Genomic DNA, 56,971 nt, shown 5'->3' with positions numbered 1-56,971 from the left:
GTCCTCATGAAGAAGGAGCAGATCCTCCGCGACCAGCTCCAGGCGCTTGCCAACGCGCAGGCTGCGACCGAGGCGAAGGTCTGGGTCATGGCTCCCATGGTCTCCGACGCGCACGAGAGCGAGCACTTCACGGCGCTGGCTCGCGAGTACGGCCTCATGACGGCTGGCAGCATGATCGAGGTTCCCTCGGCTGCGCTCCTGGCCGAGCAGATCCTGGAGACGAGCGACTTCGTCTCCGTGGGCACCAACGACCTCACGCAGTACACGCTTGCGGCCGACCGTCTCCTCGGAAGCGTCGCGGCGTTCCAGGACCCGTGGCACCCTGCCGTGCTGCGCCTCATCGAGCGCATCGGCGAGGCGGGTGAGCACCACCAGAAGAACGTGGGTGTGTGCGGCGAGGCCGCGGCCGACCCGAACCTGGCGATCGTGCTCGTGGGTCTCGGCGTTCGCTCGCTCTCCATGGCTCCTCCCGCGTTCGTCGAGGTCCGCGCCGCGCTCAAGCGCGTCACGCTCGAGCAGGCGAAGGAGATCGCGCACCTCGCGATCTTCGCGAAGTCGGCCGAGGGTGCGAAGGGGCGCGTCGTCGACGCACTCGCGACGCGTGGTGTCATCACGACGGCCGTGCCGGTCGTCGAGGCGTAGGCCTCACTCTGCAAGCGCTGCCGGTTCACCGGCGGGCGTCGCAGGTGTCGAGCGGGGCGCATCCGGATTCTTCCGGATGTGCCCCGCTTCTGCGTGCGCGGGGTTCCGCATCCGACGGCTCGGCGCTATAGTTGTACACAATCTAATAACGACGGAGCGTGCATGCCTGATCCCGGCCCCGTGGCCGCTCTCGAACGCGTCACGGTGCGATACGGGGCGGGTGCGCCAGCGCTCGACGGCATCGACCTGCAGATCCGACGGGGCGAGATCCTCGGCATCGTGGGGGAGTCCGGCGCCGGGAAGTCGACGCTGCTGCGGCTCCTCGATGCCGACGAGACGCCGAGCGAGGGGACGGTGCTCATCGAGGGCGCAGACCCGTCTGCGATGCGCGAGCGCGAGCGTCGTGGCCTGCGCCGCCGAATCGGGATGGTCTTCCAGAGCTTCAACCTGCTCGCGAACCGGACGGCGCGGCAGAACGTCGAGCTCCCGCTGCGGCTCCAGCGGCGCAAGGATCCGGCGTTCGTCGACGAGCTGCTCGACTACGTGGGTCTCGGCGATCGCGGCGGTGACTACCCGGCTCAGCTCTCGGGCGGGCAGAAGCAGCGCGTCGCCATCGCACGCGCGCTCGTGACGCGGCCGCCGCTGCTGCTCTGCGACGAGCCGACCTCGGCGCTCGACGAGCGGACGACCAGCGACATCCTGCGGCTGCTCGCCTCGACGCGCGAGGATTTCGGCACGACCATCGCGCTCGTCACCCACGAGCTCGCCGCAGTCAAGGCCATCTGCGACCGGGCCGCTATCCTCGACCGGGGCCGCCTGCAGGGCATCGTCTCGGTCGAGCACAGCGCGCGCGACGACCGCGGCTCCTACGCCGAGCACGCGAAGCGGATGCTCGAGTCGTGATGGAGCTCATCGACAGCATCGCCTCCTCCCTGACCGGCAACGCCGACGCGATCGGCCAGGCCCTCGCCGAGACCGGGTACATGCTCGTGTTCTCGCTCGCGGCGGCGGTTGTGCTCGGGCTACCGCTCGGCGTCCTCATCTACCTGACGCGGCCGGGTGGGGTGCGCGAGCATCGTGGTCTGTGGCGGATCGCCAACCTCTACGTCACCGTCGTCCGGTCGTTCCCCTTCCTGCTGTTCGTGGTGTTCCTCATCCCGCTCACGCGCCTCGTGTTCGGCACGACGTTCGGCACGCAGGCGGCGACGTTCCCGCTGTGCTTCGTGGGGGTCGCGATCTACGCGCGCCTCGTCGAGCAGATCCTGCTGGAGGTGCCCTCCGGTGTGATCCACGCCGCCAGGTCCATGGGCGCCGATACCGGGCAGATCATCACCCGCTTCTTGTTCGTGGAGGCGCGCAGCGGGCTCGTCTACGCGCTCACCTCGGCCGCCATCAGCCTGCTCTCGTACTCGACGGTGCTCGGTGTCGTCGGGGGCGGAGGGCTCGGCGACTTCGCCCTGCGCTACGGGTACCAGGAGTACGACTACCCGCTCATGTACACGACCATCGTCATCGTCATCGTCTGCGTGCAGCTCCTCCAGACCGGGGGCCACCGGCTCTCGGTCGCCCTCGACCGCCGCTGACTCCCCGTCGGACGACGCCCATCCGCCTCCTGTACGACCCGAAAAGGAACCAACCGCCATGAGACTCCGCCTCCGCTCGATCGGCGCCGCACTGGCTGTCGGCTCCCTCGCCCTCCTGACCGCAGGGTGCTCTCCGTCCGCCGGGGAAGCGGGTGGCGACGTCGTCACGATCAAGGTCGCCGCGACGGTCACGCCCATGACGGATGTCGTCGAGGCGGCGGCCGAGGTCATCGAGAAGGGCTACGAGATCGAGCTGGTGCCCGTCTCGGACTACGTGCAGCCGAACGTGCTCGTCGAGAACGGCGAGATCGATGCGAACTTCGTGCAGTTCGTGCCCTTCATGGAGGAGTTCAACACGAAGAACGACGCCTCGCTCGCCGGGGTGAAGCCGATCTACTCGACGGTCGTGGCGTTCTACTCGAAGACCCTCAGCTCGCTTGACGAGCTGCCGCAAGGCGGCAGCGTGGTCATCCCGAACGACAGCGCGAACGCGGCACGTGCCCTGCAGCTGCTCGCCGACCAGAGCATCATCACGCTCGACCCGAGCGTCGAGCGGTTCACCGCGAAGGTCGCCGACATCACGGAGAACCCGCGCGAGCTGACGATCACGCAGGTCGACCTGCTGCAGCTCAACACGGCGTACGAAGAAGCGGATGCCGTCTTCAACCTGCCCTCGTTCGCGCGCCAGCTGGGGCTGACGCCGGTCGACAACGGTCTCGCCGTCGAACAGGACCCTCAGTTCGCCGTGACGCTCGTCACGCGCGAGGACAAGCTCGGAACGCCCGAGATCGCGGCGCTCGAGAAGGCGTTCACGAGCGACCACGTGCGGGAGACGCTCGAGTCGCTTGACGTGCCGCCGGCGTTCTAGATATCCCGCGAGCGGGCGGGCGCCACGAACTTGCGCAGCAGGATCGAGGCGTTGTGCCCGCCGAAGCCGAAGGAGTTCGAGAGCACGGTTCGGATGCGCGCGGGGCGGGCCTCGCGCGCCACGACGTCCAGCTCTGGGAACTCGGGGTCGTCGAGGTTGAGGGTCGGTGGAATCAGGGAATCGCGCATGGTCAGCAGCGAGATGACGGCCTCGAGCGCGCCCGCGGCGCCCAGCAGGTGCCCGGTCGCGGACTTGTTGGCGGTGACGGGCACCTCTCCGAGGCGGGCGCCGAGCAGCTCGCGCAGGGCGGCGGTCTCCATGGCGTCGTTCAGCGGCGTGCTCGTGCCGTGCGCGTTGACGTGGTCGAGCTGGTCGGTGCTGAGCTTCGCATCGTCGAGGGCGGAGCGCATGGCGGCGATCGCGCCGCTCCCGTCCGGCCTCGGCGCCGTCGGATGGTAGGCGTCCGACGTCGCACCGTATCCCGCGATCTCGCCCAGGATCTCCGCGCCCCGTGCAAGTGCGCTGGTCTCTGACTCGACGAGGAGGGCGGCCGCTCCGGCCGACATGACGAAGCCGTGGCGTCCGCGGTCGAAGGGCCTGCTGGCAGTCTCGGGCGCATCCTCGTGGCCGAGCGCGAGGGCACCGAGCGTGGCGTTCACGGCCAGGTTGACGCGGTTGAGGCAGTCGTCGGCCGCGACCACGAGCACCGCGTCGGCGTAGCCGTGTCTGATGGTGCGCATCGCCTCGCCGAGCGCGACGGTGCCGCTGGCACACGTCGCCGAGAGCCCGGCACTCGCCCCGCGCGCGCCGTAGCGTTCGCTCAGGTACGCGGCTGCCGCGTCGGGGCCGCCGTACACGACGACGCCAGGCGGCACCCGGCGAGGGCCTGAGGCATCCAGGATGCGCGCGGCATCCTGGGTGAGCGAGACGGGTCCCGAGCCGGTTGCGATGGTGACGGCGAATCGGCTGGCATCGAACGGCAGGGCGCCAATGGCGATGCCCGTAGCGCGCATCGCCTCGTCCGCCGCCGCGACGGCGTAGTGCGCGTGCCGGTCGAGTCTCGCGATGTCCCGCTTGGGGAGGTGGGAGGCGGCGTCGAAGCCGCGCACCTCTCCGGCGACGCGCACGGCGAGGTCGGAGGCGTCGACGCCGGCGATGAGGCCGATGCCGCTCTTGCCGGAGACCAGCGACGACCAGGTGCTCGCCACGTCGAGCCCGTTCGGCGTGACGGCTCCCACGGCGGTGACGACGGCGCGGTTCACAGCCGGTCCGCGTCGCCCGAGTCGACGAGCTCGAGCACGGCGGCGCGGCGGATCTTCCCGCCGGCGGTCCTCGGCAGGACGCGGGCACGGTAGAGGCGGTGGGGGACGAACTGCGGCGCCAGGTGCGCACGCAGGTGCGCGAGCATCCGCGTCTTGGCGGGCAGCGACTCCGCCTCGCCCTCGACGACGACCGCCACGATCGAGCCGAGCGTGGCGTCTGGGAGGGCGACGGCACAGCACTGCTCGCAGCCGGGCAGGGATGCGAGCGCGCGTTCGACCTGGGGCAGGGACACCTTGTGGCCGCCGGAGACCGCGACGTCACCTGCACGGCCGAGCAGCTGGATGCGCCCGCCCGCGAACGAGGCGAGGTCGCCGACGCTGGCCCAGCCGTCGGCATCCGTGATGCGCTCTGCGCTCGTCGCGGCGAGGTAGCGCTCGACGGCTGAGCCGACCCTGATGTGGAGCGTGCCCGTCTCGCCGGTGGGCACCTCCGCACCAGATTCGTCGCGCACGCTCACCTCGACGCCGCCAAAGGGAGTGAGGCTCGTGCCGTCGCCCGCGTCGCTGTACCCGATGAAGCCGATCTCGGAGGCGCCGTAGTAGCTGCGCAGGTGCGCCGTCGGGAGCGTCTCCTCGAAGCTGCGGCGGATGTGCTCCGGCTGGTTCGCGCCGCCAGTGATGACCTCGAGCAGGGAGCCGAGCGGCTGCTCGGTGCGACGTGCGGCCTGCAGGATCGCGAGCAGCATCGCGGGCACGCCGACGAGGCGCTCGACGCGGTCGGTCGAGATGGTCCGCGCGGTGGCCTGCGCGTCGAAGCGGCTCTGCAGGAAGAGGGAGCCGCCAGTCGCGAGGACCTCGACGAGCGCGTAGAGCGTGAGGCTGTAGGAGAGCGGGCCCGGTGCGATCGTCGAGCGGCCGTCCTCGATGCCGAGGTACCTGCGGCTGATGTCCACATTGTGGTCCCAGCTGCCCCGGGTTCGCAGGAAGCCTTTGGGGAGGTCGGTCGTGCCCGAGGTGAACAGCAGAAGGAACGGCTCGTCGCGGGGTCGGACCTCGGGGCCAGGCGCCGAGTCGCCTCGCCGAGCGAGGGCGTCCGCCGCCACCGAGTCGAACGTGGCGAGGGAGACGACGGTCCCGGCGAAGGGGGAGGCCCGGAGGCGCTCCTCGAAGCTGGGGTCGTCGGTGATCACCAGTGCGGGTTCGACGCGCTGCAGGATCTCGAGCCGGTGCTCGAGCGGCCACAGTGGGTCGAGGACAGCGGCGACGGCCCGGAAGGTGATGGTGCCGGTGAGGAGCCGCGCAGCGTCGATCGCGCGCGACAGCGAGACGGCCACGATCGGCACGCCTCGTGTCTCAGCCGACGAGGCGCCGAGCGCGACGGGTTCGGACGAGCCGAGGAGGGTCTCCACCCCCGCGCGCACCGCTGCGCACGAGCGGGAGAGCTGACGGTAGGTGAGCCGCTCGCCGTCGCCGGCGAGCGCGATGCGATCGGGCCTGCGGGCGGCGGTGTCGATGAGCGTGCGGGTGAGTGGCACCAGTCGAGTCTAGGACGTGCCCCTGGCCGGCTGCGTGGGGAGCCAGCCAGGGGCACGTCGATCGGGTGGCTAGTCGAGCCCGCCGCGGAAGCGAGTGATGTACGCGGCGTGGTCGGCGAGCTCCTGGGTGACGCGCTCTGCCGACCAACCGGCCGCATCCGCCGCGACGGCCGCCGACTCCTCGGCGACGGAGACGGCGAGGTCGCCCTCGAGGCCGACCATCGTGCGCCGATGCAGGATGTCGCTGAGGTGCACGGCGCTCTCCTGCTCGATGGCGAACACGATCTCAGCGGCGACGATGGCGGAGGGGCCTTCGCCGATGACCGCCGCGAGCTGCGTCCTCTCCGCGGCGAGGGCGGCGATCTCGAGGGCGCGGGCGCCGTAGACGCGGACGAGGCGGTCGGAGATCGCCTCGTCCCACGGGAGGTCGCGTCTGAGGTTCGTGCGCCGCAGGGACGTGCTCGGCCACTTGCTCCAGGATGCGCCGGGCAGGGTGGCCTTGGCCGCGCCGGAGGCGGGCAGCTTCCGCCCGAGGAGCTTGTCGGCGATGAGGTCGACGGTCTCCTTCGCGAGGCTGAGGTGCGGCGTGAGCTTGCCGCCGACGATGCTCACGAGGCCCAGGCGGTCGTCGTGGGCGGTGATGATGTGGCTGCGCGAGATGGCACCGGTCTTGGCGGCGTCGACGAAGGGCAGGGGGCGGACTCCGGTGTAGCTGTAGAGCACGTCGGCCTTGGTGAGCTTCGCCTGTGGGATGACGAGGTTCGTCTCCTTGAGGATGTACTCGACCTCCGCCGCGGTGCCGCGCGCCTTGCCCGGGTCGCCGTCGAAGCGGTCGTCGGTCGTGCCGATGAGGTACTTGCCGTTCCAGGGGATGACGAGGATCGCGCGGTTGTCGGTGAACGCCTCGTAGTAGATGGTGGCGGTCGGGGCGCCCGGGAACTCGTCGACGACGAGGTGCGTGCCGGTGGTGCCGCCGATCTGCCGCTTCACTCCCGCGGGCAGGGAGAGCTCGTCGAGCCAGGGGCCTGCCGCGTTGACGACGGTCTGGCCGCGCACCGTGAAGCGCTCGCCGCTCGTCAGGTCGGTGGCCTCCACTCCGGTCACGGCGGTGCCGTCGCGGACGAGGCTGTCCACGCTCGTGTAGTTCGCGACGCGCGCGCCAGCGTCGCTTGCGCTCAGGATCGTCTCGAGCACGAGTCGCTCCGGGTACGCGATCTGCGCATCGTAATAGTGGAGTCCGCCGCCGAGGCCTCTGCGGCGGAGGCCGGGGAACTCGGTGGCGAGCTCCTTCACGCCGAGGTGCCGATGCGACGGCAGCGATTTCTGGAGGGAGAGCACGTCGTAGAGGATCATCCCGATCCGGAACATCCAGCCGGGGAGGTGATTGTGCTTGTAGAGCGGCACGATGAAGGGCATGGGCTCGATGAGGTGCGGCGCGATGTGGAGGAGCGCCTCGCGGTCGTGGAGCGACTCGTAGACGAGGGGGATCTCCCCGTGCTCCAGGTAGCGGAGGCCGCCGTGGATGAGGCGGGAGTTCCAGGCGGACGTGCCCTCGCCGAAGTCGCTGCGTTCGAGGAGGGCGACGCTCAGGCCGCGCATGGCGGCTTCGCGGGCGACGGCGGCGCCGTTGATGCCGGCGCCGACGACGATGACGTCGAAGGTGCGGCTCGCGAGTTCGCGTGGGCTCGCACGCGGGAGTCCGCGGTGGAGGGAAGTGCTCGGCGTCGTTGCCATGGTGCTCCTGACCCGGTCGTGCGGCCAGGCCGCGAAACGAAGTTGTACGTACATGTTCGCACAGGATTAGACTTGCGGCGAGTGCGCTGCTGAGAGTGTCCTCGACGACCCTGAACGCCACGACTACGGAGGAACAGCGATGACGCTGCCAGCCATGATGATCGGTCACAGCTCGAAGTCCTACGCGACCCTCGCCGACACGCGAGCCTGGGTCGCCGAGGTCGTGGGCGAGCTGAGGGGGAGTCCCCGCAGCGGCGACGGCATCTTCCTCTGCACGCCCGACCCGGTCATCTCGATCGCAGGCAACGCGCTCGACGAGATCGGAGCGCAGGTCGGGGCGCAGGATGTCTCGCCCTTCGGTCTCGGGGCCTTCACCGGCGAGACGGCGGCCGAGGTGCTGTCGGAGGTCGGTGCGACGCTGGTCATGGTCGGGCACCCCGAGCGCGCGAAGCTCCTCGGCGAGACCCTCGCCGACGTGCGACAGAAGTGCCGTGCCGCGTCCGACGCGGGAGTGGTCCCCATCCTGATCGCCGGGGAGCCGGAACGGGGTGAGGCGGCCAGGTCGATCATCGACCGGCAGCTGACGGAGGCGTTCGCGGATGTTCCCGGCGACCGGCCGATCGTCGTCGCCTACGAGCCGAGCTGGGCGATCGGGCAGCCCGAGCCGGCCCCCGGCGACTACGTGGCGGCCACCATCGCGCATATCCGCGGGCAGCTCGCCGGTCGCTCGGGGGACGTGCGCATCCTCTACGGCGGCAGCGCCGGGCCGGGGACCTTCGCCGCCATCTGGGATGCCGCGGAAGAGCTCGGCGCGGGGCACCCCGATGGCGTCTTCCTCGGACGCTTCGGCCTCCGGGCGGCAGGCTTCCTGGAGACCGTCCGCGAAGTGCGAGCGGTGCAGGACCAGCTGGCGAGCAATGCGCCACGCATCGATCGCGGGTAGGGTGCTGGTCATGTCGAGTCCCGAGTCAGACAGGTCAGGGGCTGCCGGTCACACCGCCAGCCCCGCGAACCGCTAATCAGTCGTACCGCCCCGCACGCTGCGGGTGTGAGTCCGCTCTCTCGGGCAGCTGGCCGTGGTGACAGGAGTTCCCTCTCTTGATCGCTCACCTCGGAGTCCTCGATGCCCTTTGCCCTGTACCTGCTTGCCCTGGCCGTCTTCGTCATGGGCACATCCGAATTCATGCTCGCGGGTCTGCTTCCCGCGATAGCCGCAGACCTCCACGTCTCGGTCGGCACCGCGGGTCTCCTGACCTCGGCCTTCGCGATCGGCATGGTCGTCGGTGCGCCCGCTATGGCGGCGTTCGCTCGACGCTGGCCACCGCGGCTGACGCTCATCGTCTGTCTCTGCATGTTCGCGGGATGCCACGTCGTCGGCGCGGTGGCGACGTCGTTCCCGCCTCTGATCGTCACGCGGGTGCTCGGTGCGCTCGCGAACGCGGGGTTCCTCGCGGTAGCCCTCGGCGTCGCCACGACACTCGTTCCGCCGGACCGGAAGGGGCGTGCGCTGTCGATCCTGCTGTCCGGCACGACGATCGCCACCGTCGCTGGCGTGCCCGCGGGCGCTCTGCTCGGCACCGCGCTGGGGTGGCGCGCGACGTTCTGGGGGATCGCGATCCTCTGTGTCCCCGCCCTCATCGGGATCGTCCGGGGCATCCCGCAGAGGAACGCTCGGGACGAGGCGAGCGGCGTCGCGCCGAGTCTGCGCGCCGAGCTCGCTCAGCTGGCGTCACCGAGGCTCCTGCGAGCGATGGGGCTCGGCGCGCTCATCAACGGCGGCACCTTCGCGGCGTTCACGTTCCTGGCACCGGTGGTGACCGACACTGCGGGGCTCGACGAAGGGTGGGTTCCTGTCGCGCTGGTGCTGTTCGGCGTCGGCTCGTTCCTCGGCGTCACGATCGCGGGTCGGATGTCCGATCAGCGCCCCGGCCTTGCCCTCGCCGTCGGCGGCCCACTGCTGCTGGCCGGATGGATCGCGATGGCCTGCGGCGCCACCCACCCTGCGTTGCTCCTCGCTCTGGTCCTCGTGCTCGGGGTGCTCTCGTTCGGAGTCGGCAGCACGTTCATCGCCCGAGTCCTGTACGAAGCCTCCGCAGCGCCCACGATGGCCGGCTCCTACGCGACCGCTGCCCTGAACATCGGGGCGGCCGCCGGACCGGTACTCGGTGCGCTCGGGCTCGCACTGGGGGTGGGGGCGCTCGCGCCAATCTGGGTCGCCGCGGCGCTCACCGTCGTCGCGCTCCTCGTCATGATGCTCTCGCGAGACTGGACGCCGCGGGCGAGTACGGCGTAAGCCGCCGTGACGGCGTCCGCCTCGGTCGCCTGGTGCTCCGAGAAGGCGCCTAGATCCAGGGTTTGGCGGGCGGCGCGGTGTCGAGTGGCCGGCCCTGGAAGTCTGCGGCCGCAACTCCCGACAGCGACCGACCAGTTGCCCATGCGAGCAGGTCGGAGAGCGTGCCGGAGACCCGCAGGTCCGTGTCTCGGACCCCTGGCCCGCATTCGGCCGAGGCCCACGGGTGGAACGCGCTCCGGTCATCCGTCGCCACGGCACTGACGAAGTGGTCGTGACGAGCCCAGGTGTCCAGGACCTCCTGCAGGATGCGTCGCTGGAGGACGGCGGGGACGTCGCTCGGGGTGACTCCGGCGTCGAGGTCGATGAGGTGCATCCACAGCTCGCGGGTTCTCAGCTCCAGCGTGTCCCTCACCGCGAGTGGCGACCCCCGTCCGTCCCGGACCTGGTAGTCCCAGCGGTCCTCGGGGAGCGCGGACCAGGCGGCCTCGAAGCTCCGCGCCTCCGCCGCCGAGAGTCGTGCCAGCTGCGCGGCGGTCAGCTGAGACCCGGCCTCGATCTCTGCATCGCGTGCCGCTCGGGATTCGTACATGGGGTTCCGAGACCCAGTCGCCGCCCAGTCCACGAGGCGAGCCAGCGCGCGTGCGTTGTAGGCCACGTGCGCGATGACATGGGCGCGCGTCCAACCGGGGAGGAGCGAGGCGTCCCGCAGATCCCCGGCGTCCAGGTGAGAGAGGGCTTCGTCGAAGCGTGCTTGCGCATGGAGGACTTCTCGCAGACCCTCCGCTGTCTCGCCAGGGGTGCCGGGAGCTTGCCTGCCCCCGGTCGGGGGTGTGCTCTGGGCGGTCGCATCGGACACGTTCATCTTGCTCCTGCTCTCTTGTCTCTGATCGTCGTGGGAATCGGGGCCGGGCCGCCAACGGCGGAGCTCCGCGAGTCGTAGCTGAGCTCTCCGCCCAGTACTGTCGCGACGACCTCGATCGCCGAGATATCCGTCGCCGAGATCGGCGAGGACGCGAGCACGGTCATGTCGGCGAGCTTGCCGACCTCGAGGGTGCCCTTGTCTCGCAGCTGCCCCGTTGCCTTCGCGGCCCACTCCGTGTGCGTCCGCAGTGCTTCTTCCGGCGTGATTCCCTCGCGCGTCCCGAGGATCTCGCCGCCCGCGGTGAGGCGGTCCACGGCTGACTGCATGCCTCTCCTGAGATTGTTGTCTGCCACTGGCAGATCCGACGAGCCGGTGAGGATCCCCCCGGCATCGATGATCGACCGCCCACGGTAGAGCCAGTCGCGGCGTCCTGCCCCGACCCGCTTGAGGATCTGGTCGCCGAGGGGCCCGATGAACCCTGCTTGAGGGGTCACGGCGATTCGCAGGCGCCCGGCGCGTGTGACCTGGTCTGGTCGGGCGATCCCGAAATGCTCGATCCTGCACGGCGCCGGGAGGGGGCCGTAGAGCGAGTGCGCTTCCTCGATCAGGTCCAGAGCGAGGTCGATGGCGGCGTCGCCGATGGCGTGCAGCGCAAGCGGCCAGCCCGAGCGGTAGATGGCGAGCGCCTGCTCTCGGTAGTGCGCAGGCTCATCGAGCAGGTACCCGCGATTGTGGTCGTGCCCGCAGAAGTCCTCGGTCACGGCTGCCGTCGCGCCGAGCAGTGACCCGTCCAGGAACACCTTGACGTGCCCGAACCGCACCTCGTCGGTCCCGAAGCCGAAGCGCACGCCCAGATCGAGGCCCCTCCCCTCGCCATGGCCGTGGAAGTCGGCTGGGTGCGCGTGGAGCGGACGGAGGGCGTCTGCGGCCGGCATGAGCTGAGCGCGAGCGTGCAATGAGCCTCGCTCGGCCGCGGCCTGGTAGGCGGCCACCTCGACAGGGCTGTGCCCGATCCAGCCGCCGCCGACGCCGGCCTCGGAGAAGCTGGTGATGCCCTCGGCGGCGTACCTGGCGGTTGCAGCTTCGATCGCGTCCACGAGCACATCCTGCGAGTAGGGCATGAGCAGTGCCTGGACAAGGCCTTGCGCTGCCTCTTCGAGCACACCGGTCGGTGCACCGCTCTCGTCCAGGAGGACAGCTCCGCCTGCTGGCGGTTCGAAGCCGTCCCGGAAGACGCCGATCCTTCGAAGCGTCTCGGTGTTGACGATGGAGGCGTGTCCAGACGTGTGGCGCATGGAGAGCGGGTGATCACCGGTGATCTCGTCGAGCCGCTCGAGGCTGGGGTATCTGCCGTCATAGCGAGCCTGATTGAAGCCCGTCACGTGGATCCAGGCGCCAGGCTCGTCGTCGACCGCAGCGACAGCTGCCTCTATCGCGCCGTACAGGGATGCGTAGGTGGGGCTGTCGCCGGCGTCGACCGCCCCGAGGCTGAGCCCCCACCATGCTGTGTGGCAGTGCGCGTCGATGAATCCCGGGGTGATGCAGGCGTCGCCGAAGTCGATCTCCTCGCGAGCACTGATGCCGGTGAGGTCCTGGTCGAACCCGACGATGCGTCCGTTGAGGATTCCGACGCAGCTCGCCTTCGGTCGCGCCCGGTCCATGGTGAGGATCTCGTGGGCCCGGATCTTCACGTCGATGTGCATGGTGCTCTCTCTTCCCTGTTGCTCGTTGCTCGCCCTGATCCGCGCGACGAGGTGCTAGTGCTTGAACCCCGGAAGGCTGACGCTGAAGCGCGGCGCGATGGCACCGCAGACGGCAGTGATGATCGAGATGAGTGCCAGCATGAGGGCGGCGGGCCACCAGGAGTCACTGGCCGTCGCGACCAGTCCCGTGACGATGAGCGGGACGAAGCCGGCCACCATGGCGGCCGTGTTGTTCGCCACCGCCACGCCCGTGTACCGGGTTCTCGCGGGGAAGAGTCCGGTCAAGACGGCTCCCGTGCCGGCGTAGGGGAACGACAGAGTCGACACGGCCAGCACCATCGCGAGGATGACCAGGGTCGGGATACCTGAGGTGAGCAGCATGAAGGCGGGAATCGCCACGATCGCGGACGCGATTCCGCCCCAGAAGATGACGCGGCTGGAGCCGAACCGCGCCCCGAGTCTCCCGGCCCAGACGATCACGAAGATCTCCGCCGTGGCGGCGGCGATCGTCCCGAGAAGCATCAGCCACGGTTCATAGCCGAGCACGTTGACGCCGTACCAGACGCAGAAGGTGGTGACCAGGTAGAAGCCGCCCATGCCGAGGAGCGAGGCACCCAGTCCGACGAGGATCTGGCGCCAGCTGTGCTTGAACGTCGTCCGGACCGGCGTCGGCGCTGTCTCGCCGGCCGCCTCGAGCTGGCGGAAGACCGGTGATTCTTCGAGTCGGCTGCGGATGTAGATGGCGATGAGCAGCAGCGGAAGGGAGAGCAGGAACGGGATCCGCCAGGCCCACGAGTCGAAGTTCTCCTGCGTGAAGAAGAACGTGATGAGGAAGAACCCGCCTGACGACAGGATCGTTCCGATCGGAGAGCCGATGAGGGGGATGACCGCGTAGCGCGCCCGCAGGTGCAGGGGAGCGTTCTCGACGACGAGCGTGAGCGCTCCCGACCATTCACCTCCCACGAAGAGCCCCTGGACGACGCGGAGGAGCACGAGCAGGATCGGGGCTGCGATGCCGATCGCCGCGTAGGTGGGCAGGATGCCGATGAGCCCGGTGATGAGGCCGATGCCGATGATGGTGATCATCAGCGTCTTGCGTCTCCCGATCCGGTCGCCCATCGCCCCGAAGATGATGCCGCCGAGCGGGCGGGCGGCGACGCCCACACCGAACGTGGCGAACGAGGCGAGCGCTGCTGCGCTCGCGTTCTCGTTGGTGAAGTACTGCACGTTGAAGACGAGCGCTGCGGCTGCGCTGAAGAGGAAGAAGTCGTAGTACTCGAGTGCGGTGCCGACAAGTGCGCCGATGGCGACCTTGTTGGCGTCTCTTGAGCTCAGCTCTTGTACTGCGCTGTACTCGATCGTTGCTGTCGGTGCGTGATGGCTCATGATGATCTCCAGTGAGGATCTGGCCGGCAACCGCCGTATGCGGGGGCCCACAGGAAGCCTCCCAGGAGGTTCGTCATCATTTCGGGGGCATCGGCTCCCATCTTGCTCCCTAAATCAGTGCATCTGCACATAATGTGGAGGTCATGACCTCACCCTCCCGTTCGGGGATCTCCCGACATCCCCGAACGGAGGACCGCGAGCGCTGGCTCGCGATCATCGACCTGATCGAGGTGCCGCAGCTTGTCGAAGCGTTCATGGACCTGATCTTCACCATTCCCGGCTACGCCTCGTCATTGGTGCCGCGATCCGAGATTCGCAGGACGGCGACCCAGGCGTTCGATGCGATGATCGACGGGCTCAGGGAGGGTGGCCTGCCGGACGTGGTCGAGGTGGCCAATCGTGTCGGTGTCTCACGCGCCCGTGCGGACGTTCCGCTCAGTTCCCTGATGTCGGCCATCCACGCCGATTTCCAGGTGCTCTGGGAGGCCGTGACTCGGACCGCGTCCCCCTCGGACGCGGGCCTCATCGTGCGGCACACGGCCGTCGTCATCCGAACCGTCGACGAGTACGCCCACCGGGCGCAGCGCGCGTACGTCGCCGAGCGTGAACGCATGCAGGGCGAGGCGTCGGCGGTGCTGCAAGGCCACATCGCAAGTCTCTTCGAAGGGGCTCCGGCGAACGATCGGCTCCAGGCTGTCGCCGCGCATCTCGGTGTGCAGGTCTCGGCGCCTCTGCTCGTGTGCGCCGCCGTGGGGTCGGACACGGAGGCGCTGCGTCTGCTGCTCGCGGACTTCGATCGGGTCGGCACGCGATTCTTCACGCATACGGTCGCCGACGGGATCATCGCCTTCGCGCCACGGAGTCCGTGGGGTGACCGGACTGCTGCATCCGCCGCCCAGCTCCAACGCCTGCGGGAGCACCGGGTTGGCCTGGTGGAGGCTCGTCGCGGGCTCCCCGAGCTCGGTCAGACTGCTCAAGTCGCTCTGTCTCTCGCTCGTCTGCTCGGCCCAGACGAGGTCGACGCTCTGACGTGGGAGCGGGGGTGGGCGCGTTTCGCGAAGCGCGCAGTCGTCGATGCGGGGGTGCCGCTCCTGGCGGATGTCGATGCGGCGCTCGCTCGCTGCGGCCCCTCTGAGCAGACTCGTCTACGGGAAGCGGTCGTGAGCTATCTGCGGACCGGGAACATCAGCGCGTCGGCGGCAGAGCTCTTCTGCCACCGGAACACGCTCGGCAATCGCCTGCGGCGGTTCGCCGAGGTCACGGGCCTGGACCCGATGCTGCCCGGCGATGCCGCACGACTCATCGTGGCCTGGAGCTAGGACTTCGTGCGAGAGACCTTGTCCGGAGCCGATGGTGCCGGGCGATCAGCTCTGAGGCACGCCTAGTCGAGGGTGCCCCAGGCTGCGATGGCCGCGTCGAGCTCCGGTGTCTGCCCGTCGGAGTCGCGGACGTCGCGGCCTGCGAGCGCCGCGTCGATGGCCTGGTGCATGGCGAGGCCTCCCGACGCGGGTCCGCCCGGGTGCCCCTGGATGGCGCCGCCGACGCCCAGCACGATGTCGTTGCCGAGATCGCCGACGTACGTCGCCACGGTGCCCGGGTGCACGCCGCCGCCGATGATGGGCGCCGTGCTGCGGAGGCCAGGGCGGGGCACCTTGAGCTGCTGCGCGGTCTGCAGGTACTGCAGCCGCGTGATCGGGTACCCGCCGTACGGAGTGTTCACGAGCGCGAGGTCGGCTCCCGCGAGGCGGGGGAGCAGGCCGCTCGCGATGGGCGAGGTCATGCCCGTCGTGGCGTTCTCGAAGTAGGGGGCTGAGCCGGCGAAGTGCCCGAGGATAGGCACGTCGACCGCGTCGGCGAGCGCCTCGACCGAGCCGTAGCCCACGTTGGCGTAGCAGACCATGACGGCGCGAGCTCCCGCATCCACGGCTCGTCTGGCAGTGTCGAGCATGCGGTCCGGCCGGTCGGAGACGTTCGGGATGTACATGGTGCGCCGGCCGGTGACCTGCGCGGCGCGGTCGAGCGCCTCGTTGTAGGCGATGACACGGTCGACGACGGGCGAGAAGGCGGTGTTGCCGAGCAGCTCGTCGTCTTTGATCATGTCGATGCCGCCGAGTGCCGTCTCGTATGCGATCGCGGCGCCCTCGTCGGGGGTCAGGCCCGTGCATGGCTTCAGCATGTTGAGCAGCAGGGGGCGCGACTCGACGTCGAGCACCCGCCGGAGCCCCTCGATGCCGAAGCGGGGGCCAGCGAACGCGTCGAGGCGCGCTCGCGGGAACTCGAGGTCGACGAGCTTCGCCTCGAGCGACGTGGAGGCGTCGTTGCCGATGAGCGTCGTGAGCAGCTGCGGGATCGAATCCCCGATGTTCACTGCCGGCACGCCGATCGTGGCGAAGTACCAGCTCGCGTCGTCTGGCGCCGAGGTCGTCGTGTCGGCGGCCGGGATGGGCTGGATGCGCACGATGCGCGCCTCGTGCCTGTCGCGCAGCTCGCGCGTGAGGCCGGGGACGGGAAGCCAGGTGCCGGTGGTCTGGCCGACTGCGAAGCGCTGGACGACGGCGTGCGCGTCCTGGCTCGCCGGCAGCGTGAAGACGTAGCTCGCGAGGATCAGGTCGCGCTCGAGGGCGAGATCGGCGGGGACGAATTCGATGTCCATCAGTGGTCCTCCTGCTGCTCGGCGAGCTCCTGCTGTTTGGCGGTCGGTGCCGGGGCATCGGCGCCGATGCTCCTGGCCAGCTCCTCGAGGATCTCGGCGGCACCGTCGTGGGCGTGGTGGCCGACGACGCCGATCGCGATGTCCTTGACCTCCTGGCGGGCGTTCTCCATCGCGAAGGGGAAGCCGATCTGGGTGAGCCAGGCGAGGTCGTTGCCGCCGTCGCCGAGGCCGAGGGTGTGCGCTGGGTCGACGCCGTGCTCCTCGAGCATGGTCTCGAGCGCATGCCACTTCGTCGCATCCGGCGCCACGAACTCGAAGAAGCAGTACATGGAGCGGGTGCCGGACGGCGCGGCGTCGAAGATGCGGTCGGCGACCTCGTCGAGTTCCGCCTCGCTGCCGAAGAGCATCACCTTGGTGATGTCGTCAGGCAGCTCGTCGGGATCGCCGACGATGATGTCCCGCTCGTTGAGCTCCCGCAGCATCCGCGAGCACTCGCCGTCCCGGTCGACGTAGATGTCGGTGACCGACCACCAGGTGCGTTCGAGCCCGAGGCGCGCGCCGAGGTCCAGGATGCGCCTGGCCTCGGCGTGCGTCATCGGCGTGATCGTCGTGTTGGTGTCCTCCACCGGGTCGAAGATGACCGCCCCGTTGTTGCTTGCGACCGTGTTGCGGATGCCCGCCTCTCGCGCCAGCTCGAGCACGTTCTGTCTCGCCCGTCCGGTGAGGAGGATCACCGGGATGCCGTGCTCGACGAGCGAGCGGAGGGCTGCTGTCGTGCGCGGGGTGAGCTGGTGGTCGGCTCCGGCGATGGTCCCGTCGACATCGAGCGCGACTGCGCGCACGGTGTCGAGGTTCACGGATGCTGGCACGAGGGGGTGCTCCTTCGGGTCGGGTCGGGTCGGATCGAGGTCAGGCGGTCGGGCGTCGAGCGGCTGCGTGGTGCGGCGGGTGCTTGGAGCTCGTCGTCAGCCGGCGGCTCCGAGGACGGCGCCGAGGCCGAGCACGATCGTCGTCGCCGGCCAGATGGCTGCTGCCGGCGGGTCGATGTGCGTGTCGCCGTGAGACTGCCACAGGCGGGCGAAGAGTTCCCCGAACCAGGCTCCCAGCACGCCGGCCGCGGCGCCGATGATGATCGCGAGGGCGGCGTTCTCGCCGACCAGGGGGTAGAAGGTCGCGGCCGCGATGGAGGCCGGCAGCGTGATGTGGTGCGTGACCGGCACTGGCTGGCCTGCGGAGAGGAGGATCAGGGAGAGCGCAGAGATGCCGAACACGAAGGTCGACGCGTTGGCGGCTTCCGGGAAGGCCTGCAGCAGCGTGATGGAGATGAAGGAGGCGAAGAGCCCCGCTCCGACGCCGAGCGCCGTGTTGATGCCGAAGCTCTCCTGGGCGCGGATCCAGGAGCCGGCGTCGTTGGGCTCGAAGGAGTCGAAGCCGCTCTTGCCTGAGTTGTTCCGGGCGAAGACCTTGGTGCGCCCGAAGAGGACGCGGGCGAGGATGGCGCTGATGACGACGGTCAGGGCGACGGAGTCGGTGATGGCGCCGAAGCCGGGGATGATCGCGATGAGCTTCTGCACGAAGTAGCCGAAGAGCCCGAAGACGGCTCCGACGGCGAGCACGTCCGGCTTGGCGAGTGCGGCGAGGGGCAGGACGATGTCCTTGCCGTTCTCCATGTAGCCGCGGCGTGCCGCGTACGCGGTCGCGGCGACACCGCCGGCGAACGCGATGTGGGGGCCGAAAGCGGGACCGAACGCGAGGCTGCTGATGATGGGTGCATCCGGGACCGCGACTTGTGCGACGAACCCGACGATGACGAGCACACCGGTGAAGACGAAGGCGTGCAGACTTCCGATCGCTGCTCCGAAGAAGCCACCTGCCAGTGCGGCGAGGATGGAGAACAGGTCGATTTCCATGGGCGAGGCCTTTCTCGACACGCGTCACCGTTGACGCGAACTCCCATGAGCATATACAAGTCTATACATGCATGTGCAAGCATTGACATGTTCGTACACCGATCGTACGCTCGGCTCTGGCGGAACACCGCCCCGTGATCACAAAGAAGTGGGACGAAATGGCAAAGTACATTCTCGGCATCGACGAGGGCACGACGAGTGCCCGCGCGTTCATCATCGATGAGGACTGCAACGTCGTGGGCTTCGCCCAGGCGGAGCTCACGCAGCTCTACCCTCGACCCGGCCTCATCGAGCACAACCCTCGCGAGATCCTCAACACCCAGCTCGAGGTGATTCGTGCCGCTCTGCGCGACGCGAACCTCGAGCCGAGCGACCTCAGCGCGGTCGGCATGACCAACCAGCGCGAGACCGGAGTGGTGTGGGACAAAGAGACGGGCGCGCCGATCTACAACGCCATCGTGTGGGCGTCCAGGCACTCGGTGGAAGTCGTCGAAGGCTGGGTCGAGCAGGGCATCGGCCCGCTCATCCAGGAGCGCACGGGCCTGATCCCGGATGCGTACTACACGGCCTCCAAGATCCGCTGGATCCTCGACCAGGTGCCGGGCGCCCAGGCCAGAGCTGAGGCGGGCGAGCTGCTCGCCGGAACGATCGACACGTGGCTCATCTGGAACCTGACGGGCCGCAAGGCCTTCGTGACCGATACCTCCAACGCCTCCCGCACCATGATGATGAACCTCGAGACGCTCCAGTGGGATGAAGAGCTGCTCGGTCACTACGGGATCCCTCGCAAGATGCTCGCCGACATCGTGCCGAGCGGCGAGATCGTCGGCGACCTCAGCGCGACGTTCGGGGCCCCAGTGCCGATCGGCGGCAACCTGGGCGACCAGCAGGCTGGCCTCTTCGGGCAGGCCGCCTTCAGGAAGGGGCTGAGCAAGATGACGTACGGCACCGCTGGCGTGCTGAACATCAACTCCGGTGACAAGCCGCAGCGCATCGAAGGGCTCACCCCGAGCGTGGCCTGGACTGTCGAGGGCAAGACCTCGTACGAGATCGAGGGCGTGCTCTTCGCCATGGGCAAGACCATGCAGTGGCTGCGCGACGACCTGCAGCTCATCCACGCCGCCCCCGACAGCGAGTGGTACGCCGGTCAGGTGGCCAGCACCGAAGGGGTCTACCTGATTCCCGCCTTCACCGGTCTTGCGGCACCGACATGGGACCCCCACGCTCGCGCGGCCATCATCGGCATGAGCAACGCGACCACCCGACTGCACATCATCCGCGCCGCCGTGGAATCGATGGTGTTCCAGACCCGCGACGTCGTCGAGGCCGCAACGCAGAGTGGCGAGATCTCCATCTCTGAGCTGCGCGTCGACGGCGGCGCCGTCAAGAACAACCTGCTCTGCCAGTTGCAGGCCGATGTGCTCGGCATTCCCGTCGTGCGCCCCAAGATCGCGGAGGCCACCATCTTCGGCGCCATGCTGCTCGGCGGAATGTCGGCGGGTATCTTCGCCGACCTCGAGGAGGTCGAGAGCAAGTGGAAGGTCGACCGGGTCTTCGAGCCGCAGCGCTCGCGGGATGAGGCCGACTCGATGTACGCCGGCTGGCGCGCTGCTCGGGAGCTCACCATGGGGTGGGCCAAGAAGGTGGCGTAGCGACTCCCTTTCCGCGAGATCGGAGGTGCCCTCTGGAACATCCAGAGGGTACCTTTGTGCTTGATCGGAGAGGTTTTGGCGACGATTACACGGCTTCGGACCATCCAAGTCCCAGGCGGTCCCGCATAGTCTGCTGGTTGGCAGTGTTGGGCACGTGCGCCGATCAGGCGCAGTGGTGGTCATTTGGGCAAGTTTTCACGGTTCTCGAGGAGACGCCGTGCTGCAGAAGAATGCAGGGAGTTCCAGCCCGCACCCCACCCTGGGCGGCGCTGAACCCTCGCCCTCTTCGAGCGTTCGCGCGCCATCACAACCGTCACTGAAAGCGTTCCACCGTTGCCTGCATCGAATACCGGCCCTCGCGCCGGGGAAGAACTGCCCCCGAAGCTCCAGCGAGCCCTGCAGCGCACCCCCTCTTCGTCGACGTCGCCCGTCAGCCTGGTGTCCTGGCGTCGCTACCGTGTCGGCGCGCCCGTCGGCACGGTCCTCACCTCCACGTCCAACGGTCCGCTCGATCTTCAGTTCGACGCCACAACCGACTCCAGCGTCGGTGTTCAGCAGCGGGCGACGATCACCGCGCTGAAGGGGGTCGGGAGGCATCTTGCTGTGCCGCCGGCTCGGGGGAGCAGGGCGACGCGGTTGAGTATCGCCTTCAGCCGAGCGGTGCAGGGTGTCTCGTTCTCCCTGCTGAAGATCCCGGGCGTCGATGACGAGGATGCGCGGATCGTCGTCACCTCCTCCGGTCTGACCTTCGAGCGCGAACGCGGCCTCGGGGGTGATGGCTCGGAAGCCGATCCGTTCCGCAACCTGGCGTCGCGCCAGCGCAGTCTCCGCCTCTCCTGGAGAGGGCCCGTGTCGAGGCTCGTGGTGCAGCTCATCCACGGCCAGCAGGACGATGATGCCCGTGTACTCCTCCGGCTGAGCGACCTCGTGCTGCTCGACGCCGTGGCCTCGAGCTCGGACCCAGACCCGGAAGCGGAATCGGGGCCCAGGCCGACGGCGTGGGGAAAGAGCGAGGACTGAACTCCTCGTCGAGTTCGGTCCCTCCGTCACTCGTTCGCGGAGGGACCGAATCTCCAGGGGTGGTTCGAATCAGGTCCCGCTGCAGAGGATGAGCGTCGAGCTGACCGCGCCGCTCGGCTTCGCGGTGGACCCGGCGGTGAAGCCGGTCGGGAGCGTCGCGGTGGCGTTGAGCGTGAACGCGACGGAGATCGACAGCGTGGTGCGCAGCTCGAGCGTCGCGTTCGCGGGCAGCGCTGACGTGAGCGTGATCCGGCGCGTGTTTCCGCTGAGGACGTTCACGTTGGCGGTGGCGCCCGTGACGGAGAAGACGCCGATGTTGGCGATACCCGAGCCGACGATGTCGATCTGGGTGCCGATCGGCAGGGGCTGCGCACCCGCCGTGACCACGAACCCGGGGCCGATGAGGGCGAGGACTCCGCAGTCGCCGACCACGCGGAAGTTGCCGACGTTGACGAGCTGGGACGAGGAAGCGAAGGGTGCGGCGGTCGCCAGCGCGATGACGGGAACCGACCACGCGGCACCCTTCACGAGGTTGCGGCGATCGATGGTCTTCGGTGTTTTGGGGGAAGATTCGGTCATGGGGGGAGACCTCTCGCGAGTGACGACGTTGTTCGAGCAAGTGCTCCCCGCTATTGAATGAAGAATCGCTTTTGCGCACGGAATGAGCGCTTATCCCGTCGCGTTCTGCCGGATAGACGGCGCGAATCGTTCAGCCTGCCCGGGTCGAGGGCGAGAGAATGCAGAATGCAGTGAGAAGTGCTAGGCGCTCTGGGGCGAAGCGGATACTGCGTTGAATTGATACCGCTTCAGAACGCGGTGCATGACCTGCGATGAGGAGAATCCGGAGAGCTCCGCGAGCTGGGTGACCGGCACCTGCGCGTAGCGCTCGTCGTTGAGCAGCTGGTGCGCCAGCTCGGCTCGAGCGCGTCGCAGCGCGGAGGCCGGAGCGTCCCCGTGCGTGTGGAACTCCCTCTGGAGCTGCCGCAGAGAGACACTCAGATCCCGCGCGATGGTCGACGGCGAGACGTCGGGGTCCGCGCGTCGCACGATCATGAGCTCCAGCGCGCGGGGGTAGAGGCCCTGGGTGCCGACCTGCACGTCGGCGTGGAAGCCCTCGCTGCTCAGCAGGAGCGCACCCGACTGCTCGTGGAGCAGCTGCTGGAGGAAGTAGGAGGACAGGACCGTCGGATCCTCGTCCAGCCGCGCGAGCACCTCGAGGAACGAGGTCACAGGGCGTGCGAGCGCCGTATCGGAGCGCAACACGCCGCTGTGGTTCGAGACCCGCACGCCGAGGTCGGCCGCGACCTGGGCGGGAACCGACGCGAGGATCACGGCGGAGGCTTCCTCGAATCTCATCGAGGACTGCGCTCCCGGCCCCAGGAAGAAGCCCCCGCTGGCCGTGATCGTGTGCGACGCACCCGTGGGGTCGATGGTGAGTCGTCCTTGGCGGACCAGCCCGAGGACGATGCGCTGTCGCGCTGACTCGTTCTCGATCCGCACCGGTCCCGTGCGGACCTCGGCCCGGAACACGCAGCCGTTCTCGAAGACCACGCCGGCGGCGGACAGGTGCCAGTTGCGGTCGTCGCTCGAGAATCGACCGACCCCCGTCTCCACATCCGCGCTCGCCGAGACCCCATCCACGACGGAACGTTGAGAGCTCAGGACCAGCGAGGATCGGTGAGCGCCGGGGGGAGCGGCCATGCAACAAGTGTTCTGAATCCAGAGGTTTATTGCAAGATAGGTCGCCTTCGGTGGCGTGTCGCGGGCTTCATAATGAGACTTTTTTGTGGGTGATTGCAGCTTTCAGAGGATGCAATTCAATTCACCTAATTCCCCGGGTCGATTGTCGGAGAATTCCCCAAGCTTGGTGAATGGCGTTCACTTAGTCGTGGATGCGGAAGACGACCTTGACGCCTTTCGCGACGAGATCCATCCCTGCCCGCCAGTCCTCCAGGGCGAGCTCGCGCCCGATCACGGCTTCCGTGTCGATGCGCCCCTGGCCCATGAGCCGAAGTGCCGTGCGGTAGCTTGACGGGCGCTTCCCTCGTGATCCCTTGAGGGTCAGCTCTCGGTTCACGACGGCGCCGATGTCGAAGTCCGGATTGCGCGTGTAGAACGCCACCATGATGAGCTCACCGCCCTTCGCGAGCAGCTCGAGTGCGCTCTCTGCAACCTCCGGGCTGCCGGAGCATTCGAACACGGCGGCCGCGCCGAGTCCGCCCGTGAGCGACCTCACGAGCTCGACGACCGATTCGCGCTCGCTGTCCACGACGTACGGGATCCCCATCTCCAGTGCGCGGTCGAGCGTCTCCCGATGTCGGCTGCGCCCCACGAGGATGGGCGTCGCACCCACGGCGAGGGCGACAAGTGCTGTCAGCTGCCCGACCGCCCCAGGCCCGGTCACGACGACGACCTCGCCGGCGAGTGGTGCGGAGCGCTCGACGACGGCGTGCACGGACACGGCGAGGGGCTCTGTCAGCGCGGCCGCTCGGAGGCCCACCCCCGGTGGCAGTGCGTGCACGGCGCGTTCGGGCATCGCGATGCGGTCCGCCAGTGCGCCGTCGGTCGTCGTGCCGATGCCCGTGCGCCTCGAGCAGCGGTTGTACTGCTCGGACCTGCAGTAGGTGCACTGCATGCAGAGCACGGCATCCGTCTCGAAGGTGACCGGAGTGCCGATCTGCAGGTCGGCACGCACGACCCCGTCGCCGAGGGCGGCGATGGTGCCGGATGCTTCATGGCCCAGGATGCGCGGGGTGTGCTGGTCGCCGACGCTGTCGATCGCGTGCCGGTCGGTGCCGCAGACGGCGCCGAAGGCCACGTCGATGAGCACGGCATCGTCGGCGATGCTCGGCTCCTTCACGTCGCGCAGTTCGACAGCCCCGGCTGCTGGCGAGAACTTGAGGAGAGCTTTCATGCTCCGATCCTGGCAAGGACCGGCGGAAAGTACAAGCATGTACAAGACTGTGCATGGCTAGACAAGTTCGGTCAGGTGTATTACTGTCACGAGCGATAGGCCAGCACTGGCACCTCAACGGAGAGGAACACCCCCAATGACCTCGTACCTTCTCGGCATCGACGCGGGAACATCCGTCATCAAGGCCGCCGTCTTCGACGAACGCGGCACGGAGCTCAGCAGAGGCGCCGCGAATGTGCCCATCTCGAACCCCAAGTCCTACGAGGCCGAGGAAGACATGGAGACCGTCTGGATCGCCGCCACCACGGCCATCCGCGACGCCATCACCGGCAGCGCGGTGCGGCCCCGCGAGATCATCGCGATCTCCGTCACCGGCCAAGGCGACGGCAGCTGGCTCATCGACAAGAACGGCAAGCCGGCCGGTCCTGCCATCCTCTGGACGGACGGCCGCACGGGCAGCATCATCGACGAGTGGTACACCGACGGCACCGTCACGAAGCAGTTCGACATCAGCGGCACCGGCCCATACGCCGGCACCGCCTCCGCCATCCTCCGCTGGCGCCGCGACAACCAGCGCGAGCTCCTCGAAGGCGCCACGCAGCTGTGGTGCAAGGACTGGATCGAGTACCGCCTCACCGGCGACATCTCCACCGATGCCTCCGACGCCAGCCTCTCCGGCATCGACGCACGCACCCGCCAATGGTCAGACGAGGTCCTGCGCACGTGGGGCATCGAAGACATCAAGCACGTCCTGCCCAAGATCAAGTCCTCCACCGACCTCGCTGGCGAGATCACCGAGGAGGCTGCTGGCGTCACCGGACTCATCGCGGGTACCCCCGTCTACAAGGGCCAGATGGACATCACCGCGTCCTCGCTCGGCGTCGGCGTCGCCCGCCCAGGCGACTGCATGGCCGTGATCGGCACCGCCGGCATCGTCACCGTCGCGACCGACACGCTCGAGCACGGCTTCGAGCCCGCAGACTCCGGCTGGGTCATCCCGCACAGCCCCGACACGTGGATTCGCGCCATGGGCATGAACTTCTGCACGCCCAACCTCGACTGGTTCCTCGCCGAGCTCGGCGCCGCCTTCTCGCTCGAAGCCCGCGGCAAGAACATCGACATCTTCGACTACCTCGACGAGGTCGTCACCGAGACCCCCGTCGGAGCCGAGGGCGTGCTGTACCACGGCTACCTCGCGCCGGGCGGCGAACGCGCGCCCTTCGTGAAGCCCAGCGCCCGCGGCTCCTTCAATGGCATCACTGGCTCCCACACGCGCCGCCACATGCTGCGCGCCGTCTACGAGGGTGTCGCCTACGGCATCCGTGACTGCCTCGACTCCATCCCGACCGAGGTCAAGACCGTGCGCATGGCCGGGGGCGGTGCGAACAGCGCCGTCTGGTGCCAGATCTTCGCGGACGTGCTCGGTCGGACGATCATCGTCCCGGCGGGCACCGAGTTCGGCGCCAAGGGCGCCGCCATCGTCGCGGGCGTCGGAGCCGGCGTCTTCGCGTCCTACGCCCAGGGCGCCGACGCGACCGTCAACATCGTCCGCACGTACGAGCCCAACCGCGACAACACGAAGATCTACGACCGCTTCTTCCCCGTCTACCGCAGCATCCGCACCGCGATGCTGCCCATCTGGGACGAGCTGCAGGCGGCGACCAGGGCCGACGAGCAGTGAGAGCCGACGTCCCAGACGCGTACCTCTTCGACCTCGATGGCACGATCTACCTCGGCGGTGGTCTGCTCCCCGGGGCCCGAGACACCGTCATCGAGCTCCGGGAGGCGGGAGCCACGGTGCTGTTCTGCAGCAACAACCCCACCAAGACGCCGGGCGACTACGCAGAGAAGCTCACCGCCCTCGGCATCCCCACCGACGAGCGCGACGTGTACACGAGCCTCGTGGCCACCGTCGAATGGATCACCCGTCACCGGCCGGGCGCGACGGTGTTCCCCATCGGCGAGCAGTCGCTCCTCGGCGCGCTCATCGCTGCGGGCATCACCGTGAGCGAGGACCCGGAGGCGATCGACCTCGTGGTCGCCTCCTACGATCGCCACTTCGACTACCGAAAGCTGCAGATCGCGTTCGACGCCATCTGGATGCACAAGCGCGCGGAGCTCGTGGCCACCAACCCCGACCGGTACTGCCCGTTCCCGGGCGGCAGAGGGGAGCCGGACGCGGCCTGCGTGACGGCGGCCATCGAGGCCGGCACGGGCACCCGCTGCGTCGCGGTCTTCGGGAAGCCGAGCGTCGACTTCTTCGACGTCATCGCGGGCGCTCGTGGGCTCGACCCGCAGCGCACCGTGATGGTCGGCGACCGACTCGCGACCGACATGGCGTTCGGCAGGGCCTGGGGTGCCGGCACGGCGCTCGTGCTCACCGGCGAGGCGCAGCCCGGCGATGCCGAGCTCGCGCCGGGAGCCGAACGGCCGCACGTGGTGCTGTCCGGCATCGACCAACTCGTGGACCTGCACCGCTCAGGTGCCTGGAGCAGGCTCGAACGCGACCTGACCACAACCGAACGGGAGGCCGCCGCATGACGGCAGCGCTGCAGGCATACGCATTCGAGGCCTCCGGCGGCAAGCTCCGGGTGCTGCGCTACGAAGCGGATGTGCGCCTCGCGGTCGGTCGCGTGCTGCGAGACCTCGGCGTGCCCGACGGTGCCGACGTCGCGCTGCTCGCGGACAGCGCGCAGAAGCTCACCTCGACGGGCGAGCTCGGGGAGGAGGTCACGGCCGCGCTCGCCGCGGGGGGATACCTCGTGCGCCGCCCGGCCCTGGAGATCGGCGGGCACGGGCTGGTCCTCGACGAGGCGACCGTCGCGAGCGCAGCGTCCGCAGTCGATGGAGCGCGGGCGGTGGTCACCGTCGGCTCCGGCACCGTCACCGATCTCGGCAAGGCGGTCGCCCCGGCTGGGGTGCTGCTCGTCGCGGTGCAGAGCGCGCCCTCCGTCAACGGCTTCGCCGACTCGCTCAGCGTGCTCGTGCGCGGCGGGGCGAAGTCCACGACGCCCACGAGGTGGCCGGACGCGCTCCTCATCGACGCGGATGCCCTCGACCGTTCACCGGCCCGCCTCGTGGCCGCCGGTGTCGGCGACGCGGTTGCCATCGGCTGCTCCGGCGCCGACTGGCTACTCGCGTCCGCCCTGCAGGGCACGCAGGCAGACGCGGCGGCGCTCGTGCCGATCCGTGACGCCGTCGCTCGCCTCGCCGCTGGGGCGCACGCCCCCGGCGCCATGCCCGCGCTGGTCGACGCGCTCACCGTCGGCGGCCTCATCATCGGAGCACTCGGCACGACCGCGCCGCTCTCGGGCAACGAGCATCTCCTCAGCCACATCCTCGACATGTCCGCCATGGCACAGGACCAGCCGCACGACCTGCACGGCGCGCAGGTCGGGGTCGCGACGGTGCTCAGCGCGGCGCTGTGGGATGTCGCGCTGAGCGAGGGGCTCGTGCGCCTCGCACCCGGCTCCGCGTATCCCGACGACCTCGAGGAGCGGGTGAGCGAGGTCTGGTCGCGGGTCGATGCGAGCGGCCGCCTGGGCGCCACGTGCGCCGCCAACGTCGAGCGCAAGCGCGCGCTCTGGCAGGGCGGCGACGGGCTCGCACCAGGCGTGCTCGCCGAGGTGCGGGCGCAGCTCGTCACGCCGGAGGCGGTCGTCGGCACGCTGCGCGCATGGGGTGCGCCGACTCGCCTCCGCGAGCTGACGCCGCCCGTCGACGCCGAGACGGCGAGGTGGGCGCTGTCCGCGCTGCCGTTCATGCGCGATCGGCTGACGCTGGCAGACCTCCTCGTCGTCGGCGGAGCCTGGACCGACGAGTTCCTGGACAAGGTCATCGCCAGGGCAGACGCGGCTGGCGGCGGGCTGTAGAGACTCCGCGCCGACTTTCTCGAGGGAAAGGGCCACGCGGCGCGTAGGGACGAAGGGCCGGACATTCCACGGTGTCCGGCCCTTCTTCGCGCCCGGGTGGCACATCCCGGGCATCAGCCTGCCGCTCGGGTGAGGTCCAGGGTGAGCTCGATCAACGCTGACCAACATCGGTGCACGAACACGGCGTCGGGCGCAGCGGAGGCTCGGCAGGCACGATTCGTGCACTCATGTTGGTCAGAAGATCGCTGGGTGCTGGCGAGGGGGAGGGGCGCTGAGCGTCGAAGGCGGCGGGGCGGGTCGACAGGACCCGTCGCCCACGAGGGTGCGCGCACAGCAGGAGGGGCGGACACCGCGTGGTGTCCGCCCCTCCTGTTCGGCCGGTTCCCTGGCGGGGTGTGGCCTCGCCCGGGGAAGGAGCCCCGGGCTAGATGAGGAGACCCAGCGGCTTCTCGATGAGCTCGCGGAGCCTGGCCAGCCATCTAGCGGCGATGATGCCGTCGACGGGCCTGTGGTCGACGGACAGCGTCACGGTGACGACGGTGCCGACTCCGAGCGTGTCGTCGTCGAGCACAACCGGCACCTTGCGCGCCGCGCCCACGGCGAGGATCGCGGAGTGCGGCGGATTGATGATGGCCGAGAACGCGTCGACGCCGAACATGCCGAGGTTGGTCACCGAGATGGCGCCGCCTTGCAGCTCGCTCTGCTGGAGCCGGCCCTCGTTGGCGCGCGCCACCGCGTCCTTCACCTTCGCCGCGAGGGCCCCGATGCTGAGCGCCCCGGCGTTCGCGATGACGGGCGTCACGAGGCCGCGCTCGCTGGCCACCGCGACCGCCACATCCTGGGTCGCGAAGGACACCACGGCGTCCGGCGTCCAGATCACGTTGAGCTCGGGCACGTCCCGGAGTGCGAGGGCGGCGGCCTTCACGAAGAGGTCGTTGACGGAGATTCGGACCTCGCTCGCCTCGTTGAGCTGTGTGCGCAGGGCAAGCAGCTCGTCGACGCGCAGCGTCGCCTCGAGGTAGAAGTGCGGGGCGTCGCGCTTCGAGGTCTGGAGGCGGTTCGCGATGAGCCTGCGCAGCTTGCTGTGCGGCGTCGCCTCCCCTCCCTCCGGGAGGTCGACGTCGGCAGCCGGGGTGGGTGCCGGCTGTGCGGCAGCGGGCTGGAGTGCGGGAGCGGCTGCGGCCGGGGTGGCGGCGGACGCGCGTGCCCGCTCGACGTCGTCGCGCACGATCCGCCCGTTCGGCCCCGTGCCGTCGAGGTCCTCGATCGACAGCCCGTACTCCTTCGCGAGGCGACGAGCGAGGGGGCTCGCGAAGATGCGACCGCCCTTCGGCCCCGGGTCGCACGACCTGCCGGTCGAGCCGGTGGCGCACGACGCGTCGGCGGTTGAGCCCGTGGAGGCATCGTCCTGCGCCGCCTCGGCCGACACCGGCTCCGGGTTCACGGGGGCGGCCTCGTCTTCGGCGACGGACGCAGACGCTGCGGTTGCAGCCGGCGCGCTCGGCACGACCTCGGCGCTGGCCGGGGTTCCGCTGAGCTGGGCGGCGAGCTCGGCGGCTGCCGAGGGGTCTTCGCCGACGGCGAGCACGATCGCGATGGGGTCCCCGACGGGAACCATGTCGCCGACCTCGGCGAGGAGCGTGTGCACGACGCCGTCGAGCTCTGCGACGATGTCGACGACCGCCTTCTCCGTCTCCACGGCGGCGACGGCTTCGCCCTTCTTGACCGAGGCGCCGGCTGCGACGAGCCAGTTCTCGAGTGCGGCCTCATCGGAGTCGGCGGAGACTCCGGGCATCCTGAGGAATGTTGCCATGTCAGGTTCTCTCTCTCGCTCAGAAGGCTTTGAGGGCCGCGACGATGTCGGCCGTCGTGGCGTTCGCGGCCTCTTCGAGCGCCTTGGAAATGCTCGGGGATGCCTCGCCGCCGTGGACTCGCGCGACGGGGGCGTCGAGCCAGTCGAAGAGGCGCTGCTGGATGGCGTCTGCGAGCCAAGCGCCGTAGGAGGTGCCCTGCGCGCCCTGCTCGACGATGACGACGCGGTTCGTCTTCTTGATGGAGGCCTCGAGCGTGTCCCAGTCGATGCTGGCGCGGTCGAGCCAGCGGAGGTCGATGACCTCGCCGTCGACGCCGGACTCCTCGACGGCGTCCAGTGCGCGCTTCACCATCGAGAGGTACGAGATGACCGTCACGCCGGAACCCTCGCGCCGCACAGCGGCCTTGCCGAGGGGGAGCTCGTAGTCGAGATCCTTCGGCGCGAGGCCCTCCGTCTTGTACAGGTCGGCGTCGTGCTCGAGCACGGCGACCGGGTCCTTCGTGCGCATGGCCGTGTTCAGGAGGCCGACGTAGTCGACGGCCGTGGATGGGGCGATGATGCGCCAGCCGACGGAAGTGGCGAGGATGCCCGCCGGGTCCATGGAGTGCTGCGAGCCGTATCCGGTCGACGTGCCGATCTTGATTCGCAGGATGAGCGGCATGTCGTGCTCGCCGCCGAACATGTGGCGGGCCTTGCCGATCTGGTTGAAGAGCTGGTCTGCGGCCACCCAGAGGAAGTCGGCGTACATGAGCTCGATGACGGGGTAGTAGCGGCCGTCGAGCGCGATGCCCCCGCCGAGGCCAGTGAACGCGGCCTCGCTGATCGGGGTGCCGAGCACGCGGCCCGGGTACTTCTCCGCGAGCCCCTTCGTGGCGCCGCGGGAACCGCCGCTGAGCTTGTGCACGTCCTCGCCGAGCACGATGACGCTGTCGTCCGTCTCCATGCGGCGATCCATGACGGCCGCGACGACGTCGACGAACTTGCGCTTCTCGAGCTCGTCATCGGCGAAGTCGCCCCACTCCTTGACGTCGCCCGTGAACTCCGGGGCCTCGCCGCGGATGCCGATGTCGATGAAGTCCGTCGACGGCCACAGGCTCTGCTTGATCTGCAGCTTGCCCGGGCGCCCGGAGGCGTCGGGTTCGACGATGCGCGAGCCCACCTCGGTCATGACCTCCTTGATGCGGCCGGCCAGGCTGTCGAGCTGTTCACGCGTCGCGATGCCCCGCCGCTCGAGGTGCGCCTCGACGAGCGCGATGGGGTCGCGGTCGCGCCAGCCCTGCTCCTCGTCTTTCGAGCGGTAGCCGAACGCGCTGCCCGGGAATGGGCCGTTCTGGTGGAAGTACCGGTAGGTGTCCGCTTCGATGATCGCGGGGCCCTCGCCTGCTCGCATGTGCTCGAGGGCCTGCTGCGTGGCGAGGTAGACGGCGAGCGTGTCCTGTCCGTCGACGCGCCAGCTGCGGATGCCGAACCCCTGGCCGCGGCCGGAGAGTCTGGATTCGCCTGTCGCTTCCTCGACGGTCGTCGAGACCGCGTACTGGTTGTTCTCGATGAAGAAGAGCGTCGGCAGCTTCCAGGCGGCGGCGAGGTTGAACGCCTCCAGCACTGAGCCGATGTTCGCCGCGCCGTCGCCGAAGTACGTGACAGCGGCCGCGTCGGTTCCGGCGTGCTTGTCGGCCCACGCGAAGCCGGTCGCGAAGGGCACCGCGCCGCCGACGATGGCGTTCGTGCCCATAGCGCCGGCTTCCTTCCACTGCAGGTGCATGGAGCCACCGCGGCCCTTGCAGTAGCCGTCCTTGAGGCCGGCGATCTCCGCGAGGCTGCGGTAGAGCACGTCGACCACTTCGGGGCTCAGCTCGTCGTCGACGGAGAAGCCCGTCGGCTGCACGTACCCGAAGACCTTGGCGAGGAACTGGTGGTGGCCTCGGTGCGAGCCGTTGACCTGGTCGGCGGGGGTGAGGGGGACGCAGGAGCCGACGGCGCCGCCTTCCTGGCCGATCGAGGAGTGGGCGGGGCCGTTGATGAGCTTCTGGCCGGCGAGGTTGAGGACTTCCTCCTCGAAGGCCCGCACGAGGTGCAGCTGCACCGCGAAGTTCTGCAGGAGCTCCGGGGCTGCGTCGTCCCAGTCCTCCTGGGTGGTCTCCAGCTGGACCCAACTCACGTTCGGCTTGAGGTTCTTGATGGTAGACATCGAGTGTGTGATCCTCCGCTCGTGAGCTCCCTGGTGAGGAGCTCATCTGTCTGGGCGACAGCGCTGCACTGCGCTTCCCAGTTGTCTGTACATGCACGGTCCTGGCTTCACATAGGATTGGCCGGGCGAGCCATGAACAGAGCCTACTGTACATGGCTAGACATGTATATGCATCTAAGGACGTTGGTGAAACCGTGGCCGATCAAGGACTCAGCGGAGAGACGCTCGACAGAAATGCGGCAGTCCCGCTCTACGTGCAGCTCGCTGACGTGCTGCGCTCGAAGATCCAGAGCGGAGAATGGAAGCCTGATCAGCGCATTCCCTCCGAGAACGAGCTGAACCAGATCTACGGCATCAGCCGGATGACGGCGCGCAACGTGCTCTCCAAGCTCGTCGACGAGGGGCTCCTGTTCAGGGTCCACGGCAAGGGCACGTTCGTCGCCCACCAGAAGATCAGCACGAAGTCGCCGTCGTATCAGGGCATCCGCGAGCAGCTCGAGCAGCAGGGATTCGCGACCCGCACCGAGATGCTCGAGCTCGAGCGCATCGCTGGGGGAGGCCGCATCGGCCAGATCCTCGGCATCGGCGAGACCGAGAGCCTCTTCATGGTGCGCAGGCTCCGATACGCGGAAGACGAGCCCATCAGCATCCACGAGTCGTACGTGCCAGAGCGACTCGCGCCCAAGCTGCTCGAAGCCGACCTCGTCACTCGCCAGCTGTGCACGGTGCTGGAGGAGAATCACCAGCTGCGGATGGCGAACGTCATCGAGACCCTCGAGTCGTCGGTGCCGTCGAAGTCCACACTCACGACCCTCAAGGCGCGAACCGGCACCCCGGTGCTCCTGCTCGAGCAGCGCATCTCGAACGACGACGGCACGCCCTTCGAATTCACGCGCATCCTGTTCCGCGGCGACAAGGTCCGGCTGGAGTTCTCCTACTCGCTCTGACGCAGCGGATGCGGCAGCCGCGAGCGACACGAACGGGCCCCGACCGGGGAGGAGCATCCATCCTCGGTCGGGGCCCGTTCTTCTTCGTGCGGGTCTCTGCGGGCACCGCCTGTCGGAGAGTCAGGTCTCGTGCACCTCGCACGGCATCACGCCGCCAGCGCTGCCTCCAGCGAGGCGACGGTGATGGTTCCATCAGCGCGAGTGAGGTCAGCGCCGCGCAGCGTGGTCGACGGGGCGCCGGCCTCGCCGAGATGGGAGACGACACTCGTCGCGGCGGGGAAGTCGTCGTCCGCCGTGAAGTGGCTGACCGTGACGATGTGCGCCAGGCCCGCAGCGGCGGCAGCCTGCGCGCCGCCCCACGAGTCCTCGATGACGACCGCCTCGTCCTTCGCGAGCCCGAGCGTGTCGAGCGTGAGGAGGTAGATGTCCGGGGCCGGCTTCTTTGCGGGCACGACGTCGCCGGCGAAGACTCCGGCAAGACGGGACCGCAGGTCCGCACCGATCACGGTGTCGAGCACGGCCTCCACGCTGCCGAGTGCCGACGTGGACGCGACGGCGACGACCCAGCCGGCGTCCAGCGCCTCCGCGATGAGGCGGCGAACGCCGGGGCGGCCAGGCACCCTGCCTGAGCCCATGATCTCCACGTACGCCGCCGACTTCCGCTGGTGCACGTCCGCGACGAGTGCGTCCAGCTCGGCCGAATCGGCGGGGGCGAACTCGGGATGCTCACCCAGGTAGGCCTTGAAGCGCTCCTTGCCCCCACCCACCCGCAGCAGCTCGCCGTACTCGTCGGCGCTCCACTGGAAGCCCAGCCCGAGCTCGTCGAAGACCCGGTTGAAGGCGACGAGGTGACCGTCGAGCTCCGTGTCGGCCAGGACTCCATCGCAGTCGAGGATCAGTGCGCGCGTCATGCCGCTGCCCCGTTCGCAGTGTCGCGGCTTCCGAAGAGGTCGATGTGCTCGGTGACGGTCGCCGTGACCGCCTCGACCTGTTCCGCGAAGAGCTTCACCGGCTCCCATTTCCCGCTTGCCTCTGCGGCGACGAGGTGGCGGTGCGCCGAGTGCAGGTAGGCGAGCTTGAGCGCCGTGGAGATGTTGATCTTCGAGGTGCCGGAGGCGATGAAGCGCGCGAAGTCCTCTGCCGAGAGGCCGGTGCCGCCGTGCAGGACGATCGGGATATCGGTGCGGCTCGAGAACTCGGCCGCCCGGTCGAAGAGCAGCGTCGGGTTCGCGGTGTAGAGGCCGTGCGCCGTGCCCAGCTGCGGGGCCAACAGGTCCGTGCCCGTGTCGTTCGCCACCTCGAGCAGGGTGTCGACCGAGTAGGCGTGCGTGGCCTCGTCCGAGCCGACGCCGTCTTCCACGCCGACGATGTTCTCGATCTCCGACTCGACGTCGACTCCTGCTGCGTGCGCCTCCTGGACGACCTCGCGGGTCTCTGCCCACGCCTGGTCGAGACCCCGGTCGGAGGCGTCGAAGAGCACGGAGCTCCAGCCCTGCGCGATCGCCTCGGTGATGACGGCACGGTCGGGGCAGTGGTCGAGGTGCAGTGCGACCGGCACGTCGACGGCATCAGCGGCGATGCGCGCGGCGGCGGCGAGCTGCGCGGCGCCGACGACCTTGAGGGTCTTGACGGACGTCTGCAGGATGATCGGCGAGTTCGCGGCCTGCGCCGCGGCGACGGTGGCCTGCAGTGACAGCTGGTCGACGATGTTGACGGCGGGGATCGCATACCCGCCAGCCCGGGCGGCGGCAGCGAGCCGCCGCGTGCTTGCGAAGGTCATGGTGTTCTCCTACGTGGTTGGGTCGGCGCGTGAGGCCGCTGGGTTCGGTCGTGGAGCGGGTGGATGCGGAAGGTCACGGGTGAGGGGCCTGCGTTGGTCCGTCACTCGTCAGCTCCTGGATGCCGCCGTGCTGGCGGCGGTCGCGAGGATGATCGCCGTGGACTGGGCGCCGGGGTCTCGGTGCCCTCGCGAGCGCTCGCCCAGGTAGCTGGCACGTCCCTTCGTCGCGATGAGCGGCTCCGTGGCGACCGCGCCTGCTGCGGCTGCCTCCGCGGCGGCCGCCAGCGTCTCCGCCGGGCCCGCACCTGCGGCGGCGGCCGCCTTCGCCGCCTCGACCGCCGGGGTCCAGGCGTCCACCATCGTCTTCTCGCCGGCGTGCGCCTTGCCGCGTTTCATGAGGCTCTCGAGCGCGCTCTCGAGCATCGTCGCGACCCCGGCGCCGTCGAGTGGGAGCGTCGAGCACTTCGCCGCTCCGATGAAGACCGAGCCGTACAGGGGGCCGGATGCGCCGCCGACCGTCGACATGAGCGTCTTGGCGGTGACGGCGAACACCTCCTTGACGCTGATGGGGGTGCCTTCCCCGACGGCTGTCGCCGCGGCTGCGAGACCCCGACTCAGATTCTCGCCGTGGTCGCCGTCGCCGATGGCCCTGTCGAGCTCGATGAGCTCCGTGCGTGCCGTCAGGACGTCGGCGGCCGCTGCCTGCACCCAGGCGATCGCCCAGCCGGTGTCGAGTTCGTCGGTCATGCGCCCGCCCGCCATCCGCTCGTGTGGACGGGGGCATCGAACAGCTCGGTGAGTTCGTCGTCGAGGCGCAGGAGGGTGATGGAGGCGCCCTTCATCTCGAGCGAGGTGAAGTAGTTGCCCACCAGGCTGCGCTCGATGGTCACCCCAAGGTCGTCGAGGACATCGGCGGCGTGGTTGAAGAGGATGAACTGCTCTGAGAGGGGGGTCCCGCCGAGGCCGTTCACGAACAGCAGGACCCGGTCTCCCGAGGTGATCTCGAGGTCGCCGATCACACGCTCGAGGAGGATGTCGGTGATCTCGTCGGCCGTCGTCATCTCGCCGCGTCGAACCCCGGGCTCACCGTGCACGCCGATGCCGATCTCGATCTCGTTGGGCCCGAGATCGAACGAAGGCCTGCCGACGGTGGGGACGGTGCATGCTTCGAGCGCGAGGCCCATCGTGCCCATGTTCGTGTTGGCCTTCTTGGCGATGCGGACCACATCGGCGAGGTCGTCACCGCGTTCGGCTGCGGCCCCGGCCAGCTTCATCGTGACGATCGTGCCGGCGACGCCGCGGCGCCCTGCCGTGTAGGTCGAGTCCTCGACCGCGACGTCATCGTCGAGCACGACCGTCTCGACCTCGATGCCCTCGAGGTCGGCGAGCTCTGCCGCGGCCTCGAAGTTGAGGATGTCACCCGTGTAGTTGAGGACGAGGTGGACGACGCCGCGGCCCTGATCGGCGGAGCTCGTCGCCGCGAGGATCTGGTCGGGGGTGGGGGAGCTGAAGAACGCTCCGGGTGCGGCTGCGTCGAGCATCCCGGCGCCGACGTAGCCTCCGCCGAGCGGCTCGTGCCCGGAACCGCCGCCCGAGATGACGCCCACCTTGGGGGAGGCGGCGGGCGCCGCCCTCGAGAAGTGCACGGGATCGGTGTGCAGCGTGACGAGCGACGAGTTGGCACGCGCGAACCCGCGCATGAACTCGTCGAGGACGGTCGCGGGTGTGTTGATCAGTTTCTTCACCGAATGCTCCTTTGCATCGTGGCGTACAGCTCGATCGTGACTACAAGTACATACAAGCATATTCAAGTATGTACATGTTGTTGATCTCACCGGATCACGAGATCAGTATACATGTCTATACAAGTATGTCCAACTCGTGCCCGGAAGCACGCGCACGCGGTGCGCCGGAGGGTGTCGGCTACTCTGCGCGATGCCTCAGCTCACGCCCCCGAACGACGTCCTTCTCGATCTGCTCCAGGCGCTTGGCGCTGGCCTTGGTGTCGCGCGGAGGCAGCTGGATGCTCTGCTCCGCCGCGATGCCGCCCCGCAGCTGCCGGACACGCTCGATCTCCGCATCGCACTGCGCACCGAAGAGCAGAGCGAGGTTCACGATCCACAGCCACAGGAGCCCGACGATGACACCGGCAACGCTGCCGTAGAGACGCTCGTAGCTGCTGAAGTTCGCCACGTAGAAGAAGAAGCCAGCGCTCGCGATGCCCGTCACGAAGAGTGCGATGAACGCGCCGAGCGTCATCCACTTGAACTTCGGCAGCTTGACGTTCGGCGTGCCGTAGAACAGGACGGCGATCATCACGATCACCACGAGCAGCACGATCGGCCACCTCGCGAAGCTCCATACGGTCAGCGACGCGTCGCCCAGACCGATGATGCCGCCGATGGCCGAGGCCACCGGTCCCGAGAGGGCGAGGATGGCGAAGATCACCAGCATGAGCAGCAGGAGCACGATCGTCCACAGCATCATGGTGGGGCGCAGCTTCCAGAACGGCCGCCCCTCGTCGATCTCGTACACCGTGTTCATCGCGTGCGAGAAGCAGTTCACGTAGCCCGACGCAGACCACAGTGCGCCGAGCAGACCGACGATGAACGCCGTGCCTGCGCCCTGCGACTCGCCCAGCTGCAGCACCGTGCTCCGCAGCGTCTCCGCGAACGTCGGGTCGGCGAGGTGCGTCGACATCTCGTCGATGAAGGACACCGCCGTGTCGGTCAGCCCGAACAGGCCGATGACCGACATCAGCGCCAGGAGCGCGGGGAACAGACCGAGCAGCATGAAGAAGGTGAGCGCCGCGGCCAGGACCGTGCAGCGGTCGCGGAGGAACTCCCGGATGGCGCGCATGAGGATGTACCGCCAGGCCGGGCCGACCACGTTCCTCAGCCCGTCTGGCTTACGGGGGTCTCGCGCATCCGGAGCCGTCCGTTCCTTGACGACGCTGGTCTCATGGGCTGCCCCGGGGGTGGTCATAGAGGCAGGCTAGGCGCGCGCGGTGCCCTCGGCGGGGAGGGCGCGCGCTCGGCCACCACCTCCACGCGAGAAAGGGAGCAGCCGAGTACGGCTGCTCCCTTTCGCTGGTGCTCACGTCGTGGCTAGACGCGGCCCTTCAGCATTGCCTGCTTGACCTCGGCGATCGCCTTCGTCACCTGGATGCCACGCGGGCAGGCCTCGGTGCAGTTGAAGGTCGTGCGGCAGCGCCAGACGCCCTCGCGGTCGTTGAGGATGTCGAGGCGGACCTTCGCGTCCTCGTCACGGGAGTCGAAGATGAAGCGGTGCGCGTTCACGATGGCAGCAGGTCCGAAGTACTGGCCGTCGGTCCAGAACACGGGGCACGACGTGGTGCACGCGGCGCACAGGATGCACTTGGTGGTGTCGTCGAAGCGCTCGCGGTCGGCGATCGACTGGAAGCGCTCCTTGCCCTTCTCCGGCTCGGCCTGAGCCTTCAGGAAGGGCTGCACCTCGCGGTACGCCTCGAAGAACGGCTCCATGTCGACGATGAGGTCCTTCTCGAGGGGGAGCCCCTTGATGGCCTCGACGTAGATGGGCTTCGAGATGTCGAGGTCCTTGACCAGCGTCTTGCATGCGAGGCGGTTGCGGCCGTTGATGCGCATCGCATCGGAGCCGCAGATGCCGTGTGCGCAGGAGCGACGGAACGCGAGCGAGCCGTCCTGGTCCCACTTGATGCGGTGCAGGGCGTCGAGGATGCGGTCGGTCGGGTACATCTCGACATCGAACGCCTCCCAGTACGGCTCGGTGTCCGTCTCGGGGCTGTAGCGGCGCACGTTGAGCGTCACCGTGAACGGCTTGGGAGCCTCGATGGGCGCCTCGGGTGCTTCAGTCGTTGCAGCAGTCATTCTGTGAAGCCCTTCCTAGTACTTGCGCTCGGTCGGCTCGTAGCGCGTCACGCGCACGGGCTTCTTGTCGAGACGGATGTGGTCTGCGGGGTCGGGAGACTTCCGGTCGCCCGTGAGGTACGCCATGGTGTGGTGCATCCAGTTGACGTCGTCGCGCTTCGGGAAGTCGTCGCGCATGTGGCCGCCGCGGCTCTCCTCGCGGTTGAGGGCGCAGTACACGAGCACCTCGGCGAGGTCGAGCAGGAAGCCGAGCTCGATGCCCTCGAGCAGTTCCGTGTTGTAGCGCTTGCCCTTGTCGAAGACCGAGATCTCGGTGTACCGCTCGCGGAGGGAGTGGATGACCTTCGTCGCCTCGGTCAGCGTCTCCGAGGTGCGGAAGACCTGGGCGTTCTTGTCCATCGTCTCCTGGAGCTCACGACGCAGGCCGGCGACCGACTCGGTGCCGGTCGATGCCTGCAGGTCGTCGACCATGCCCTTGACGAACGCCGCTGCGTCGTCGGGCAGGGGAGCGAACTCGGCGGTCTTGACGTACTCGACGGCGTTGCGGCCGCTGCGCTTGCCGAAGACGTTGATGTCGAGCAGCGAGTTGGTGCCGAGACGGTTCGAGCCGTGCACCGAGACGCAGGCGCACTCGCCGGCCGCGTAGAGGCCGGGGATGACGGTCTCGTTGTCGGAGAGCACCTCGCCGGCGTTGTTCGTCGGGATGCCGCCCATCGCGTAGTGCGCGGTCGGGTACACGGGCACCGGCTCGGTGACGGGGTCGACGCCGAGGTAGGTGCGCGCGAACTCGGTGATGTCGGGCAGCTTCGTCTCGAGCACCTCGGCACCGAGGTGGGTGCAGTCGAGGTACACGTAGTCCTTGTGCGGGCCGGCGCCGCGGCCGTCGAGCACTTCCTGCACCATGGAACGAGCCACGATGTCGCGGGGCGCGAGGTCCTTGATGGTCGGCGCGTAGCGCTCCATGAAGCGCTCGCCCGAGGCGTTGCGGAGGATGGCGCCCTCGCCGCGCGCACCCTCGGTGAGGAGGATGCCGAGGCCGGCCAGGCCGGTGGGGTGGAACTGGTAGAACTCCATGTCCTCGAGCGGGAGGCCACGGCGCCAGACGATGCCCATGCCGTCACCCGTGAGGGTGTGCGCGTTCGAGGTCGTCTTGAAGACCTTGCCGAAGCCGCCGGTCGCGAAGATGAAGGCCTTGCCCTGGAAGACGTGCAGCTCGCCCGTCTTGAGCTCGAGTGCCACGATGGCCGCAGGGACCTCCTGGCCGTCGACCTCGGTCATGACGATGTCGAGCGCGTAGAACTCGTTGAAGAACTTGACGTTGTGCTTGACGCAGTTCTGGTAGAGCGTCTGGAGGATCATGTGACCCGTGCGGTCAGCCGCGTAGCAGGCGCGGCGAACCGGCGCCTTGCCGTGGTCGCGCGTGTGGCCGCCGAAGCGACGCTGGTCGATCTTGCCCTCCGGGGTGCGGTTGAAGGGCAGGCCCATGTTCTCGAGGTCGATGACCGCCTCGATGGCCTCCTTCGCGAGGATCTCGGCAGAGTCCTGGTCGACGATGTAGTCGCCGCCCTTGACGGTGTCGTACGTGTGCCACTCCCAGTTGTCGTCCTCGACGTTCGCGAGAGCCGCCGCCATGCCGCCCTGCGCCGCACCGGTGTGCGAGCGAGTCGGGTAGAGCTTCGTGACGACAGCCGTGTCAGCGCCCTGCGCGGCCTCGATGGCCGCGCGCATCCCGGCGCCGCCGGCGCCCACGATGACGATCTCGTGCTGGTGGTAGTGGACGCCGTCGACGGTGCGCGTCGGAGCGAGCTTCTCTGCCATATGTCTGTGGCTCTTCTTTCTGAGGTGGTGGAAGTCGTGTGGCCGAGCGGGTCGGCTAGGCCGGGCAGAAGCTCGGCAGGTTCTCGGCTGCGCCGTTCGCGGGGCACGGGTCGAACGTGTAGATCACGAGGAGGCCGAGGACGATGAGCACCGTCGTGACGAGGAACAGCGTGACCTGCAGTGCGCGACGCGTGCTCGCCTTCGACACGTAGTCGTTGATGATCGTGCGCATGCCGTTGGCGCCGTGGATGAACGCGAGGACCAGCATGAGCGTGTCCCAGACCACCCAGAAGGGGTCTGCCATCTTGCCGGCGACGAACGCGAAGTCGATGGCGGCGACGCCCTGGCCGACCATGAGGTTCGTGAAGAGGTGGCCGAAGATGAGGATGACCAGCAGCACACCGGACACGCGCATGAACGCCCAGCCGATGCGCTCCCAGTTGGTGCTGTTCTTGGCGGCAGCTGCTGAACGGGGGTACTCGATGGTTTCGATAGTCATGGCAGCTCCCTCCTAGTGGCTGAACACGTTGATGAGGTGGCGGGGCGTGAAGCCGATCATCGTGACGACGCAGAGGCCGATGACGATCCAGAACATGAGCTTCTGGTACTTCGCGCCGCCGGGCAGGAAGTCGATGAGGATGATGCGGATTCCGTTGAACGCGTGGTAGCAGATGGCTGCCACGAGTCCGACCTCGCCGATGCCCATGATGGGCGTCTGGTAGGTGTGGATGGCCGCGTTGTAGGCCTCAGGACTGACGCGCACGAGCGACGTGTCGAGCACGTGCACGATCAGGAAGAAGAAGATGGAGACGCCGGTGATGCGGTGGAGGACCCAGGACCACATGCCCTCGTTCCCCCGGTACAGCGTGCCGCCGCGTCGCGGCTTCTTCGCTGTGTTCTTTGGGGCTGTCGAGCCCGCCGGAGCTGGTGTCTGTACGGCTGACACGGGATTGCCCTTCTGTCGCGTTGCGTTCTTCCGCTCAGGACTCTTGCGCCGAGAAGGTGAAGACTGAGCGGCAGCTCCCAACCACACTGCGTTGGGCATGTTGATACCCGCCTAGACTACGCCTCCCGCCGTTTCCGGCTGGCAAGGTTAACCTTCCTTGGCGGCCTTGTCTGCGTGAGGCCGAGGCATGGACCGGGCCGTTCAGGCGAGCGGCAGCGTGACGGGGCGCCGCGCCTCGGCCAACACGTCGGCATAGTGGCTGAGCAGCTCGTCGCAGACGCTCTCCCACGAGCGCGAGAGCACTCGGCGGCGGCCGGCCTCGCCCATCCTGGCACGCAGCTCGGGAGCGTCGACGAGCTTCTCGAGCATGACCCGCAGATCGAGGTCGCCTGCTCGGTCGGGGTCGAAGTGGAATCCGTCGACGCCGTGTTCGATGAGGTCGATGGGCCCGCCCGCGTAGGGGGCGACGACGGGCAGGCCACTGGCGTGGGCCTCCTGGATCGTCTGCCCGAAGGTCTCCTCCGTCCCCGTGTGCACGAAGACGTCGAAGCTCGCGTAGGCCATGGCCAGGTCTCGGCCGCCGAGTCGCCCGGCGAAATGAACCGGGACCCCCTTGAGGGCCTTCCGGATGCTCGGCTCCGACGGCCCATCGCCCACGACGACCAGCTGCACGTCGTCGAGCCCCCTGAGCGAGGCGAGGCGCTCGACCTGCTTCTCGGGCGCGAGCCTGCCCACGTAGCCGATGATGGTGCGCGAGTCGGCGCCCAGGCGCTTGCGGCTGCTGCGCACGCTCTGCTCCTGCTTGTTGCGCGGATGGTAGGTCTCGAGGTCGACGCCTCGGCCCCAGCGGGTGGCGTTCGTGATCTTGGCGCGCCGCAGGTCGCCGAGCGCCGCGCTCGACGGCGCCAGCGTCAGGTCTGCGTTGTTGTGCAGCCAGCGGATGAACCACCAGGCGAAGCCCTCCATGGCGCTCAGCTTGTTGCGCTTCGTGTACCCGGCGACGTCGGTCTGGAAGACGGCCACGCTCGGTATGCCGCGTCGTTTCGCGGCTGCGATCGCCTGCGATCCCAGAAAGAGTGGACTCGCGGCGTGTACGACGTCTGGCGCGAACTCGGCGAGGAGCCGATCGACCCTGGGGGAGGGGAGTCCGACGGGGAACTGGCGGTAGTCGAGAGCAGGCACCTCGACGACGCGGAACCCCCTGTAGTCCTTCGGCGAGCCGGCTGCCGGAGTGACGACGATGGCCTCGTGTCCGCGCAGTGCGAGGTGGTCGAGCACCTTGCAGACGCTGTTCGTCACGCCGTTGACGGTGGGGAGGAAGCTCTCGGTGACGACCGCGATGCGCATAGGGCGAACGTAGGTGCTGGGAGTGGCACGGAGGTGAACTCGCGGCGACGCCCGCACGACGACTTCTCCACAGCTTCGTCCCGCCGAAACCAGCGCGTGACAGTGTTCCCCTAGGGTGTTGCGCATGGCAGATGCGATCGATCGGTTCTATGGCGTGATTCCAGCGGGAGGCGTCGGCTCCCGACTGTGGCCCCTCTCGCGGGCCGAAGCCCCGAAATTCCTCCACGACGTCGTCGGGAACGGCTCGACCCTCCTGCGGGCGACCTGGGACCGCCTCGCGCCGCTGTGCGCGGAGGACCGGCTCCTCGTCGTGACGGGAGAGGCGCACGCCAAGGAGGTGCGCGCGCAGCTCCCAGAGCTCATCGAGGAGAACATCGTCCTCGAGAGCGAGGGTCGCGAGTCGACGGCGGCCATCGGCCTCGCCGCGGCCATCCTGCAGCGGCGTGTGCCCGACGCCATCATCGGCTCGTTCGCCGCTGACCACCTCATCGGTGCGACCGACCGCTTCGCAGCGGCGGTGCGCGAAGCCGTCGAGGCGGCCGACGCCGGAGCCATCGTCACGATCGGCATCCAGCCCATCGAGCCGTCCACCGCCTTCGGCTACATCCGAGCGGGCAAGCCGCTGAAGATCCCCGCCGCCCCGAGTGCGCGGAAGGTCGACGCGTTCGTCGAGAAGCCCAAGGAGGCGACAGCTCGCCGCTACCTCGCCTCCGGCGAGTACCTCTGGAACGCCGGCATGTTCTTCGCCCGCGTCGACCGCCTCATGGAGGCGCTGGCCGAGTCGAACCCGCCACTGGCCGCTGGCATCAACGAGATCGCGGATGCCTGGGGTACCGATCAGCAGGCGGAGGTCACCGCTCGCGTCTGGCCGAACCTCGAGAAGATCGCCATCGACTACACCGTCGCCGAGCCGGCGGCCGCCCGCGGCGAGCTGGCCGTCATCCCCGGCTACTTCCAGTGGGACGACGTGGGGGACTTCGCGGCCGTGAGCCGGCTCCGAAAGAGCACCAACGGGAACGGCGTGACCGTGCACGGCGATGAGAGCAACGTCGTGGTCGTCGACGGCTCCGGCCTCATCGTCAACCACACCGACCGCGTCGTCGCGATCGCCGGCATCAAGGACATCGTCGTGGTCGACACCCCGGATGCGCTGCTCGTCACGACCGCGGCGAACGCGCAGAAGGTCAAGCAGCTCGTCGCCGAGATCAAGGCGTCGAAGCGGCCGGAAGTCCTCTAGCCCGCCTTCCACTCATCTGCGCGCGTGCACGGTCACAACGATCCGTGCACGCGCGTAGCGGTCTGCACCCGGCTCCCACTACTCTTCCGGCATGTCACGCTCTCGTATTCCAGGCGCCGTCGGCGCGCTCGCTGTCGCTGCCCTCGCTCTCACGGCCTGCCAGGCGCCGCCAGAGGCGCCGGGGTCGACGGGCGCAGCGGCTGCGGGAAGCGACTACCTGGCGTGCATGGTCGCGAACAGCGGCAACATCCAGGACCGCTCCTTCAACCAGGCCGTCTTCGAGTCGCTCGAGGCGGCCAAGGCGGAGTACGGCGTCGACATGCGCGAGACGGTCTCGCAGTCGCAGGCTGACTACGAGACGAACCTCGAGACCATGGTCGGCGAGGGCTGCGACTACATCGTCACGGTCGGCTGGGAGCTGGCCGACGCGACCCGCGCTTCCGCGGAGGCGAACCCGGACATCACGTACTCGATCGTCGACGAGGTCGTGGATGGTCCCAACGTCGCGTCCATCGTGCACGACACGGCCCAGGCGGCGTTCCTCGCCGGCTACCTGGCGGCGGGGGTCAGCAAGACCGGGGTCGTCGGGACGTTCGGCGGCGGCAACCAGCCGCCCGTGACGGTCTTCATGGACGGCTTCGCGGCGGGGGTCGAGCAGTACAACACGACGAAGGGCGCCTCGGTGCGGGTCGTCGGCTGGGACCCGGAGTCGCAGCAGGGGTCCTTCACCGACGACTTCACGAACACGAACGCCGCGCAGACCACGGCGCAGGGGCTCATCTCGCAGGGGGCCGACATCATCATGCCCGTCGCGGCTCAGGCGGGCGAGGGTGCTGCTGCGGCGGCACTGGCCGCGGGCGATGTCGGCATCATCTGGGTCGACTCCGACGGGTACGAGCTTCTGGGCGAGGAGTACCGGCCGCTCCTGGTCACGACGGTAGAGAAGCGGATGGAGCCGGCCATCCTCGGCGTCATCGGCTCCGACATCGCGGGAACCTTCGAGGCGGGCAACAACGTCGGCACGCTCGAGAACGACGGCGTCGGGCTCTCGTCCTTCCACGACTGGGATGCGAAGATCCCCGCCGAGCTGAAGGCGGAGGTCGAGGCGCTCAAGGCCAAGATCATCTCCGGCGAGATCGTCGTCGAGTCGCCGTCATCGCCGACGGGAGCGAACTGACGGACCCCCGGAGCGGGCATCCACACGTCCGCACCGACCGATCGGCCTGCGACGATGCGGTGCCGTGAGCGTCGCCGGGCGACGCGCCGAGAAACACACTCGTAACTGTGCAACGGTCGGGTTTCGATTCCGATTTCGGCCGAATTGTGACGCAGCGCTACGGCTATGCTCGGGCAATCACCAGCTTCGTCGTGTTCGCGTTCTGCGGCCCGACGGACATCCAACTCAGGAGGATCGAGAGTGGCTATCTCTTCGAAGCAGCGTTTCGCTGCACTTGGCACGGTGGGCGTTGCAGCCCTCGTGCTCGCCGGTTGTGCCCCCGCGCCAGAAGCAGGCGATGGGGCCGCTGAAGGCGCATCCGACTTCACCGCGTGCATGGTGTCTGACGAGGGCGGGTTCGACGACCGCTCCTTCAACCAGCTTGCGCACACGGGGCTCGAGAACGCGGAGTCCGAGCTCGGAGTCAACGTGCTCGAGGCGGAGTCGGCAACACCGGACGACTACGCGGCAAACCTGACGACCATGGTCGACCAGGGCTGCAAGATCATCGTTCCCGTCGGCTTCAAGCTAGCAGACGCGACGGCCGCAGCGGCCGAGGCGAACCCAGACGTCGACTTCGCGATCGTCGACATCGAGGGCCTCGGCATCCCGAACGTGCTCGAGCTCAACTACGACACGGCGCAGGCCGCGTTCCTCGCGGGCTACGCCTCGGCTGCGTACTCCAAGACGGGCACCGTCGCCACCTACGGCGGCGCCGCCATCCCGACCGTCACGATCTTCATGGACGGCTTCGCCAACGGCGTCAAGCACTTCAACGAGGTCAAGGGCAAGGACGTCAAGGTCATCGGCTGGGACGTCGACTCGCAGCAGGGCTCGTTCGTGGACGACTTCACGAACGTCTCCCGCGCCAAGGAGATCTCCACCGGCTTCCTCAGCCAGGGTGCAGACGTCATCCTCCCCGTCGGCGGCCCCCTCTACCAGGGTGCAGCTGAGGCGATCCGCGAAGGCGGCCAGGACGCCGTCATCCTCGGCGTCGACTCCGACCTCGCGGTCGCAGACGAGCAGTACGCGGACATCATCCTCGTGTCGATCATGAAGGGCCTCGACGTCACGGTTCTCGACGCGATCTCCCAGAGCGTCGACGGCACCTTCGAGGGTGGCACGACCTACACGGGCGTCCTCGAGAACGAGGGCGTCGGCCTCTCCGGCTTCGGCGCCTTCGAGTCCGAGCTGCCCTCCGGCACGCTCGACGAGATCGACACCCTGAAGCAGGAAGTCATCGACGGCAAGTACCCGGAACTGTCGCCTTCCTCACCCAAGGTCTGATCCTCTGCTGTCCAGATTGACGTCTGGGCACAACATGATGCGGGGCCGTCGCGCAAACTCGCGGCGGCCCCGTAGCATGCCTACGCATGCATCTCGAGCTGGCGGCGGTCACCACCGCGACCGGCTCGCTTATCACCGGCCCACCAGGCCGTATTCCGCACTACTGCACAGCGAAGTGGACCGCTATGAAACTCGAGCTTCGAGGCATCACCAAGCGATTTGGTGCCTTCACGGCCAACGACAACATCAACCTCACGATCGAGGAGGGCGAGATCCATGCGCTCCTCGGCGAGAACGGTGCTGGCAAGTCGACCCTGATGAACGTGCTCTACGGCCTCTACCAGGCCGATGAGGGCGAGATCCTGCTGGACGACGACGTCCGGCACTTCTCCGGTCCTGGCGATGCCATGGCCGCCGGCATCGGAATGGTCCACCAGCACTTCATGCTCATCCCCGTCTTCACCGTGGCGGAGAACCTCATGCTCGGGCACGAGCCGGCCAGTGGGCTCGGCGTGCTCGACATCGACAGCGCGCGCCAGAAGGTGCGCGACCTGTCGGCGCAGTTCGGCTTCAACATCGACCCCGATGCGCTGGTCGAGCACCTGCCCGTCGGCGCGCAGCAGCGCGTCGAGATCATCAAGGCCCTCTCGCGCGACGCGAAGATCCTGGTCCTGGACGAGCCCACCGCCGTGCTCACGCCCCAGGAGACCGACGAGCTCATCGTCATCATGGATCAGCTGCGCAAGGCCGGCACCTCCATCGTCTTCATCACGCACAAGCTGCGAGAGGTCCGCAAGGTGGCGGACCGCATCACGGTCATCCGGCGAGGCAAGGTCGTCGGCACGGCGCTCCCGAGCGAGTCCAACGAAGAGCTCGCGGCGAAGATGGTGGGCCGAGCGGTCGACCTCGACGTCGACAAGGAGGCCCCGAAGCTGGGCGAGACGACGTTCGTCGTCTCCGAGCTGACGGTCTTCGACGAAGTCGGCGCCAAGCAGGTCGACGAGCTGAGCTTCGAGGTGCGCGAGGGCGAGATCCTCGTGATCGCCGGCGTGCAGGGCAACGGCCAGACCGAGCTCACGGAGGCCATCCTCGGCCTCCATAAGAAGGCGCTCGGCTCGATCAGCCTCGACGGCAACGAGCTCATCGGGCAGTCGGTCAAGAAGACGCTGGATGCGGGACTCGGCTTCGTGCCGGAAGACCGCACCGAAGACGGCATCGTCGGCGACTTCACGATCGCGGAGAACCTCGTGCTCGACCGGGCGGACCGCCCGCCGTTCTCGAACGGCATCGCGCTCAACCTGCGGGAGATCACCGCCTTCGCGGAGAAGAACGTCAAGGACTTCGACGTCCGGGCACCGTCCATCGAGACGGCCGTGGGTCGTCTCTCCGGCGGAAACCAGCAGAAGGTCGTCCTCGCGCGCGAGCTCGGCCGCGACCTGCGGATGTTCATCGCCTCGCAGCCGACCCGAGGTCTCGACGTCGGATCGATCGAGTTCGTGCACGAGCAGATCGTGCGCGTCCGCGACTCGGGCATCCCGGTCATCATCGTGTCGACGGAGCTCGACGAAGTCGTCCAGCTGGCAGATCGGATCATGGTCATGTACCAGGGCAAGAGCATGGGAATCGTTGGACCGGAGACGTCGCGAGACGTGCTCGGCCAGATGATGGCGGGGGTAGAGGTATGAGCCAGCTGCAGAACGTGACGGCGGAGACCCCGCCGCCACCCGGCACCCAGGTGCCGGCCGCCGCGAGCGAGCAGTCGCCGTGGCACGGCCTCTGGCGCGACATCCTCGGCGGAGGGCCGCTGCGCTCGATCCTCGCGATCGTGCTGGCGCTGCTCATCGGCTCCCTCCTCGTCGTCTTCACGAGCGACGACGTGCTCGAGACCACCGGCTACTTCTTCTCGCGGCCGATGGACCTCTTCACGGCGGCGGGCGGCGTCATCGGCGGTGCGTTCCGCGCGCTGTGGGAAGGCGCGATCTACTCGCCCCGCAACGGCTTCGTGCCGCTGACCAACACGCTCATGTGGGCGACCCCGCTCATCACGGCGGGCCTCGGCGTCGCGTTCGCGTTCCGTGCCGGCCTCTTCAACATCGGTGGTCAGGGCCAGATCCTCATCGCCGCGCTCTTCACGGGCTTCATCGGCGCGAGCCTGCAGCTGCCGTTCGTCGTGCACGTCCTCGTGGCGGCGTTCGCCGGCATCGTCGGCGGCTCGCTCTGGGCCGGCATCGCCGGCTGGCTGAAGGCGCAGACCGGCGCCCACGAGGTGATCGTCACGATCATGCTCAACTGGATCGCCTTCTGGGGCATCACCTACCTGCTGAAGACCCCGGTCTTCCAGGCCGAGGGTGCTGGCGGCAACGCCAAGGCCAAGCCCATCGTCGAGTCCGCGCAGCTGCCTGACCTCGTCGGTGCCGCCGACTGGGGCTTCATCCTCGCCATCGCCGCCGCATTCGTCTACTGGTGGATCATGGAGCGCACCACGGTCGGCTTCAAGGTGCGCGCGGTCGGCCTCAACCCGAGCGCCGCTCGAACGGCCGGCATCAACGTCGCCTTCATCACCTTCCTCACGATGGCCATCGCCGGCGCCTTCATCGGCCTCGCCGGTGCCACGCAGGTGCTCGGTCGCGCGACAGCGGGCTACGACCCCGGAGTGCACGCGGGTATCGGCTTCGATGCCATCACCGTCGCGCTGCTCGGTGCCGGCCACCCGGTCGGCATCATCCTCGCCGGCCTCCTCTTCGGAGCGCTCAAGGCGGGCTCCTTCCCCATGCAGGTCGTCGAGGGCATCCCCATCGACATCGTCGCCGTCATCCAGGGCCTCATCGTGCTCTTCATCGCAGCGCCGCCGCTCATCCGGGCGATCTTCCGCCTCCCGCGGCCGTCCGGCATCCGCCTCCTCGACCGCATCCGCGCGTCGCGCGAGGGCCGGGAAGACAGCAGCGACAAGGGCAGCAACGGCAAGAAGAACGAGGTGAACGCATGACCGCAGTGACGCCGAGCACCGAGGAGCAGATCCCGGTAGGGGCAAGCACCAAGGCCGAGGTCCGCTCGACCCGCAGCTGGAAGGCGCCGATCGCGTACGCGTTCTTCAGCGCGCTCGTCCTCATCGTCTTCGGGCTGCTCGCACCTGCGGGCGCCTCGAGCACGATCGACCTGAACTCGGATGGCGTCCCCATCAAGTTCGCCCCCCTGGTCCTGCCGACCATGATGACGAACCTCATCATCGGCGTGATCCTCGCCGGAATCACCGTCGTCGCCTTCCTCCGCACAGCGGCGGGCGAGAAGCTGCCCATGTGGGTCATGGTCGTCTTCGGCATCCTCTGGGTGTGGGCGCTCATCGTCTTCATCGGCGCCAACGCCAACGTCCCGCTCACCTGGCTCCTCACCGGAACGCTCGCCATCTCGACCCCGCTGATCTTCGGATCCATGGCGGGACTCGTCTCGGAGCGCGTCGGCGTCGTGAACATCGCCATCGAGGGCCAGCTCCTCGCCGGCGCGTTCACCTCGGCGCTCATCGGCTCCATGACGGGCAACCCGTTCCTCGGCCTCCTCGGCGCGATCCTCGCGGGCATGCTGGTCTCGCTCATCCTCGCGGTCTTCTCGATCCGCTACCTCGTCGAGCAGGTGGTCGTCGGCGTGGTCATCAACATGCTGGTCATCGGCCTGACGAACTTCCTCTACTCGGGCGTCATGACCCGCGACAGCGGGTTCCTCAACACGATCGCGCAGAACGAGAAGTACCCGCGCTTCGCGATCCCACTGCTGAGCGACATCCCCGTCATCGGGCCGCTGCTCTTCGACAACACCTTCATCGTGTACCTCATGTTCCTCACGGTGCCGGCGCTCACCTTCGCGCTCTTCAAGACCCGCTGGGGCCTGCGCCTCCGCGCCGTCGGCGAGCACCCGAAGGCTGCCGACACGGTCGGGATCAAGGTCAACAAGACCCGGTTCTGGAACGTCCTCCTCTCGGGTGCCATCGCCGGCGCGGGCGGGAGCTTCTTCACGCTCGGCAGCGTCGGCTCGTTCAGCCAGGAGATGACAAGCGGCCAGGGCTACATCGCCCTCGCCGCACTGATCTTCGGGCGCTGGCACCCCGTCTACGCCACCCTCGCGGCGCTGCTCTTCGGCTTCGCCTCGAACCTGAAGACCCTCGTGAGCCAGGTCGGCGCGAACATCCCACCCGAGTTCATGGCGATGATCCCCTACATCGTCACGATCCTCGCCGTGGCCGGATTCGTCGGCCAGTCGCGCGGACCCGCCGCGGCGGGCAAACCCTACGTGAAGGCATAGCGATGACAGCACCGGACACCGAAGCGCTCGCACCCGACTGGGAAGCCCTGCGTCAGGCCGCACGCGACATCATGGCGAAGGCCTACGCGCCGTACTCGAACTACTCGGTCGGCGCCGCCGCGCTCGTCGACGACGGACGCATCGTCGTCGGCTGCAACGTCGAGAACGCCAGCTACGGAGTCGGCCTGTGCGCCGAGTGCGGGCTCGTGTCGGCGCTCCAGGCGAGCGGCGGCGGCAAGCTCGTCGCGTTCTCCTGCTGCAACGGCGCCGGCGACATCATCATGCCGTGCGGCCGCTGCCGTCAGCTGCTGTACGAGTTCTCAGCACCAGGGATGCTCCTCGACACCGTCTCGGGCATCCGCACCATCGACCAGGTACTGCCGGATGCGTTCGGCCCCAGAGATCTCGAAGGGATCGCATGAGCTCCACCCCCGCCCTCTCCGCAATCGAGGCGTTCGACGCCGTCGACCTCATCAAGGCGAAGCGCGACGGGCGATCCCTGTCGACGCCGGAGATCGACTGGCTCATATCGCGGTACGCGAACGGCTTCGTGGGCGACGAGCAGATGGCCGCGATGGCGATGGCGATCTTCCTCAACGGCATGGAGCGCACCGAGATCCGCGACATGACCCTCGCGATGATCGCATCCGGTGAGCGGATGAACTTCGACGGGCTCGGCAAGGTCACGGTCGACAAGCACTCCACCGGGGGCGTCGGCGACAAGATCACGCTTCCGCTCATGCCGCTCGTCGCCTCCTTCGGTGTCGCGGTGCCGCAGCTCTCCGGCCGCGGGCTCGGCCACACGGGAGGAACCCTCGACAAGCTCGAGGCCATCCCCGGCTGGCGGGCCGACCTCAGCAACGAGGAGATGTTCCGCCTCCTCAAGGAGATCGGCGGCGTCATCTGCGCCGCTGGAGCCGGCCTGGCGCCAGCCGACAAGAAGCTGTACGCGCTCCGCGACATCACCGGCACGGTCGAGTGCATCCCGCTCATCGCGTCGAGCATCATGTCGAAGAAGATCGCGGAGGGCACCGACTCGCTTGTGCTCGACGTGAAGTTCGGCTCCGGTTCCTTCATGGGCGACATCGAGCGCTCCCGCGCGCTCGCCGAGACCATGGTGGCGCTCGGCGAAGACGCCGGCGTGCGCACGTCGGCGCTGCTCACGAACATGAACGTCCCGCTCGGGCTCGCGATCGGCAACGCCAACGAGGTTCGCGAGTCGGTCGAGGTGCTCGCTGGTGGGGGGCCTGCCGACGTCGTCGAGCTCACGGTCGAGCTCGCCCGCGAGATGCTCCGTCTGGCGGGCCAGCCGGACGCCGACGTCGAGGGTGCGCTGAAGAACGGCGCGGCTATGGACGTGTGGCGGCGCTGGGTCGCGGCGCAGGACGGAGACCCGGACGGCGCGCTGCCTGTGGCGAACGAGACGCACGAGGTGCGGGCAGACCGCGACGGCGTGCTCACCCGCCAGGAGGCGCTGCCCTTCGGCATCGCCGCGTGGCGCCTCGGAGCTGGGCGCGCGCGCAAGCAGGATCCGGTCATCCACGCAGCCGGGATCGACCTGGTTGCGAAGCCGGGCGACACCGTCAGGAAGGGCGACGTGCTCTTCACGCTCTCTGCCGAAGACGACGCTCGTTTCCCGCGTGCGCTCGAGGCGCTCGAGAGTGCGTACGAGGTCGGGGACGCCGGGTCCGAGGTTCTCACCGGCGGTCCGCTCATCGCAGGACGCATCGGGGCCGAATAGTGCAGGCAGGCGGTGTCGAGAAGGGAAACCTTCTCCACACCGCCGCGCCGCCTCGCGCGCCGGTTGTCTCCGCCCGATAGAATCAGGGCTCTGGACGGCCGCACTTGTTGGTTCGCGGCCACATTCGAAGGGGAACACCGTGTCTGTGCAGAGCTCCGCGCCATACGACGAGGGCGATTTCACGCTACGAGACGGCACCAGCATCCGAGCGCTGCCGAAGGTGTCGCTGCATGACCACCTCGACGGTGGGCTGCGGGCCCAGACCATCATCGAGCTCGCCGACGAGATCGGTCTGGAACTCCCCGCGACGAGCGCGCCCGAGCTGTCGAACTGGTTCTCCGACCAGTCCGACTCCGGCTCGCTCGTCGAGTACCTCAAGACCTTCGACGTCACCACGGCCGTCATGCAGACCACACACGGTCTCCGGCGCGTGGCTCGCGACTTCGTCAACGACCTCGGCGCCGACGGGGTCGTCTACGGCGAAGTCCGCTGGGCGCCAGAGCAGCACCTCAAGCGTGGCCTGAGCCTCGACGACGCCGTGAACGCGGTCCAGGCCGGCATCAATGAGGGCATCGACGACGTCCGATCCCACGGCAAGCGCATCCGCGTCGGCCAGCTCGTGAGCGCCATGCGCCACGCTGGCAACGGACTCGAGATCGCGAAGCTCGCCGTGCGCCACCGCGAGGCTGGCGTCGTCGGCTTCGACATCGCCGGCCCGGAAGACGGGTTCCCGCCCACGAACCTCCAGGAAGCCTTCGACTACCTCATGTCGGAACGGTTCCCCGCCACGGTCCACGCCGGGGAAGCCGCAGGCCTCGACTCCATCGAGAGCGCCCTCTTCGACGCCCACGCGCTGCGCCTCGGCCACGGCGTGCGCATCGCAGAAGACATCGACCTCGAGGGCGAAGACGACGACGGCACCTACGTGTCGCTCGGCCGGCTGGCCCAGTGGGTGCGCGACCGCCGCATCCCGCTCGAGCTCAGCCCATCCTCGAACCTGCAGACCGGCGCCATCGCCGCCTGGGGAGACAGCATCGAAGACCATCCCTTCGATCTGCTCTACCAGCTCGGCTTCACGGTGACCGTCAACACCGACAACCGCCTCATGAGCGCGACCAGCATCTCCCGAGAGCTGACGCTGCTCGCCGACGCCTTCGACTACGACCTCGCCGACCTGGAGACGTTCCAGCTGAACGCCGCCGAGGGCGCGTTCCTGCCGATCGAAGACCGGGAAGAGCTGGCTGAGATCGTGAGCGAAGGGTTCGACGAGGCAGGAGCATGAACGCGCAGGCCACACCTGAGCTTCAGTTCGACGCAAGCAGCGTGCGCCTCGCCGAGCAGGCGCTCGACTGGCGGCAGGCCGTCGGTCAGATGGGCGAGCTGCTCGCCGAGCGCGGCTACGCGAAGCGCGGCTACACCAGCAACATGGTCCGCGTCATCGAACGTTTCGGGCCGTATGTCGTCGTCGGTCCGGGCGTCGCGCTCGTGCACGCGCGTCCCGGTGAGGAGACCATCGAGAACGGTCTGGCCGTCATCACCTACCCGGAAGGCGTCGGCTTCGGCCATGCTCGCTACGACCCCGTGCGCATCGTCGTCGGCATGACGGCGACCAGCGCGTCGGAGCACCTCAAGCTCATCGCCGCGCTGGCGAAGACGTTCGACAACGACGCGGTGCTCGGCGAGCTCGTCGCCGCAGCCACGCCGGAGAAGTTCGTCGAGCTCCTCAAGCCGAGGCTCGTCGCAGCGGGGCTGCTCATCGCCTGACCGGGCTTCTCGTCTCATCGGCACGACACTGCGCAGGAGCGCGCCGCCGCTCGGTGCGCAGAAAGTACCGCAGGGCGGGGGATCACCCCACCGTCGTGTCCGATTTCCGCGAGCTCTGGCGGGGTCAACCTGCCAGACTCGTCGCATGGCAAGCATCACCCTCACCGGCGACGAGCGGTACCGCGCGATCCTCGCCAAGGATCGACGCTTCGACGGGCAGTTCATCACCGCCGTAGGGTCTACCGGCATCTACTGCAGACCGAGCTGCCCCGCCCGCACACCCAAGCGGGAGAACGTCACGTTCTACCCGACGAGCGCCGCCGCCCACGAGGCCGGGTACCGGGCCTGCAAGCGCTGCCTGCCGGACGCGGCACCCGGTGACCCAGCCTGGAACCTCCGCGGCGACGTCGCCGGCAGGGCCATGCGGCTCATCAGCGACGGGGTTGTGGAACGTGAAGGGGTCCCTGGCCTCGCTGCCCGACTCGGCTACTCATCCAGGCACCTCGCGAGGGTACTCACCGCAGAACTGGGCGCGGGCCCGCTTGCGCTTGCACGTGCGCAGCGGGCACGCACGGCGGCGACGCTGCTCGGCGCCACGGACCTGCCCTTCGGCGAGGTGGCCTTCGCGGCCGGCTTCGCGAGTGTCAGAGCGTTCAACGAGACCATCCAGGAGGTCTTCCAACTGACGCCGACCCTCGTGCGCGAGCGATCGCGAAGACGAGCCGTGGCGGCCGCGTCGCGAGTCACGGACGGGGGTCTCGGGAGCTCCGGCGCTGGCCTGGCGCTCAGCACCGGAGCCGCCCCGCTGACGCTGTCGCTCGCGTACCGGGAGCCGTACGACGCCGTGGGCGTCTTCGCCTGGCTCCGGGAGCGCGCCATCGACGGGGTCGAGGTCGCGACCGACGATCGGTACGAGCGCAGTCTCCTCCTCCCGGGAGGCCCCGCATGGTTCGGCGTGGACGCTGGCGGCCTGCAGCCCGCGTCGCTGCGACTCCGCGCGCGCCTCACCGACCTCAGCGACCTGCAGGCCCTCGTCACGCGTGTGCGCCGGCTCTTCGACCTGGATGCGGACCCGGCGGCCGTCGACGGAGCCCTCTCCGTGCATCCGGCGATCGCGGAGCGGGTGCGCCTTCGCCCGGGTCGCCGCCTGCCCGGCGCCGTGGACCCCGACGAGATGCTCTTTCGCGCGATCATCGGTCAGCAGATCACCGTCTCGGCGGCACGGACGGCTCTCGGTCGCCTCGCCGCGCGGGCGGGGGCCTCGCTCGAGCAGAACGGCGACAACGAGGAACACGCGGCCGAGCTCGGCGTGAACCGCCTCTTCCCGAGCGCAGCCGCCATCGCGGAGCTCGGCGAGGAGTCCTTCGCCGGCCCCAGGGCACGGTCGGCGACCATCACACGCGTCGCCGAGGCGATCGCGGACGGCCGACTGCGGCTCTCGCCGGGTGACGACATCGCCGAGCAGCACGAGGCGCTGACGGCGTTCAAGGGCATCGGCGACTGGACGGCCGGCTACGTGAGCATGCGGGTGCTTGGCAACCCAGACGTGCTGCTCACGGGAGACGTCGCCCTGCGAAGCGGAGCCAGAGCGCTCGGCCTTCCACCTGAGCCCAGAGCCCTCACGGACGTCGCGGAGCAGTTCAGGCCGTGGCGAAGCTACCTGTCCCTCCACCTCTGGGGAGCTGTCCCGCCCAGGGCACGACCCGGCACCAAGATCCGCGCCACCGCGCAGACACCGCCCACCACCACGGAGACACCAGCATGAGCACGCAGACCAGCAGTGAAGCTCGGGCCGTCATCGAGACGCTCGACACCCCAGACGGGCCGTTCACGATCATCGCCCGCGACCGTGACGGGGCGGTGCTCGCCTCAGGCTGGAGCGACGACGAGCGGCGTGTCCTGGAGCGCATCACGGCGCAGGCCAGGCCGAACGCCGTCGCGCGGGGTCGCGCTGCCGCCTCCGATGCCGTGCGTGCGTACTACGACGGTGATCTCCGCGCCATCGACGACGTGCTGGTCGCCCAGTTCGGCGCGACGTTCCGGATGCAGGGGTGGCTCGGTCTGCGGGCCATCGAGGCAGGGCATCCGCTCACCTACACGGAGTTCGCGACGGCTCTCGGACGGCCGACGGCCGTGCGCGCGGCAGCGAGCATCTGCGCCAGCAACGCGCCTGCGCTCTTCGTGCCCTGCCACCGGGTACTGCGCTCGGACGGCACGCTCGGCGGATTCGCGTGGGGTATCGACGTCAAGCGCTCCCTCCTGCAGCGCGAGCTCGCCCACGCCGGCTGACGAGCCGGGCGACCTCGTCTGCCGTCTCGCGATGGGTTCGGCGCTTGCGGATGGCTTGCAAGCCATCGCGAGGCGTGCAAGCCATCCCGAAGCCGGGGGTGGATCCTGAAGCGGGCGTGGATCGCGTGGCGGGCATGGATCCTGAAGCGGGCGTGGATCGCGTGGCCGGGGTGATCGCGAAGCGGGCGTGCGAGTCATCCCGAGACAGGAACGTCTGCCGCTCGTCTGTTTTGGGGTGGGTTTGGCGCTTGCGGATGGGTTGCAAGCCATCGCGAGGCGTGCAAGCCATCCCGAAGTCGGGGTGGATCCTGAAGCGGGCGTGGATCGCGAGGCCGGGGTGGATCCTGAAGCGGGCGTGGATCGCGAGGCCGGGGTGATCGCGAAGCGGGCGTGCGAGTCATCCCGAGACAGGAACGTCTGCCGTTCGTCTGTCTCGGGATGGGTTCGGCGCTTGCGGATGGGTTGCAAGCCATCGCGAGGCGTGCAAGCCATCCCGAAGTCGGGGTGGATCCTGAAGCGGGCGTGGATCGCGAGGCCGGGGTGGATC

At 68.6% G+C, this 56,971-nt stretch carries 49 protein-coding genes (1 of these 49 running past the window's edge); 25 read left to right on the top strand and 24 right to left on the bottom strand.

What is annotated here, in order from left to right; genetic code table 11:
* The 4 genes from ptsP to C5E05_RS10020 form a co-directional block, all read left to right on the top strand.
* Positions 1 to 642 carry the 3' end of a phosphoenolpyruvate--protein phosphotransferase gene (gene ptsP, locus C5E05_RS10035; RefSeq protein ID WP_104243127.1) on the top strand. The gene continues 1,050 nt to the left of window position 1, outside the view, so 642 of the gene's 1,692 nt are visible here — the last part of the coding sequence; the start codon falls outside the window, past its left edge; the stop codon is at positions 640 to 642.
* Between the two features lie 162 nt (positions 643 to 804).
* Positions 805 to 1,545 carry a methionine ABC transporter ATP-binding protein gene (locus C5E05_RS10030; protein ID WP_104243125.1) on the top strand — a complete coding sequence of 247 codons (741 nt, stop codon included), beginning with the start codon at positions 805 to 807 and terminating at the stop codon, positions 1,543 to 1,545.
* Positions 1,545 to 2,225, top strand: a complete 681-nt coding sequence (locus C5E05_RS10025) for a methionine ABC transporter permease (protein ID WP_104341842.1) — start codon at positions 1,545 to 1,547, stop codon at positions 2,223 to 2,225. The genes C5E05_RS10030 and C5E05_RS10025 overlap by 1 nt, the downstream gene beginning before the upstream one ends.
* Positions 2,226 to 2,283: 58 nt before the next feature.
* The gene (locus C5E05_RS10020; RefSeq protein ID WP_104341841.1) at positions 2,284 to 3,093 is read left to right on the top strand and encodes a MetQ/NlpA family ABC transporter substrate-binding protein; all 810 of its coding nucleotides are present in this window, start codon (positions 2,284 to 2,286) and stop codon (positions 3,091 to 3,093) included.
* Here the strand turns inward: C5E05_RS10020 and C5E05_RS10015 are convergent.
* The 3 genes from C5E05_RS10015 to C5E05_RS10005 form a co-directional block, all read right to left on the bottom strand.
* Positions 3,090 to 4,355: a beta-ketoacyl synthase gene (locus C5E05_RS10015; RefSeq protein WP_104341840.1), complete on the bottom strand. Its 1,266-nt coding sequence runs from the start codon at positions 4,353 to 4,355 to the stop codon at positions 3,090 to 3,092. The genes C5E05_RS10020 and C5E05_RS10015 overlap by 4 nt on opposite strands.
* Positions 4,352 to 5,890, bottom strand: a complete 1,539-nt coding sequence (locus C5E05_RS10010) for a class I adenylate-forming enzyme family protein (RefSeq protein WP_104341839.1) — start codon at positions 5,888 to 5,890, stop codon at positions 4,352 to 4,354. Before C5E05_RS10010 ends, C5E05_RS10015 begins: the two co-directional genes overlap by 4 nt.
* A gap of 69 nt (positions 5,891 to 5,959) precedes the next feature.
* On the bottom strand, positions 5,960 to 7,624 hold the full coding sequence (locus tag C5E05_RS10005) for a glycerol-3-phosphate dehydrogenase/oxidase (protein WP_104306012.1): 1,665 nt from the start codon (positions 7,622 to 7,624) through the stop codon (positions 5,960 to 5,962).
* 139 nt (positions 7,625 to 7,763) lie between these two features.
* Between C5E05_RS10005 and C5E05_RS10000 the strand changes: the two genes are divergently transcribed.
* Together C5E05_RS10000 and C5E05_RS09995 are read left to right on the top strand one after the other, a co-directional pair.
* Positions 7,764 to 8,567: a triose-phosphate isomerase family protein gene (locus tag C5E05_RS10000; protein WP_104341838.1), complete on the top strand. Its 804-nt coding sequence runs from the start codon at positions 7,764 to 7,766 to the stop codon at positions 8,565 to 8,567.
* Between the two features lie 180 nt (positions 8,568 to 8,747).
* Positions 8,748 to 9,917 (top strand): Cmx/CmrA family chloramphenicol efflux MFS transporter, encoded by a 1,170-nt coding sequence (locus tag C5E05_RS09995; protein WP_104341837.1) that lies wholly within the window; start codon positions 8,748 to 8,750, stop codon positions 9,915 to 9,917.
* Between the two features lie 49 nt (positions 9,918 to 9,966).
* Here C5E05_RS09995 and C5E05_RS09990 read toward each other — a convergent pair whose 3' ends face one another.
* From C5E05_RS09990 to C5E05_RS09980, 3 genes are read right to left on the bottom strand one after another with little or no spacing between them, the layout of a single operon-like run.
* The gene (locus C5E05_RS09990) at positions 9,967 to 10,779 is read right to left on the bottom strand and encodes a maleylpyruvate isomerase family mycothiol-dependent enzyme (protein ID WP_104299696.1); all 813 of its coding nucleotides are present in this window, start codon (positions 10,777 to 10,779) and stop codon (positions 9,967 to 9,969) included.
* On the bottom strand, positions 10,776 to 12,482 hold the full coding sequence (locus C5E05_RS09985) for an amidohydrolase (RefSeq protein WP_104306016.1): 1,707 nt from the start codon (positions 12,480 to 12,482) through the stop codon (positions 10,776 to 10,778). The genes C5E05_RS09990 and C5E05_RS09985 overlap by 4 nt, the downstream gene beginning before the upstream one ends.
* A gap of 54 nt (positions 12,483 to 12,536) precedes the next feature.
* The gene (locus tag C5E05_RS09980) at positions 12,537 to 13,868 is read right to left on the bottom strand and encodes an MFS transporter (RefSeq protein WP_104341836.1); all 1,332 of its coding nucleotides are present in this window, start codon (positions 13,866 to 13,868) and stop codon (positions 12,537 to 12,539) included.
* Positions 13,869 to 14,011: 143 nt separating this feature from the next.
* On the opposite strand from C5E05_RS09980, the gene C5E05_RS09975 reads away from it, so the two are divergent.
* Positions 14,012 to 15,187 (top strand): CdaR family transcriptional regulator, encoded by a 1,176-nt coding sequence (locus C5E05_RS09975; protein ID WP_104341835.1) that lies wholly within the window; start codon positions 14,012 to 14,014, stop codon positions 15,185 to 15,187.
* 62 nt (positions 15,188 to 15,249) lie between these two features.
* Here the strand turns inward: C5E05_RS09975 and C5E05_RS09970 are convergent, their stop codons facing one another.
* The 3 genes from C5E05_RS09970 to C5E05_RS09960 all read right to left on the bottom strand — a co-directional run bounded on the left by C5E05_RS09970 (position 15,250) and on the right by C5E05_RS09960 (position 18,431).
* On the bottom strand, positions 15,250 to 16,521 hold the full coding sequence (locus C5E05_RS09970) for a RuBisCO large subunit C-terminal-like domain-containing protein (RefSeq protein ID WP_104243102.1): 1,272 nt from the start codon (positions 16,519 to 16,521) through the stop codon (positions 15,250 to 15,252).
* Entirely contained in the window at positions 16,521 to 17,390 is an 870-nt protein-coding gene (locus C5E05_RS09965) for an HAD family hydrolase (RefSeq protein WP_104341834.1), read from the bottom strand. The genes C5E05_RS09970 and C5E05_RS09965 overlap by 1 nt, the downstream gene beginning before the upstream one ends.
* Positions 17,391 to 17,486: 96 nt before the next feature.
* Complete coding sequence (locus tag C5E05_RS09960) at positions 17,487 to 18,431, bottom strand: hypothetical protein (protein ID WP_104243097.1); 945 nt, start codon at positions 18,429 to 18,431, stop codon at positions 17,487 to 17,489.
* Positions 18,432 to 18,589: 158 nt separating this feature from the next.
* On the opposite strand from C5E05_RS09960, the gene C5E05_RS09955 reads away from it, so the two are divergent.
* Entirely contained in the window at positions 18,590 to 20,083 is a 1,494-nt protein-coding gene (locus C5E05_RS09955) for a glycerol kinase GlpK (RefSeq protein ID WP_104243095.1), read from the top strand.
* 333 nt (positions 20,084 to 20,416) lie between these two features.
* Positions 20,417 to 21,103, top strand: a complete 687-nt coding sequence (locus C5E05_RS09950; protein ID WP_146081085.1) for a hypothetical protein — start codon at positions 20,417 to 20,419, stop codon at positions 21,101 to 21,103.
* Positions 21,104 to 21,172: 69 nt separating this feature from the next.
* On the opposite strand, the gene C5E05_RS09945 is transcribed toward C5E05_RS09950, so the two are convergent.
* The 3 genes from C5E05_RS09945 to C5E05_RS09935 form a co-directional block, all read right to left on the bottom strand.
* On the bottom strand, positions 21,173 to 21,682 hold the full coding sequence (locus C5E05_RS09945; RefSeq protein WP_104341832.1) for a hypothetical protein: 510 nt from the start codon (positions 21,680 to 21,682) through the stop codon (positions 21,173 to 21,175).
* Positions 21,683 to 21,862: 180 nt separating this feature from the next.
* The gene (locus tag C5E05_RS09940; RefSeq protein ID WP_104341831.1) at positions 21,863 to 22,804 is read right to left on the bottom strand and encodes a helix-turn-helix domain-containing protein; all 942 of its coding nucleotides are present in this window, start codon (positions 22,802 to 22,804) and stop codon (positions 21,863 to 21,865) included.
* Positions 22,805 to 22,985: 181 nt separating this feature from the next.
* Positions 22,986 to 24,017 (bottom strand): zinc-binding dehydrogenase, encoded by a 1,032-nt coding sequence (locus tag C5E05_RS09935; protein WP_181059504.1) that lies wholly within the window; start codon positions 24,015 to 24,017, stop codon positions 22,986 to 22,988.
* A 136-nt stretch (positions 24,018 to 24,153) separates the two neighbouring features.
* On the opposite strand from C5E05_RS09935, the gene C5E05_RS09930 reads away from it, so the two are divergent.
* From C5E05_RS09930 to C5E05_RS09920, 3 genes are read left to right on the top strand one after another with little or no spacing between them, the layout of a single operon-like run.
* Complete coding sequence (locus tag C5E05_RS09930; RefSeq protein WP_104341829.1) at positions 24,154 to 25,698, top strand: FGGY-family carbohydrate kinase; 1,545 nt, start codon at positions 24,154 to 24,156, stop codon at positions 25,696 to 25,698.
* Complete coding sequence (locus C5E05_RS09925; RefSeq protein WP_104341828.1) at positions 25,695 to 26,558, top strand: HAD-IIA family hydrolase; 864 nt, start codon at positions 25,695 to 25,697, stop codon at positions 26,556 to 26,558. Before C5E05_RS09930 ends, C5E05_RS09925 begins: the two co-directional genes overlap by 4 nt.
* Complete coding sequence (locus tag C5E05_RS09920) at positions 26,555 to 27,889, top strand: iron-containing alcohol dehydrogenase (protein ID WP_104341827.1); 1,335 nt, start codon at positions 26,555 to 26,557, stop codon at positions 27,887 to 27,889. The genes C5E05_RS09925 and C5E05_RS09920 overlap by 4 nt, the downstream gene beginning before the upstream one ends.
* 424 nt (positions 27,890 to 28,313) lie before the next feature.
* On the opposite strand, the gene C5E05_RS09915 is transcribed toward C5E05_RS09920, so the two are convergent.
* Both C5E05_RS09915 and C5E05_RS09910 read right to left on the bottom strand, forming a co-directional pair.
* Positions 28,314 to 29,702 carry a dihydrolipoamide acetyltransferase family protein gene (locus C5E05_RS09915; RefSeq protein ID WP_104341826.1) on the bottom strand — a complete coding sequence of 463 codons (1,389 nt, stop codon included), beginning with the start codon at positions 29,700 to 29,702 and terminating at the stop codon, positions 28,314 to 28,316.
* Between the two features lie 19 nt (positions 29,703 to 29,721).
* Entirely contained in the window at positions 29,722 to 31,890 is a 2,169-nt protein-coding gene (locus tag C5E05_RS09910; protein ID WP_104306024.1) for a thiamine pyrophosphate-dependent enzyme, read from the bottom strand.
* 194 nt (positions 31,891 to 32,084) lie between these two features.
* Between C5E05_RS09910 and C5E05_RS09905 the strand changes: the two genes are divergently transcribed.
* Complete coding sequence (locus C5E05_RS09905) at positions 32,085 to 32,837, top strand: GntR family transcriptional regulator (RefSeq protein WP_219819519.1); 753 nt, start codon at positions 32,085 to 32,087, stop codon at positions 32,835 to 32,837.
* A gap of 146 nt (positions 32,838 to 32,983) precedes the next feature.
* Here the strand turns inward: C5E05_RS09905 and C5E05_RS09900 are convergent, their stop codons facing one another.
* The 10 genes from C5E05_RS09900 to C5E05_RS09855 form a co-directional block, all read right to left on the bottom strand.
* On the bottom strand, positions 32,984 to 33,748 hold the full coding sequence (locus tag C5E05_RS09900) for an HAD-IA family hydrolase (RefSeq protein WP_104243072.1): 765 nt from the start codon (positions 33,746 to 33,748) through the stop codon (positions 32,984 to 32,986).
* Positions 33,745 to 34,617, bottom strand: a complete 873-nt coding sequence (locus tag C5E05_RS09895) for a class II fructose-bisphosphate aldolase (protein WP_104243070.1) — start codon at positions 34,615 to 34,617, stop codon at positions 33,745 to 33,747. Before C5E05_RS09895 ends, C5E05_RS09900 begins: the two co-directional genes overlap by 4 nt.
* 108 nt (positions 34,618 to 34,725) lie before the next feature.
* Positions 34,726 to 35,364, bottom strand: a complete 639-nt coding sequence (dhaL, locus tag C5E05_RS09890) for a dihydroxyacetone kinase subunit DhaL (protein WP_104243383.1) — start codon at positions 35,362 to 35,364, stop codon at positions 34,726 to 34,728.
* Positions 35,361 to 36,362 carry a dihydroxyacetone kinase subunit DhaK gene (gene dhaK / locus C5E05_RS09885; RefSeq protein ID WP_104306025.1) on the bottom strand — a complete coding sequence of 334 codons (1,002 nt, stop codon included), beginning with the start codon at positions 36,360 to 36,362 and terminating at the stop codon, positions 35,361 to 35,363. The genes dhaL and dhaK overlap by 4 nt, the downstream gene beginning before the upstream one ends.
* 178 nt (positions 36,363 to 36,540) lie before the next feature.
* Positions 36,541 to 37,602, bottom strand: coding sequence for a YihY/virulence factor BrkB family protein (locus C5E05_RS09880; protein WP_104243066.1), 1,062 nt, complete (start codon positions 37,600 to 37,602; stop codon positions 36,541 to 36,543).
* 122 nt (positions 37,603 to 37,724) lie between these two features.
* Positions 37,725 to 38,486 carry a succinate dehydrogenase iron-sulfur subunit gene (locus C5E05_RS09875; RefSeq protein WP_104243064.1) on the bottom strand — a complete coding sequence of 254 codons (762 nt, stop codon included), beginning with the start codon at positions 38,484 to 38,486 and terminating at the stop codon, positions 37,725 to 37,727.
* Between the two features lie 15 nt (positions 38,487 to 38,501).
* On the bottom strand, positions 38,502 to 40,304 hold the full coding sequence (sdhA, locus tag C5E05_RS09870; protein WP_104243062.1) for a succinate dehydrogenase flavoprotein subunit: 1,803 nt from the start codon (positions 40,302 to 40,304) through the stop codon (positions 38,502 to 38,504).
* 55 nt (positions 40,305 to 40,359) lie between these two features.
* Positions 40,360 to 40,803 (bottom strand): succinate dehydrogenase, hydrophobic membrane anchor protein, encoded by a 444-nt coding sequence (gene sdhD / locus C5E05_RS09865; protein ID WP_181058009.1) that lies wholly within the window; start codon positions 40,801 to 40,803, stop codon positions 40,360 to 40,362.
* A gap of 12 nt (positions 40,804 to 40,815) precedes the next feature.
* Entirely contained in the window at positions 40,816 to 41,148 is a 333-nt protein-coding gene (gene sdhC, locus C5E05_RS09860; RefSeq protein WP_104252310.1) for a succinate dehydrogenase, cytochrome b556 subunit, read from the bottom strand.
* Between the two features lie 303 nt (positions 41,149 to 41,451).
* Positions 41,452 to 42,597, bottom strand: coding sequence for a glycosyltransferase family 1 protein (locus tag C5E05_RS09855; protein WP_104243057.1), 1,146 nt, complete (start codon positions 42,595 to 42,597; stop codon positions 41,452 to 41,454).
* Positions 42,598 to 42,721: 124 nt separating this feature from the next.
* Between C5E05_RS09855 and C5E05_RS09850 the strand changes: the two genes are divergently transcribed.
* The 12 genes from C5E05_RS09850 (at position 42,722) to C5E05_RS09795 (ending at position 56,424) form a co-directional block, all read left to right on the top strand.
* Positions 42,722 to 43,834 (top strand): mannose-1-phosphate guanylyltransferase, encoded by a 1,113-nt coding sequence (locus C5E05_RS09850; RefSeq protein ID WP_104243055.1) that lies wholly within the window; start codon positions 42,722 to 42,724, stop codon positions 43,832 to 43,834.
* A gap of 91 nt (positions 43,835 to 43,925) precedes the next feature.
* Positions 43,926 to 45,011: a BMP family protein gene (locus tag C5E05_RS09845; RefSeq protein WP_104243053.1), complete on the top strand. Its 1,086-nt coding sequence runs from the start codon at positions 43,926 to 43,928 to the stop codon at positions 45,009 to 45,011.
* A gap of 240 nt (positions 45,012 to 45,251) precedes the next feature.
* Entirely contained in the window at positions 45,252 to 46,337 is a 1,086-nt protein-coding gene (locus C5E05_RS09840) for a BMP family protein (RefSeq protein ID WP_258064831.1), read from the top strand.
* Positions 46,338 to 46,522: 185 nt separating this feature from the next.
* A complete protein-coding gene (locus C5E05_RS09835; RefSeq protein WP_104243049.1) occupies positions 46,523 to 48,022 on the top strand; it encodes an ABC transporter ATP-binding protein in 1,500 nt (499 codons plus the stop codon).
* A complete protein-coding gene (locus tag C5E05_RS09830) occupies positions 48,019 to 49,323 on the top strand; it encodes an ABC transporter permease (RefSeq protein WP_104243047.1) in 1,305 nt (434 codons plus the stop codon). The genes C5E05_RS09835 and C5E05_RS09830 overlap by 4 nt, the downstream gene beginning before the upstream one ends.
* Positions 49,320 to 50,630 carry an ABC transporter permease gene (locus C5E05_RS09825; protein ID WP_104243044.1) on the top strand — a complete coding sequence of 437 codons (1,311 nt, stop codon included), beginning with the start codon at positions 49,320 to 49,322 and terminating at the stop codon, positions 50,628 to 50,630. The genes C5E05_RS09830 and C5E05_RS09825 overlap by 4 nt, the downstream gene beginning before the upstream one ends.
* A 2-nt stretch (positions 50,631 to 50,632) precedes the next feature.
* The gene (locus tag C5E05_RS09820; RefSeq protein WP_104243042.1) at positions 50,633 to 51,052 is read left to right on the top strand and encodes a cytidine deaminase; all 420 of its coding nucleotides are present in this window, start codon (positions 50,633 to 50,635) and stop codon (positions 51,050 to 51,052) included.
* A complete protein-coding gene (locus C5E05_RS09815; RefSeq protein ID WP_104341824.1) occupies positions 51,049 to 52,371 on the top strand; it encodes a thymidine phosphorylase in 1,323 nt (440 codons plus the stop codon). Before C5E05_RS09820 ends, C5E05_RS09815 begins: the two co-directional genes overlap by 4 nt.
* Before the next feature lie 139 nt (positions 52,372 to 52,510).
* A complete protein-coding gene (locus tag C5E05_RS09810) occupies positions 52,511 to 53,653 on the top strand; it encodes an adenosine deaminase (protein WP_258063370.1) in 1,143 nt (380 codons plus the stop codon).
* Positions 53,650 to 54,135 (top strand): PTS sugar transporter subunit IIA, encoded by a 486-nt coding sequence (locus C5E05_RS09805; protein WP_104243038.1) that lies wholly within the window; start codon positions 53,650 to 53,652, stop codon positions 54,133 to 54,135. The genes C5E05_RS09810 and C5E05_RS09805 overlap by 4 nt, the downstream gene beginning before the upstream one ends.
* A 145-nt stretch (positions 54,136 to 54,280) precedes the next feature.
* Positions 54,281 to 55,900 (top strand): DNA-3-methyladenine glycosylase 2 family protein, encoded by a 1,620-nt coding sequence (locus C5E05_RS09800; RefSeq protein WP_104341823.1) that lies wholly within the window; start codon positions 54,281 to 54,283, stop codon positions 55,898 to 55,900.
* Positions 55,897 to 56,424 carry a methylated-DNA--[protein]-cysteine S-methyltransferase gene (locus tag C5E05_RS09795; protein ID WP_104341822.1) on the top strand — a complete coding sequence of 176 codons (528 nt, stop codon included), beginning with the start codon at positions 55,897 to 55,899 and terminating at the stop codon, positions 56,422 to 56,424. Before C5E05_RS09800 ends, C5E05_RS09795 begins: the two co-directional genes overlap by 4 nt.
* Positions 56,425 to 56,971 lie beyond the last annotated feature (547 nt).

Origin of the sequence: Pseudoclavibacter sp. AY1H1, assembly GCF_002931055.1 — a bacterium.
Taxonomy (GTDB): domain Bacteria; phylum Actinomycetota; class Actinomycetes; order Actinomycetales; family Microbacteriaceae; genus Pseudoclavibacter.
This window is presented reverse-complemented; position numbering and strand designations above follow the sequence as displayed.

Bases quoted from the DNA above. Each gene is read 5' to 3' on its own strand.
- C5E05_RS09805 (WP_104243038.1), top strand. From the start codon at position 53,650: ATGAACGCGCAGGCCACACCTGAGCTTCAGTTCGACGCAAGCAGCGTG.
- C5E05_RS09985 (WP_104306016.1), bottom strand. From the start codon at position 12,482: ATGCACATCGACGTGAAGATCCGGGCCCACGAGATCCTCACCATGGAC.
- C5E05_RS09825 (WP_104243044.1), top strand. From the start codon at position 49,320: ATGACCGCAGTGACGCCGAGCACCGAGGAGCAGATCCCGGTAGGGGCA.
- dhaL (WP_104243383.1), bottom strand. From the start codon at position 35,364: ATGACCGACGAACTCGACACCGGCTGGGCGATCGCCTGGGTGCAGGCA.
- C5E05_RS09820 (WP_104243042.1), top strand. From the start codon at position 50,633: ATGACAGCACCGGACACCGAAGCGCTCGCACCCGACTGGGAAGCCCTG.
- C5E05_RS09900 (WP_104243072.1), bottom strand. From the start codon at position 33,748: ATGACGCGCGCACTGATCCTCGACTGCGATGGAGTCCTGGCCGACACG.
- C5E05_RS09945 (WP_104341832.1), bottom strand. From the start codon at position 21,682: ATGACCGAATCTTCCCCCAAAACACCGAAGACCATCGATCGCCGCAAC.
- C5E05_RS09955 (WP_104243095.1), top strand. From the start codon at position 18,590: ATGGCAAAGTACATTCTCGGCATCGACGAGGGCACGACGAGTGCCCGC.
- C5E05_RS09875 (WP_104243064.1), bottom strand. From the start codon at position 38,486: ATGACTGCTGCAACGACTGAAGCACCCGAGGCGCCCATCGAGGCTCCC.
- C5E05_RS09930 (WP_104341829.1), top strand. From the start codon at position 24,154: ATGACCTCGTACCTTCTCGGCATCGACGCGGGAACATCCGTCATCAAG.
- C5E05_RS09880 (WP_104243066.1), bottom strand. From the start codon at position 37,602: ATGACCACCCCCGGGGCAGCCCATGAGACCAGCGTCGTCAAGGAACGG.
- C5E05_RS09815 (WP_104341824.1), top strand. From the start codon at position 51,049: ATGAGCTCCACCCCCGCCCTCTCCGCAATCGAGGCGTTCGACGCCGTC.
- C5E05_RS09960 (WP_104243097.1), bottom strand. From the start codon at position 18,431: ATGGAAATCGACCTGTTCTCCATCCTCGCCGCACTGGCAGGTGGCTTC.
- sdhC (WP_104252310.1), bottom strand. From the start codon at position 41,148: ATGTGGTCCTGGGTCCTCCACCGCATCACCGGCGTCTCCATCTTCTTC.
- C5E05_RS09920 (WP_104341827.1), top strand. From the start codon at position 26,555: ATGACGGCAGCGCTGCAGGCATACGCATTCGAGGCCTCCGGCGGCAAG.
- C5E05_RS09995 (WP_104341837.1), top strand. From the start codon at position 8,748: ATGCCCTTTGCCCTGTACCTGCTTGCCCTGGCCGTCTTCGTCATGGGC.
- C5E05_RS10030 (WP_104243125.1), top strand. From the start codon at position 805: ATGCCTGATCCCGGCCCCGTGGCCGCTCTCGAACGCGTCACGGTGCGA.
- C5E05_RS09830 (WP_104243047.1), top strand. From the start codon at position 48,019: ATGAGCCAGCTGCAGAACGTGACGGCGGAGACCCCGCCGCCACCCGGC.
- C5E05_RS09990 (WP_104299696.1), bottom strand. From the start codon at position 10,779: ATGAACGTGTCCGATGCGACCGCCCAGAGCACACCCCCGACCGGGGGC.
- C5E05_RS09800 (WP_104341823.1), top strand. From the start codon at position 54,281: ATGGCAAGCATCACCCTCACCGGCGACGAGCGGTACCGCGCGATCCTC.
- sdhD (WP_181058009.1), bottom strand. From the start codon at position 40,803: ATGACTATCGAAACCATCGAGTACCCCCGTTCAGCAGCTGCCGCCAAG.
- C5E05_RS09850 (WP_104243055.1), top strand. From the start codon at position 42,722: ATGGCAGATGCGATCGATCGGTTCTATGGCGTGATTCCAGCGGGAGGC.
- C5E05_RS09980 (WP_104341836.1), bottom strand. From the start codon at position 13,868: ATGAGCCATCACGCACCGACAGCAACGATCGAGTACAGCGCAGTACAA.
- C5E05_RS09975 (WP_104341835.1), top strand. From the start codon at position 14,012: ATGACCTCACCCTCCCGTTCGGGGATCTCCCGACATCCCCGAACGGAG.
- C5E05_RS09935 (WP_181059504.1), bottom strand. From the start codon at position 24,017: ATGAAAGCTCTCCTCAAGTTCTCGCCAGCAGCCGGGGCTGTCGAACTG.
- C5E05_RS09795 (WP_104341822.1), top strand. From the start codon at position 55,897: ATGAGCACGCAGACCAGCAGTGAAGCTCGGGCCGTCATCGAGACGCTC.
- C5E05_RS09915 (WP_104341826.1), bottom strand. From the start codon at position 29,702: ATGGCAACATTCCTCAGGATGCCCGGAGTCTCCGCCGACTCCGATGAG.
- C5E05_RS10005 (WP_104306012.1), bottom strand. From the start codon at position 7,624: ATGGCAACGACGCCGAGCACTTCCCTCCACCGCGGACTCCCGCGTGCG.
- C5E05_RS09910 (WP_104306024.1), bottom strand. From the start codon at position 31,890: ATGTCTACCATCAAGAACCTCAAGCCGAACGTGAGTTGGGTCCAGCTG.
- sdhA (WP_104243062.1), bottom strand. From the start codon at position 40,304: ATGGCAGAGAAGCTCGCTCCGACGCGCACCGTCGACGGCGTCCACTAC.
- C5E05_RS09835 (WP_104243049.1), top strand. From the start codon at position 46,523: ATGAAACTCGAGCTTCGAGGCATCACCAAGCGATTTGGTGCCTTCACG.
- C5E05_RS09970 (WP_104243102.1), bottom strand. From the start codon at position 16,521: ATGGACATCGAATTCGTCCCCGCCGATCTCGCCCTCGAGCGCGACCTG.
- C5E05_RS09895 (WP_104243070.1), bottom strand. From the start codon at position 34,617: ATGACCTTCGCAAGCACGCGGCGGCTCGCTGCCGCCGCCCGGGCTGGC.
- C5E05_RS09845 (WP_104243053.1), top strand. From the start codon at position 43,926: ATGTCACGCTCTCGTATTCCAGGCGCCGTCGGCGCGCTCGCTGTCGCT.
- C5E05_RS10020 (WP_104341841.1), top strand. From the start codon at position 2,284: ATGAGACTCCGCCTCCGCTCGATCGGCGCCGCACTGGCTGTCGGCTCC.
- C5E05_RS09940 (WP_104341831.1), bottom strand. From the start codon at position 22,804: ATGGCCGCTCCCCCCGGCGCTCACCGATCCTCGCTGGTCCTGAGCTCT.
- C5E05_RS10000 (WP_104341838.1), top strand. From the start codon at position 7,764: ATGACGCTGCCAGCCATGATGATCGGTCACAGCTCGAAGTCCTACGCG.
- C5E05_RS09855 (WP_104243057.1), bottom strand. From the start codon at position 42,597: ATGCGCATCGCGGTCGTCACCGAGAGCTTCCTCCCCACCGTCAACGGC.
- C5E05_RS10025 (WP_104341842.1), top strand. From the start codon at position 1,545: ATGGAGCTCATCGACAGCATCGCCTCCTCCCTGACCGGCAACGCCGAC.